The sequence below is a fragment of the Oceanobacillus picturae genome, from assembly GCF_000612865.1.
In the GTDB taxonomy this organism is placed as follows: Bacteria; Bacillota; Bacilli; order Bacillales; family Amphibacillaceae; genus Oceanobacillus_B; species Oceanobacillus_B jordanicus.
On the sequence record NZ_CCAX010000001.1, the window covers coordinates 1,669,784 to 1,727,454 of the forward strand.

Here is a 57,671-nt window from a genome sequence, read left to right on the forward strand (position 1 = left end):
ACCGTTTTCCACATAGCAATGGGCTCGCCATTACACGTTGGACTTAGGTCGGCACCCGTAATGACAATTGTCATGGTCGTTTTTGCCAGTAATGTGGGACCTACTAAAGTAATTTCAAGACAGGGACTCGTTCGCTTATTTCCTGCGAGGATATTTGCCACTTGAAGGGAAAACCGGTCCATTGCGCCAGACACGGGTACACCAAACTGCTGGTAGCCTGTCCGCCCCATGTCCTGAAATGTTGTTTGTATCCCTGGCTTGATAACTTGAAAGAGCTCTTGCTGTACCATACGGCTGTCTCCTTTCTTTATCACTTACAGAAATGTTGTTTACATACTTTCAATCAAAATTTCTTCCGCTTGAAGTGCTGTCTTTAATTCCCTTACAAAACGCACTGCGGAAGCACCATCTCCATGTACACAGACCGTATCAGCTTGTATAGGGAGGATTTTCCCTTTTACGGACGTTACATGCCCTTCGGTTAGCATCCCCTTCACTTGCTTTACAGCCTGGTCCACTGTTTCTATTAATGCTCCTGGCGTGTTTCTTGGTGTAAGACTGCCATCTTCCTGATATGTACGGTCAGCAAAAACCTCTGAAGCTACGCGTAACCCTAGACGTTTCCCTTCCTCTACCAAATAACTACCTGCAAGGCCATACAAAATTAAGTTTTGGTCGAAGTCTGCGACTGCTTGCGCAATTGCATGTGCCACATGCTTCTTTTTAGCTGCTACGTTGTACAAGGCGCCATGGGCTTTAACGTGATGCATTGGTACCTCTTGTGCCTTACAGAAAGCGTGCAATGCCCCAATTTGAAAGAGAACATAGCGGTAGATTTCTACATCCGTTAATTCGATCTTTCTTCGTCCAAAGCCTGCAAGGTCTGGGTAACCTGGATGTGCCCCAATGGCTACTCCGTTTTGCTTAGCTAGCTTCACGGTGTCTTCCATAACGTTTGGATCGCCTGCATGTGCACCACATGCTATATTTGCTGATGTAATATGTTTCATCAGCTGTTCATCTGCCCCGAAGGAGTACGCACCAAAGCTTTCTCCCATATCACAATTTAAATCTACTGTCCTATTCATCAGCGATCACCTCTTCCCACTTATTACCCAGGGGTAGCTGACTATAATCTGCTTCAGATATTTCAAAAAATTTTACGCGATCACCAGGCTGAAATAGAAAAGCATCCTCCTTCTTTTCTGCATCAAATAAGGGGATAGGAGTATTACCTATAATATTCCAACCACCAGGTGATGACAGTGGGTAAATTCCTGTCTGGGCATCAGCAATACCTACAGATCCTGCCGGCGTTTTAGCACGAGGTTCTTGTAGTCTTGGTGTGGCGATTGCAGAATCAAGTCCGCCGAGGTAAGGAAATCCTGGTAGAAATCCTAACAGATAGACTAGATATTCCGGTTGCTGATGTCGCTTCACCACCTCATCTTCTGTCATATGGTGCCTCTTCGCTACATCTGAAAGATCTGGCCCATGTTCTCCCCCATAGCACACAGGAATATGTAATAACCGTGTCTTTTCCTGAATGATTTCTTGATCTTGTTCTTTTGCCAGTAGGTTCTCTAGCTTGCCTACTAATGCCTCAAATCGTATTTTAATGGGTTCATAGTAAAGGGTGATGGTTTGATACCCTGGAACAAGCTCTATCACACCATAAATAGACCTCTCTTGGATAAGCCTACAAGTATACTGAATTTGTTGGTTCATTTGCGGACTAACATCACTTGCAAATTCTATACGGATAACCCCATCCCCGATCGCAGCAATCGTCTTTTCCATTTCATCTGCCCCTTTCCATTTACTTGCTGTTTCCTATTCTAAAACAAATTTGTTTCTGCCTGCCCCCATACCAAATAACACCACACATAGAGAAACACCAATTAGGAACATTAAAGGAATATTCCAGCTATGTGTCAGGTCATAAAGCAAACCAATAAGCAAAGGGCCAAGAGCTGCTAATAGATAACCTAGGCACTGTGCCATTCCTGATAAGGCAGCTGCCTGCTTTGCGTTTTTTGCACGCATCCCTAGAAAAGCTAAAGCAAGGGCAAAGGTTCCGCTTAACGTAAATCCAATTAACACTGTGCTTATGATCATGACAAGGTAAGATTCCCCCATTAAAAGTCCTGTATACCCCGTAATCGAGAGAATACCATTCACAATCACGATCGGCCGCTGTGATTTTAACTTTCCGGCAATAACTGGTACAAGAAAGCTAGCTGGTAACCCAACAAGCTGCATGATGGAAAGCATCCAGCCAGCTGCTGACATACTTAAGCCATATTGGTGAAGAATCTCCGGTAACCAGGAAATCGTTACATAAAACAAAAAGGACTGCAGTCCCATAAAGGCTGCAACCTGCCAGGCAAGCGATGATCTCCAGATCGCGTTGTTTTCACCCGTAACAAAAGCGACATCCATAGATTGAGTAGACTTATTTCGCTTATTTAGGTATATCCATAAGAAGATGCCAAGAAGCGCTGGAATTCCCCATACAACTAAGGCCCATTGCCAGCCTAGCCCGATGTTAATGGCTAGCGGAATACTGAGTCCTGAAGCAGCGGCAGCAAAAACACCCATTGCTGTGGAGTATATACTTGTCATCAACGCAACTTTCAAGGGAAACTTTTCTTTAATTACACTAGGCAACAAAACATTACATACAGCTATCCCTACACCAACAAGCAATGTCCCGAAAAATAAAAGGAAGATTACGGAGACCGAGCGGACGCTAATTCCTAATAGTAATAGCACAAGTCCTGCGAGCATGATGCGCTCATTTGAGAACCGGTTTGCTAATCTCGGGATGAGTGGTGACATTATGGCAAAAGCTACCAATGGTAAACTTGTTAACAAACCAGCACTCCAGTTAGACATACCCAAATCGTCGCGAATCGTTGTGATGAGAGGCCCTACTGAGGTAATAGCTGGACGTAAATTAAAGGCTACAAAAATAATTCCTGCAACCAATATGATCTGTTGTATTTTCTGCGTCTTTTCTTGCGTACGTTCCATTCTAAGTTTGTCTCCTTTATCTCTATCTGTGTTAATAGTAGCACAATAGGGAGAAAGGAAAAAACGTAATGATCAGTAATTTTCACACGACTATACTTACTAGCTAATGAAATAGATGAAGAGCGTTACATGTGGATACAAGGAAGGTGTTTGGAAGATTTTATTCACGTGTATTTCGAGGTGAAAAAGGTAATTCGTTTGCAAGAGGGAAGTGTAAAAAATCGTGGGGGTTAATTACTCCTGAATATCGGGGTTATTAACAAAGAGGCTGGGGACTATCCGACGAGGTACGATGATGAGTCCCCTTTATGTATGTATAAAGTTTCTTTCCTTATTTCCCTGAAGAAAGAAGGCTTTCTTTATGCTCATCCAGTATATTATTGGATATCCAGGCAATACGGTAGCTAACTGTGCCAAACCTTAACTCACTCCGCGTTAAAGCTTTAACCATAAGGATCTCTTCCAACTCTTCCATCATATACGACACTTGAGCATATGGATTAATTTGCTTTTCCTCCTCAAAAGGTTGACAGGCTAATAACCAATTTCCACTATTTCTCCCTTTCTCCCCTGCTTTTCGAACATCCTTCATCAAATCCCCCTATCTTGTTATACTTCTTTTTTTCTCCGCTGCTTATCTTCCCTTTTAAAACCAATTACAATTTAGTTTAACGCAGGAAAATGTATTCATGACTATATTCCTATTATGCCATAGACGTCAAGAACCACAAGTTTACTGTAATGATGTCGAAACTAGGAGAAAATCCCATGCATTCGATCCATCCGCTGTCGAAATAACACGCATTATAGAATACCTTGTAAGAAAATAAAACAAATTGAGGATATAAAAAGATTCGAGACCGAATATTACAATTGTGTAAATTATTTTACAATTTAGTTACAACATAAATTGCTTTGGACTTTTTCTAGGTTTAACTTCACCTTGCTTCTCAATCATTAGTCCCTTGGTTGACCAATTTTCCTAACAGGCTATTTCCTTGGATGTCACTATGATTATGGTATAATATTTGTATAAAACAGCATATACTAATATGGCTGTACAGTGTGTAAACAAGTCTTTTGGACGATTGCTTTCGTTCGAAAAAAAGACCACAGCTGCAACTGTGGTCAGGTGATAAGCGGTTCTCTCAGAGGATCGGCTTCCTAGTTAATAGGCCTTCCCCAACCATCACTTTTTAGGTTAATGGGGAGGTCTATTTTTTGTTGATCATACGAATGATCAAAGTCAGGAGCGCTATGATAAACGTCCCAAACGAGAGCATTACCATAAATACTTGATAAATATCCAAATGGCATCCCCCCTTTCGTCAGAAAAAGGGCTTTGCCGATCACTACTGATAAAGAACGTTATCTAGCTACTAGTATACCACATACAAAGCGAAAAATACCTAAAATTAGGAACGTGTGTTCTATTTTTTTATAGGATATCTTTCCTCTAAAAATGTGGCTATAAAACAAGCTTTGACTGCTTGTTTACGATATTATATGCTACAAAGTTAATTCCTTGTAATGCAAATGGAAGGAGTTAACGATATAAATTTTCTAATTTAATAGAAAAGTTGCGACCGACTCCATTTTGAAGGATTAAAAAAGGACACTGATATAAATCAGTGTCCTTTTCTTGTTTCGTGTTTATTCTGTTTCATCTGTTGTAGCTGGTTCCATATCTTGAATGTCTTCTGGCTGTTTAATCTCTTCGGAATCAGAAGATTTAACGATGCCTTCCTCTTCTGGTGTTCCGTAGAAATAGTCGGAAGAATCAACAGGAGTCCAAGATTCATTTGGTGTATAGAATCTTAATAGATCTCCGTATAAGACTTCATCTGACAGTTCAAGCTCTTTCAGAACCTCTTCTTTTTGTTTTTTCATTTCATCAGTAGGGTTTTCAATTACTTCTTTTGTTTCATTGTCATAGAAAACATCATTCACAGAGCTGTATTCTGGTGTCATAAAGTCACCGTTTCTGAATGGCACAACTTCTTCATGATCTTCTGAGAACAAGTCGGTACCAAATTGGATATAGTCTTTCGCATCAACACCCATTAAATGAAGCATTGTTGGCATAACATCGACTTGACCACCATAAGAGTGGTTCGTCCCTTGTCCTTCAACACCAGGAACTTTAATAAAGAATGGTGTACGTTGAAGTTCCGCATTCTTTAATGGTGTAATTTCTTCACCCGTAATTTCTTCCATTGCACGATTATGGTTATCAGAAATTCCGTAATGGTCTCCATAAATCATGATAATAGAATCTTCATAAAGCCCTTTTTCTTTCAGATCATTGAAGAATTGCTCCAATGATTCATCAAGATAACGCGCTGTTTGGAAATAACGGTCCACTGAACCATCGCCCGTTTCTGCAGGAGCAATGCTAGCATCCTCTTCATCTATTAAATAAGGATGGTGATGTGTCAATGTCATCATGTGCGCGTAGAATGGCTGATCCATGTTTTCCAAATATGGCATAGATTCTTCAAAGAATGGTTTATCTTTCAAGCCATAGTTAATAACATTATCCTCACTCATATCAAAAAAGTCAGCATGATAGAATTCATCAACGCCTAAATGCTTGTAAACTTCGTCGCGGTTCCAGAAAGACTTTCCGTCACCATGGAAGACAGAACTTGTGTAACCAAGCTCTTGATCTAAAATAGCAGGCAATGCTTGGAACGTATTTGTTCCCTTCGTTACAAATGCAGCCCCTTGTGGCAGACCATAAAGGGATGTATCCATCGTTAACTCAGAATCAGCAGTTTTACCTTGTTCTGTTTGATGGAAGAAGTTATCAAAATACGTAAAGTTTTTGCTTTCGTCATGTACGAGTGAATTTAGAAACGGGGTTACTTCTTCCCCATGTAACTCGTAATCTATCAAAAAGGACTGGAAGGATTCTAAGTGAATCTTAATAATGTTTTTACCTTCACCTTTACCAAAATATTCTTCGTTTGGTGCAGCATACTTGTATTTCGTATAGTTCTCCACTTGCGTAATATCATCACTATCCGCTAGCACACGGCGTGTAGATGTTTTAGCACTTTGTATCGCATCATAAATGGTGAAGTTATATGCACCTAAATATTTCACGACATAGTTACGGTCAAATGTCCGCTCCAACAATTGCGGACGATCCGCTTCAGCTAAACCTAGGTTAACGGAAAAGGCAATTACACCTGCCACGATAACTGTTAGTGGTTTGCGAATTTTCATTCTTGTAACAGACCAGTTTGATTTCATTTTAATAAACAAAACAATCAGCAATACAAGATCTAATGCATAAAACAAATCTTGTCCTTGTACTAAATCTGCAATACTACCACCAATGCTACCAAAGTTATCAGTCTGCATTAATGTAGGAATCGTAATAAAATCACTATTGAAACGATAGAAAACAACATTTGCATAAAGAATAAATGTCATGATCGCATCAATCAGGATAATAAACAATCCCGCTTTTCTTCCTTTAGCGAATAAGGCAAGCCCTAAAAATATTAGAGCAGAGCTTAGTGGATTAAAGAATAATAGAAACTGTTGCATGGCTCCACTAACACCAAGACTAAATTCAGTTGAATAGATTATATACGTTTTTAACCAGAGTAAGACAACAGCAATAGCGAAGAATCCCATCTTCGTAGATATTAATTTCTTCACTTTCTTCACCTCTTATTTTCTTTACATTTAATTAACATTACAACGATTTTTTATTATACCCTACTTATTTCCTTTGGTCAAAGTTATTTTGAACCGGGTATATCCTACTGTATAGCTTGTCCACATATATAGTGAGGCTTCACAGGCTAACTCAACTCATAAATTAGAACAATTTACCTATGGCACAAAAACTTGCAAAAAAGATTAAATAAAAAAGGGACAAGCACTCCTGTCCCCTTTTTCCTTCGTTTCGTACCTTTTAACCTTATTATACCATTCCGTGAAACAAGTTAAACCTCTATTTCTTAAACTCTGCCCTTATTAAACTTTAAATCTGGCAACGAGGTTATTTAACTCTTCTGCTGAGTTTGCCAGCTGTTTGGAACTATTTGCTACTTCTTCCATTGCGCTGCTCGTTTGTTCAGTTGAGGCGGAGGTCTCTTCTACACCGGCAGCAGATTCCTCGGCGATGGCAGCAATTTCTTCAACAGAATGATTCATCTTGCTACTTTTCCCTGCCAAATCTGCTAAGTTGCCAGAAATAGCGTTTATACTATCCACCATCGTAGTGACAGACCGATTGATCTCCGTAAAGGTTTCCGATGTGGATTGTATTTTTTCTGTCCCTTGTTCTACTTCTTGATAGCTGTCGTTCAACGACACAGAAATAGCGCTTGTTTCGGTTTGAATATTTGTTACAAACTCTGTAATCCCGGATACTGATTTTGCTACCTCTTCAGCAAGCTTTCTTACTTCATCAGCAACAACCGAAAAACCTTTGCCACTTTCCCCTGCTCTGGCTGCTTCAATTGCAGCATTCAATGCAAGTAAATTCGTTTGTTCCGCAATATCCTGGATTACCGATACAAGTTGGGTAATATGCTGTGTATGCTGGTCTAATCCTTGCACTTTCACCACTGCGTCTCGGACAATCTCGTCAATTTTCACCATTTGTTCTCTGGATTCATTCATCAAACTTGCTCCCTCATTCGTCTTAGCAAGTACGTTTACGGAAGTTGCTTGAATGTTTTCTCCGCTTTCATTCGTTTCCTGTATACTCTTAGTGAAAGTGGACATGACCGAAGATAAGCTGCTGGCATTGGTTGCTTGCTCCTCTGTACCATGAGCCAATTCTTCCATTGTGATGGCAACTTGCTCAGAGCCTGCCTTTACTTCGTTAGCTGACTGGGTAAGCTCCTCACTTTGATTGGACACCGTACCAGATACCTCGCCTATTTTCATAATCAACTGTCGCGTATTGGTAGTCATCGTGTTTGTTGCGGACACGAGCTCGCTGATCTCATCCTTTGTTGTGACGGAAAGATCCTCGTGTCGAAGATTTCCTGATGCAACCTCTTTCATCCGTTGCATCACCGTCACAATCGGTTTCGTAATTTTGCTTGAGGTTATAAGAGCAGTTGTCACACCAGCGAGGATTACGAGCAAAGCAATAACAGAAGTAACCACTAGGTTAGTATGACCACTATCTACAGTCTGTTTTCCGAGCTCTTGGATCTCTTCCTCGCTAGCTGCTGCCATTTCCTGAAATGCTCGAGTGATCTCACCTTCCAATGGTTGAACAAACAAGGACATGATTTCTAGTGCTCTATCTTCATTCCCATTCTCATATTCAGCAAGAACTTCATCGGTAAATGAGCCCCATTCGATTTTTTTCTCCATAAGGGTTTGAATTTCATCTGTGTCATTTAATTCGAGCAATTTATTTTCCAGAGCAATCGATTCATCAATGCCTTCATTAAATTGTTCCTTCAAATTAGAATCACCGTATAACAAATAACCACGTAATAAAGACGTTCTGTTTTGCATATCAAGTGTAATTTTCTCTTCGGTAATTAGCAGTTCCAAATGGTAATCTGTCAATTCTTCCATATCTTTATTTGTACTATATACGGTATAGGCATTGTACCCTGATAACAGAACAACCAAAAAAATGACAATTCCGAAACCGAATAGTATTTTTCCTTTAATTCGTTTGAAGCCAAACCTCTTCTTCATCTATTCCACCTCTTCATGTTAATGTCCGTGTTGTACACTTCTTCCTACTTGGTATATCGACATGAAGCGAAAAGTATTTAGGACTCTAAGAAAAGCAACAATATTAAATTAATTATGGAATGGTTAGCCAGTTATGCTTAACAGCTTTGAGGGCAGCGCTTGTCCGGTCTGCAACATTTAACTTCCTTAGAATAGCGCTAACATGATTATTCACAGTATATGAAGAAAGGTATAATTCCTGGGCTATCTCGGAATTTTTCTTGCCATTTGTAATACCTTCAAGTATCTTCCACTCCTGTTCACTTAAAATGCCTGTTGGTTTTTGTTCCTTAACAGAATTCTTATGTATATAATCACTCATGAGTACCGGACACAGCTGTGGATGAACGTACTGACCGCCTTCAAAAATAGATTCAATTGCTAATTTTATTTCGATCAATTCCATGCGTCCATGAAAGTAGCCATCGAAACCCATCTGGAATAGCTTTTTTAAATCTTCTACAGTAATCTTTTTAATTAAAAGCGCAATAAGTGTCTTAGAGTTGCTCAGACCAGAAAGAATCTCTTCTAAATTTGTGTCTCGGCCTAACTCAATAATGACTAAGTCTGTATCCAGTGTTTGCTTAGATATCTGCCCATGCTTCAATATGTTGTAGGATTCTATGTTGTAATAGTTGATACTTTCGCTTAGTATTCTACAAATGTTGTCCATCATTTCAGATCTTGAAATAACCGTGACTTTTTTCATCTATTTTATCTCCTTTATGATCATTATGTCCTAGCTGTTTTTGCGCATGCAAAAAGGGAGCCGATTATTCGACCCCCTTTGCTACCTACTTTTCCTCTTCCTATTATATACTTACAACCTAAATTTTCCAACAAGGACGTTTAACTCAGCTGCCAGATTAGCAAGTTGTTCCGAACTTCCTGCTACTTCTTCCATTGAACTGCTCGTTTGCTGAGAGGAAGCAGAGGTTTGTTCAACACCTGCTGCAGATTCTTCCGAAATAGCTGCTATATCTTCTATGGAACGATTCATTTCTTCGCTGCTCGTAGCCATTTCAGATAGATTTTCGGAAATTTGCTTCACGCTATTGGTCATCTCATTTACAAATAGCTGAATGCCTTGGAATGTTTCTCCAGTCGTCCTCAATTGTGTCGTGCCTTTTTCCACTTCTGCATAGCCTGTTTCCAAGGATTGAGCGACACTATTCGACTCTGTCTGGATCCCCGTAACGATTCCAGTGATATCTGTTACCGAAACAGATACCTGTTCGGCTAACTTACGTACTTCATCCGCAACCACGGCAAAGCCTTTTCCTTGCTCCCCAGCACGTGCTGCTTCAATCGCTGCATTTAATGCAAGCAGGTTGGTTTGTTCTGCAATGTCTCGAATCACCGATACCAGCTTCGAAATTTCCTTGGATTGAGCATCAAGCCCTTTCATCTTCTGTACAGACTCTTTTACAATGCGATCTATGGCTACCATTTGTGTCGTAGAATCTTCCATTAACGTGCTTCCTTCATTGGTCATGACCATTACTTCATTGGATGCTTGCTGAACGAGCGCCCCTTTGTCATTAGCCTGATGCACTTTGGTGGTAAAGGAACTGATTACTTCCGCCAAATCACTTGCACTATTAGCTTGTGTTTCTGTACCACTTGCTAATTCCTGCATCGTTTCTGCAACCTGTTCACTTCCCGCTTTTACTTCATTTGCAGACTGTGTCAGCTCTTCACTATGACTGGTAACAGTTTGGGAAACAGTTGCTACCTGCTGAATGACATTTCGCAGATGTTCTGTCATTCCATTAATAGCTGTCGACAGTTTGCCTATCTCATCTTTGCCTTTATAAGCCATTGGTTCGACCGCCAGATTGCCGTCAGCAATTTGATTACTAATAGAAACCACACGTCCTAAGTTACGTGAAACACTTCTACTAATCAAGAAAATGAGAACCCCACCGATTACAATGCTACCAACCATCGTTGCCAATTGAATGATTAAGGTAAGTTCTTGCAAATCCTTTGTTTCCCTTGTAGATTCGAAGCGTTCTTCATTCATTACTTCCCGTAACTCATCAAGTTGAAAAACAATACTTGAACGAAGGATTTTAGCTTCAGAAACAAGGGAAGCTGCATTCGATGTGTCTCCCTTGTTCGCCGTAGGAACCACTTCATTCATGAAAAGTTCGTTCATCTCTTGATCTTTGCTAACGATTTGCTCAAATAGTTCTTTTTCTTCAGCAGTATTTATTCTCTCACCAATCTTTTCAGCCAGCTCATTAAATTGTTTCGTGTAGTCCTCATATTCTTCCACGGATAACATGCTTTGATTATACATGTAGGTAGAAATAGGAACACCTTTCTCTTTCGTAATCGCGCTCATTTCTGTAATATCAACTGCTTGGTTTCCCCGCATATCTACGTTTCTGACATTGTCTCCAATATCCATTAGTAACTTGGAAACATATGCTGTAGATGCAGCAATGAGGATAAACACAAGTATAATGGTAAAGCCGTATTTCCAACCGATTTTCACGTTTCGTAACGTAAGCTTTTTTCGCATTCCCCTAGTTCCTTCCCTATGTAGCTTGATGTGTTTATCCGGTGCGACCGTCCGAAAGACTCCCACTTCAAAACTGTGGTGAAATCGTGATGTTTAAGTTGGCGTAAACGGACGTTAACACCCCGATTCGTTCAACTAACAATCAGTGGAGGAAGGATGAACCCGCCCCACTGATTGAAGTTTCACTTTATAATGCCTTTGATAATGCCTCGTTAATTCTGTCTGCTGTAAAAGGCTTCACGATAAAATCCTTTGCCCCTGCTTGAATTGCTTCTACAACCATTCCTTGCTGCCCCATCGCTGAGCACATAATAACTTTTGCATCTGCATCCAGCTTTTTAATTTCTTTTAATGCTTCCACACCATTCATCTCAGGCATCGTAATATCCATTGTCACAAGATCTGGTTTTACCTCTTGATACAAATCTACTGCAACTTGGCCATTCTCCGCTTCGCCGACAACCTCATGTCCAAGTTTTGTTACGATATCCTTTAATTGCATACGCATAAATGCAGCATCATCTGTTACTAAAATTCTTGCCATGATTGAAACCCTCCAAAATAAATTAGTTAATCGCTTGTTTTACTTCCTGTACTTCTTCCATATCCAGAATATGTTCTAGATCCAAAAGGATAAGCAGCTCTTCCTTTAATTTAGCAACACCTTCTAAATAACGTGCCTCCACTCCAGCAATCATTTCTGGTGGTGGCTCAATTGCTTCTGCTCCGATATCCAAGACTTCATTAGCAGCATCCACCAGCAACCCAACCTGCATTCCTTTTATCTCTACAATCAAAAAGCGGCTTTCGTCTGTTGTGTCCGTCTGCCCAATCCATAACCGTTCTCTTAAATCAATTACGGGGATGGTGTTTCCGCGCAAATAGATGACTCCTTTAATGAAAGAAGCCGTTCTTGGTACCTCTGTTACTTTTTGTAGACGTTCAATGGAATGTACCTGACTGACATCCACTCCGTATGATTGGTTCTTTAATGTAAACACAATAAATTTTCTTACGTCTTCCACAATTTGTCCCCCCTTATAATATGTTTAGGCTACAAAACTCACCTATTAAATATACCTGATGTAAGCTGTCTTAACTCCGTACCTTCCGCTGCTAGCGGACGCTTTCCGCGGACATGGCTTGGGCCTCGGGCTGTTTTATTTCACTAAAGCATTCGGATCAAGAATGAGTGCCACTCGTCCGTCACCTAAAATTGTTGCACCTGAGATGGCAAAGACATCCTTCAAGTACGCGCCAAGCGCCTTAAGTACAACTTCTTTCTGACCAATGAAAGAGTCAACCAAAATACCTGTCAGCTTGTTTCCTTTTTTCACTACGACAATAGCCTGTTCGGTTGAATTTTTTGTTTCTGTTACTTCTATATTAAATACTTTTCTTAAGGAAACGATCGGGATAATATTTCCCCGGAAATCAATGACCCTCTGACCATGTGCATCCATAATCTCTTTTTCATCTATCATCAGTGTTTCTATAATAGAAGAAAGTGGGATGGCATATATTTCTTTCGATACGTCAACTAGAAGTGTTGATAGAATTGACAATGTTAAAGGAAGCTGGATGGAAAACTTACTTCCTTTTCCTTGTGTTGACTCAATGGATAACTTTCCACCAAGCGATTCAATTTTATTTTTGACCACATCAAGTCCTACTCCGCGGCCGGAAATATCTGAAACTGTTTCTGCTGTACTAAAGCCAGATGCGAGGATAAGCTCATTTACTTCTTGATCTGTTAATTTTTCCAGTTGTGCTTCTGTTAGGACACCATTTTCAATCGCCTTTGTAGCAACTTTTTCACGATTGATTCCTGCTCCATCATCTTCCATTTCAATAAACACATGGTTCCCACTATGGAAAGCACGCAATATCAGGCTGCCTTTTTCTGCTTTGCCTGCTTTTTTACGCTGCTCTGGTGATTCAATACCATGGTCAATCGAATTTCGGATTAAGTGAACAAGTGGATCACCAATTTCATCAATTACCGTACGGTCTAGCTCCGTATCTGCCCCAATAATCTCTAGTTCCAAGTTTTTATTAAGATCCTTGGCCAATCCTCGCACCATTCTTGGGAAACGATTAAATACCTGTTCTACTGGGACCATGCGCATTGTAAGAATTAAGCTTTGCATGTCCTCTGAAACTCTGGACATATGTTCGACAGTATCTTGTAAAGCTTCGTTTTTAATTTCACTCGCCAAATCTTCTAGTCTACTTCTGTCAATGACTACTTCTTCAAATAGATTCATCAGATCATCAATCCGTTCAAGATTCACCCGGATTGTTTTAGAAGTAACGGCTTTATGACTTTCTTGTTTCGCCTCAGCAGGTGCTTCTTCTTTCGTAGCAGCGATTTCTTCCGTTGCTTTTACAGCTTCTTCTTTTACCGTGACATACGGGCTAATCTCAGCAGATTCTACTTCCGATACATTATGTACACTTTGCTTCACTTCTGCTGCAGGAGATTTTGTTAGCACGATAAGAGAAAAACGGTCTACCTCGCCTGCTTCAAGCTCTTCAACAGGAGGAGATGTTTTTATAATTTCACCATGTTGTTCGACCGCTTCCACTACCATATAAGCACGGGCCGCTTTTAAGATACACCCTTCGTCCAGCGCAACCTCCATTTGGTAGGCTTCAAAGCCCTGCTCCTTCGCCTGGTCAAGCACAGTTAATTGGTATTCATCCAGTTCAAGGGTTTCTTGCGTGGTAGCTTTTGCTGCTACTGGAGCCTCTTCTGGCTGTTTTCCATTTTCAATTGCTTCTAAACGAGCAATTAAATCTCTCACATCTTTCTTTCCTTCGTTCCCACCTGCAATCGATTCGACCATCTCTTCTAATGCCTCGACGGCCGCAAACGTAACGTCAATTACTTCTGTTGTAACATGTAGCGAGCTGTTTCTAATTTTGTCTAATACATTTTCCATATTATGAGTTAATGATGCAATATCTTCGTACCCCATTGTGGCTGCCATCCCTTTTAACGTGTGGGCAGAACGGAAAATCTCATTCACAATGGAAAGATCATCAGACTGTTTTTCCAGCTTTAACAGCTGGTCATTGACTGCCTGTAAATGCTCATTACTTTCATCTAGAAATATTTCGATATAATCATTCGTATCCATATAACCTTCCTTTCACCTTCGCATTCTTATAGACTAGCTATCTAATAAGAACATGACATCTAATTCACCAAGATTTTCAAAGCCTGCTGTTAATTGTATCGCTTTTTTGTAACCAGAAATCTTTGTAGAGCCCTGCAATACTGTTGGGGCTGTGATATCGGTTGTCAACCCTTCATTTACAATAATGGTCGCAATTCCACCGGCTAGCATATTCCCCAGCTCTCCACTAAAAGAGACAAGCATCTCTCCCTCCACAGCCATTCCAAACATGACACCGCCAATTCCACTAAAGACAGCGGGATCACCTGAGAGCATAATTTTTCCTTTGATGTCGCCTGTTATCCCTATTAGCACACCATACTCTACAATTGGTGGCTCTGTTAGTAGTTGTGGTTTTGAAACATTTTGCGCTACTGGGATAATGGATTTCATGGTAGTATTTGTGCCATTAAGTAAATGTGTTATAACTTTGCTCTGTTGATTGGCTGTTGTTGTTGTTGTCATCTTGCTATCTCCCCTTATTATTCATTTGTCGTTATATCGTAATTAGGTAGAATGAGTACTTCTACTCGCCTATTTTTTGCCCGGTTTGCTTCCGAGTTGTTTGGCACAATTGGTTGGTGTTCTCCGTAGCCTTTTGCACTAAATTTGCCTGGGTCAAGCTTATCGTTCTCAAGGATAAGACCCATAAAGTTAATCGCCCGCATGACACTAAGCTCCCAGTTTGAAGCAAATTCTGCGTTATAAACAGGACGATCATCAGCATGGCCACTTACAACTATTTGATGTGGTGGGTCTGTATATAGAAGTTCTGAAACATCCTTCGCAAGACGCTGCCCTCTTTCTTTTACCTCAGCACTACCCGAGTCAAAAGAAATATCATTCAAAATTGTAAGCAATAAACCTTCATCCGTGAGCTTTGTATCAAACACCTCTTCAAGATCTTCTTCTTTGATATAGCTATTAATGTGCTCTTGGATTGTCTCCAGTTCTTCAAGCTCTTCATCTTCTTTGCTTACTTGTTTGGGATCTTCTGGTTTCTCATGCTCTTCTTCGTCTTCAGGAATATCAACAGTTGATTCATTCGGTGCATTGCTTTCTTCCATAAAACTAGCCCCACCCGAAAATTCTTCCTGGAACACAGTGGAAAGCTGGTTATACTTTTCCGAATCAATTTCACTCATGGCGAATAAGACAATGAAGAGTGCTACAAGTAAGGTGAGTAAATCAGAATATGGTAAGAGCCAGGATTCATCAATATGGTTTTCGTTATGTTTTTTCTTCCTACTCATTAGCTTGGTCCTGTTCTTGATTTTGTCTTAACGCTTTTAATTCTTTTGTAGATAAATAAGATCCTAATTTATCTCTTACCATCATGGCAGAATCACCATTTGTAATAGATAGAATTCCTTCCACTATCACTTCTTTACGTTGCACTTCTTTTTTTGACTTTTCCTTTAGCTTATTGGCAAATGGATGCCATAGCACGTACCCTGTAAAAATACCGAGTAGCGTGGCAATAAATGCTGCGGAAATCGCATGACCTAATGCTTCGATGTCATTCATATCACTTAGGGCTGCAATTAAACCAATTACGGCTCCAAGTACGCCAAGGGTCGGGGCATACGTTCCTGCCTGAGAAAAAACGGCTGCGCCTTCCTGGTGTCTTGATTCCATCGCGTCTACCTTTTCCAGCATCACTTCACGTATAAACTCTGCTGGTTGACCATCAATCGCAAGTTGTAAGCCTGAAGATAAAAAAGGATCCTCTGTTTCTTCTACTTGCCTTTCTAATGAAAGTAGTCCTTCTTTTCTTGTTTGATCAGCCCACTCTGTAAACGTCATGATTAATTCTTGTGTGTTTTCCTGTTTTTCTTCAGAGAAGATAATTTTAAACAGGGAGGGTATTTTCTTCACAGTGCTCATTGGAAATGCAATAACAACAGAGGCCGCTGTTCCCACAAGAATGATCAGAATGGCAGCTGGATTTATTAATGCTGCAACGCCTACACCTTTTAATACCATCCCTACACCGACTGCAATCACACCTAGTATGACGCCAATGACAGACGTTTTATCCATTACACATGTCTCCTTTATCTCGTTGTCAGTTGTAAAATTAACTAGTAGGTTTCGTTAAGGTGAGGAGGATCTTTAATATTCGTTCAACCTTTTTCAGCCTTATTAAAAACGCTATCCCTAGAAATGCGTGTCAAAAAGGAGGATAAAAAGGACCGAGAAGTTCGAGGCGGCATAGCTTTGAGTACCACAACGTATGAAATGAATACGTGAGGAACGGAAAAGCAAGCCAACAAAGAAATTCGATGTGTCATTATTACCGGACTTTTTGACGACCTCTAAAAAGAATAGCCAAAAAAGAATTAATGGTTTTCTTCTTGGCAGCCAGGCGATCGTAGTTTGAGAACCTTAGACCCTTTGCTTTGCGTCCTACTCTTTCAAGCAGTTTGCCTTTTCTAGAATTGGATTTTGTCCCATTAGTTAAAAATACCTATGCTTTTATATCGTCTCATTTTAAAAATAATTTAGGGATAATGTAAAAAATAAAATTTGGAACAATCCCCCAACTGTTTTGCAGAGTGTGATTTCCTGTTGTCCAACCCGCTTTAACCAAAATAATATTCTACATTTTTCTACATAATTCGTTTTTTCTGTCGATATAACTTGAGAATGTACATTTCAAAATAAATCATCAAAGAGAGTGGTGTTATTACGCATGAAAAAATTCAAATTTAATAAGATGAAGGTTAGCTTAAAGAATAAGCTTCTTTTATCATTTTTGCTGGTATTACTCGTTCCTAGTTGCATTATTGCCTTTACGTCTTACATGAGCGCTAAAAGTAATACAGATAGTAGAATGTTAGATACAGCACAAGAAAGTGTGCAGATGGTAGATTCAACAATTAATCAACTACTTCAAGCACAAATGGAGAATGTCGATTTTCTATCTAATGCTATTTCAGCATCTTCTATTATAGAAGGAGAAACAGAAGAACTAGAAACCATACTTGGCAGCTCACAGGATTCGAAGGCTGATCTTGAACAAACTTATGTGGGGACGGAGGAAGGAGATTTCCTAGTAGCACCAGATTCTATTCAAGTTAAGCCAGATTACGACCCTCGTGAACGCCCTTGGTATCAATTAGCAATGGAAAATCAAGGAGAAGTGGTTATAACAGAGCCTTATTTATCTAGTTCTACCAATGTCATTGTCGTAACCATTGCTAAAACAACCGCTGATGGACAAGGCGTTATTGGAGCCAACTTACAACTTGATCGCTTATCAGCAATGATTAATGAAATAAAAATTGGCGAAGAAGGATATGTGTTTTTACTAGATCAAAACGGTAATTATATCAGCCACCCAACTAATGAGGCAGGTTCTGAAGAAACAGCTCCATTTATGGAAGATCTTTATGCATCAGTTACTGGTAAATTTGATTATGGGTATGATGGGGAAGAAAAAAAACTTGCCTTCACTACAAACACTACTTCTGGATGGAAGATAGCTGGTTCCATGCTTCAAAGTGAAGTAGATGAAGCCGTAGCACCCATTTTCCTGAGAACAATCATTGTAATTGCTATTGCACTTGTCATTGGAATTGCAGTTGTGCTATTCATCATTCGTTCTATCACTCGCCCAGTTAATAATTTGGTTGAAGTTGCTGACAAAATGAGTAATGGTGATCTAAGTGTTGAAGTTGAGAATCATAGTAATGATGAAATTGGCCAATTGGCACAAGCCTTTAATCGAATGAGAAAGCATTTGAATGGAGTTATTGTCCAAGTACGTGATAAAGCAAATAACCTTGCCGCATCTTCTGAGGAACTAAACGCAAGTTCACAACAAAATACGATAGCTACAGAACAGATTACGAATTCTATTCAAGATGTTGCTTCTGGTGTAGAAAGCCAATCAAATAGAATTGATTCCAGTTCCCAAATGGCGCAAAACATGTCCTCCTCCATTCAGCAGATTGCAACGAGTTCCAATGAGGTTTCCTCAACTGCTGCTGATGCTAGCGTTGTTATTGAAGCTGGGAACAAAGCAATTAAGACAACAGTAGGTCAAATGGAATTCATTAAGAAAACAGTCCATGAACTTTCTGGAAATATTGAAGGTCTTGGAAATAAAACAAGAGAAATTGGCGAAATCGTGGATGTTATTACAAATATCGCAGAGCAAACCAATCTATTAGCCTTGAATGCTGCTATTGAAGCGGCAAGAGCAGGCGAACACGGGAAAGGCTTTGCCGTTGTAGCAGATGAGGTTCGTAAGCTTGCAGAGCAATCATCTCAATCATCCGAGCAAATTAAGAATATGATCCAATCTGTACAGAGTGAATCCATCGATGCTGTCAAAGCGATGGAAACCGGTACTACCGAAGTAGATCGAGGAATTGAAGTCGTTAGTGAAGCTGGGCAGTCCTTTAATGATATTACATCATTTGTAAATACAGTTACGACCCAGATTCAGCAGGTTGCTTCAAAAATTCAAGAAATCTCTTCCGGTACAGACCAATTTGTTGAAACATTTGATAGTCTTGCAGGTATTTCTGAAACCACATCTGGAGCAGCACAAAACGTTTCTGCCTCTACTGAAGAGCAGCTAGCTTCTATGGAAGAAATTACTGATTCCGCTAATTCTCTGTCGGTTATGGCTGAGGAATTGCAGGAAGTTGTGGAGCAGTTTAAGTTGTAGTTAGAGAAGACTATAGAATAATAAAAGAGTGGTACTTCCCAACTTTTGGGTGAGTACCACTCTTTTTAATTACTGTATTTTTGTCCCAGTCTCTACGTTCTGAACGAACTACCGGCGAAAGATTTTAATTATTATTTGACCTTCGCCTTTATCTTCATATACATAAGCAATGGTATTTTCATCACCGCTTACTTGAACACTTCGCAGTCTCTTTTCCCCATCCAATTTAATAGTAGAAAAAGGAGAGGTTTCAGCGAATCCAATCCATATCATATGCATTCAATTCCAATTTTGAAGTACTTCTTCATAAATCACTATGCAATGAAAATAAAATATACAATAAATAACAGGCTAATGACATACATAATAGGATTGATTTCTCTATAACGCTTTTGAGCTAATAATGCTAAGGGATAAAGGATAAACCCAAAAGCAAGTCCCATGGCCACACTGGAAGTTAGTGGCATCATAATAATCGTCAAAAATGCTGGAATTACAATTTCTATTTTACTCCAATCAACATTCCGAATATCCATTGCCATTAATGCCCCAACAACAATTAACGCTGGAGCAGTGACTTCTGTTGTTATGACAGCTAAAATCGGTGAAAAGAATAATGCAATTGCAAAGCAAAGCGCAGTGATGATCGAGGTAAATCCAGTTCTTCCCCCAACCGCAATTCCTGATGAGGATTCTACACTCGTGGCAGGTGTGGAAGTTCCTAGTACTGCGCCGATTGACGCAGCTGAAGAATCTGCTAGCAATGCTCTTCCTATCTTCGGAATCTTATTGTTTTTCATGATTCCCGCTTGGCTCGTAAGTGCAATTAACGCTCCCGCTGTATCAAAAAAAGCAACAAATAAAAAGGTAAAAATAACGGCTAATACATCTGGTGTGAAAATAGCATCGAGATTCATAAACACAGCACCAAATGTTGGTTCAAGACTCGGAATTGTACCAATAACCGAAGATGGAATCGTAATAAAGCCAACAAGCATTCCAATAATCGTTGTAATTGCCATCCCATAAAAAATTGTTCCGTTCATTCCACGAACAAGCATAATAATTATTATAAGGAGGCCAACGATAGCTAATGTTGTTCCAGGTAATGTTAAATCACCAATCGAAACAAACGTATCCGGATTGGCAACAATAATTCCTGCATTTTTAAACCCAATAAACGCAATGAAAAAACCAATCCCAGCAGCAATTGCATGTTTTAAATCCTCCGGAATCGCATTAATGATTTTTTCCCTGATTTTCATTAAACTTAAAATCATAAAAATAATTCCCGCAATAAAAACCCCAGTCAAAGCTACTTGCCATTCAATCCCCATTCCAATAACTACAGAGAAAGTAAAGAATGAATTCAGTCCCATACTAGGCGCAATTGCGATCGGATAATTAGCAAGCAACCCAATAAGTAAAGTACCAATGATTGCAGTAAGTGCAGTAGCTGTAAACACAGCACCTCGCTCCATCCCTGCTTGACTTAAAATAAGTGGGTTTACGACCAAAATATAGGAAACGGAAAGAAATGTTGTTAGACCGGCGAAAATCTCCTGTTTATATGATGTATTTCTCTCTGTAAATCCAAAAAAGTTTCTCATGATGTGTAGTATCTCCTATTTGCTACTTCTGTATAAAAAAACTTTGGCGTCGTCTCAGCATGCCAAAGTAACAAGTAAAGGCACGTTCAAAAGGAGGATAAAAAGGACCGAGAAGTTCAAGGCGGCGAAGCTTTGAGTAGTGGAACGTATGCATTTAATACGTGAGCAACGGAAAAGCAAGCCAACGAGCTTCCACAGGATGTGGTGACTTCGACATTCGACACAGGACGTGTCGGAATTTAGTCGAAGGTCATCAGTACAGATGTGTCTTTTTTACCGGACTTTTTGAACAACCTCTTAAAGGTATAGAAAAATACATTTCCATCCCTTGTAGACAAGCTATTTATGGTAGCTGGTAGAAACGTCCAAGCCATATTCCTGGACTTATACAAGATGTAGCTATTTTTTTGAACAATAGAGAAATAATAACAATTTGGGGGCGGTGCGTCAATGGGGAATAAGAGGAATCACTAGAGCACGGTGAAATTATAAAAGGAACTCTAGCTTTGCTAGAGTCCCTTTCGAATCTAAAATTATTGTAACAATTGTAATACACCTTGTGGTTGTTGGTTGGCTTGCTTTGCCGCTATGTCTTTCGAACATAGAACAGACTATATCTTCACCCTTTGTACATCCAAAGGGGCTGGGCGCTTCGAATAATTATTCATTATCCTACGAATCTCATTGCCATAGATTTCTCGTTAGGTAGTACATTCTAGTCGTTGAACCTTCGCCAGGCTTTCGCCACAGGCGCTTGGATGCTGATTATCCATTGTATGATTGCTTTGTTTTTCAAACCTTCACGTCTGCCGTTTCCAGCTACGTTGTGGTACAAAGCACTTTAGGAAGTTCCAGCAATTCACCCAGTTATCATCTAATCCGTTACCAGATTAGACGCCCGTCCCATCAACTTATTGAAGAAGTTGTAATACTCCTTGCGGTTGTTGCTGGGCTTGAGCTAGCATTGATTGTGCCGCTTGTGAAAGGATGTTGTTCTTAGTGAAGTTCATCATTTCTTTCGCCATGTCAACGTCACGGATACGTGATTCTGCAGCCGTTAGATTCTCTTGAGAAGCACCTAGGTTATTTATCGTGTGCTCTAAACGATTCTGAACTGCCCCTAAAGAAGAACGTTGAGTAGAGACTGAATTGATTGCATTATCAATTTTTTCAATCTCTGTATCGAAATCAAATGGAACTGCTGGATTTGCAACTGGGTCAGCCCCCGCAGGAGTACCAAGAACATTAACAGTATCCACACTCAAACCATTTGCACTCATGTCTTCTATGTTAATGCTTAATTGTTGCCCATCATTAGCACCAATTTGGAATGTTAGAGATGCAGCACCTTCTGCAAATGAACCATCTAATAAGTCTTTCCCGTTAAATTGAGTACGATCTGATATACCTTTACTGTCACCAGAGCCACCTATTTCCTCAATAAGTGAATCGATCTCAGCTTGTATAGCAGTTAAGTCTGTCTCACTATCTTGTGTAGCTGTATTTCCAGCTTGAACCGTTAATTCACGCATGCGTTGAAGAATAGAATGTGTTTCATTTAATGCGCCTTCAGCAGTTTGAATCAAAGAAATACCATCTTGTGCGTTTTTACCTGCCATCTCTAATCCGCGGATCTGACCACGCATTTTCTCTGAAATTGCTAAACCCGCAGCATCATCTCCAGCTTTGTTGATATTAAGACCTGAAGAAAGTTTCTCCAATGAATTTTGTGTTGCGCCTTGGTTTGCTCCTAATTGACGGTGCGCATTTAAAGCAGAAATATTGTGATTAATAATCATAGTTATTAACCTCCATCTTATATTATTTTTTTAGCAATACTTATATTTGAGAAATACTAGTTCATTAGTTATATAAAAAAACATAGTATTAAATTTATTCATTTACAATTTAAATATAAAAGCTCTAGTAAAATTAAACTAGAGCCCTTAAAAAGTCTATTCTTATTGAAGTAATTGTAATACTCCTTGAGGCTGTTGATTAGCTTGAGCTAACATAGACTGAGCTGCTTGAGAAAGAATGTTATTTTTTGTAAATTCCATCATTTCTTTCGCCATATCTACATCACGAATACGTGACTCTGCTGCGGTTAAGTTCTCTTGAGATGCTCCAAGGTTATTAATTGTGTGGTCAAGGCGATTTTGAACAGCACCTAGATCTGACCGTTGAGTAGATACTGTATTTATTGCATCATCAATTAGTTTAAGTTGTGCATCAAATCCAACATCAGCTGCGTCAGCATCATTTGTAGCAAATGACGTTACATCAAGCCCTTCTACTCCAAGTCCGGATGCGGACATATCATCAATTGAAATTGTTAACTGTTGTTCTTTATTAGCTCCAATTTGGAAAGTTCCTTCAAAGTTACCATCTAATAGATCTTTACCATTGAACTGTGTGCGATCTGAGATACCTTTACTTCCAGCTTCTCCACCTAATTCTTCAATTAGAGAATCCATTTCAGATTTAATGGCTTTTAAATCCGTGTCTGAATCTTGAGTAGCACTATTTCCAGCTTGCACTGTCAATTCACGCATACGTTGAAGAATTGAATGAGTTTCATTCAGTGCACCTTCTGCAGTTTGAATTAAAGAAATACCATCTTGAGCATTTTTTTGAGCCATTTCTAGACCTTTAATTTGTCCACGCATTTTTTCAGAGATTGCAAGACCTGCAGCGTCATCTCCAGCTTTGTTGATTCCAAGACCTGAAGAAAGTTTCTCCAATGAGTTTTGTGTTGCACCTTGGTTTGCTCCTAATTGGCGGTGTGCGTTAAGAGCAGCAATATTGTGATTGATAATCATAATTTTCTTACCTCCATGTAAGTGTATTTTTGGGCACGTCCTTGTGTCCCATATATAACAACACGTGGTGAATGTCACCTTGCGTTATTAACATTGTCAATGTTCGGCCAAAACATTTTCATCATCATGATGATTACATTACTTATATCGGCCGTTTTATAGGAATGTTTAAATGTTTTTATAAAAAAAGATAAATAATTTTTCTTTTGTGACAAGCATAGGATTCTTTAACAGCGCATTGTAAATCTGTTATTCTATTTGAAAGCGCTTATAAATTGAAAGGAGAGTGAAATCTATGAAAGGTATTACGCGGTTTTGTGACCGTATGGTGCAGCGGTATTTGCCTGATGCGTTCTTATTTGCCATTATTTTAACGCTAACTGTCTTTATTCTCGGCATTATTTTTACAGATAGTTCCCCTATCGACATGGTGTCTTATTGGGGCGATGGATTTTGGGATCTTTTAGCGTTTGCGATGCAGATGTCCCTGATTGTGGTAACAGGTTATATTCTTGCTAGCACGTCAGCAGTAAGAAATCTATTAAAAAAGGTAAGTACGTTGGCGAATACGCCTCCACAGGCCATTTTACTTGTTACATTTGTTGCTTCACTTGCTTGTATCATTAATTACGGGTTTGGGCTTGTTGTAGGAGCATTATTTGCCATCCATGTTGCCAAACGAGTTCCTGCTGTAGATTATCGTATTTTAATGGCAAGTGCCTATAGTGGCTTTCTTCTCTGGCATGGTGGATTGTCAGCTTCCATCCCTCTATTAATTGCAACACCTGGGCATTTTATGGAAGATACGATGGGGACAGTGCCAGTTACCGAGACATTATTCAGTAGTTTTAACTTGTTTATTGTCTTTTTCCTTTTATTTACACTTCCTTTTGTAAATCGCTTCTTAATGAAATCACGTGATCCGCTCACACAAGGAGATGCACCTCTATGGAGACCTGAATCAATTGATGGTTCGAGTGAAGAGACTGGAGAAGAAAAGTTAGCCGAAACACCTGCTGAGAAATTGGAAAATAGCCAGGTCCTATCCTTAGTCATCGGGATACTTGGCTTTGCATTTGTCGTTTACTTTTTTATACAAAATGGATTTGATCTTAATATTAATATCGTAAACTTCATCATGTTATTTTTGGGAATTCTATTCCACCGTACACCGAGAAGGTTTTTAAACAGTGTAACAAACTCTGTGAAAAATGTTGGCGGGATCATTGTACAATTTCCGTTTTACGCAGGAATTATGGGGATGATGGTAGCATCAGGGTTATCTGAACAGATGTCGATGGCATTTGTTAACATGTCCAACTCTTTTACATTCCCGCTATTTACTTTCCTGAGCGCGGGGCTAGTCAATTTCTTCGTTCCATCCGGTGGTGGACAGTGGGCTGTACAAGGACCGATTATGATTACGGCTGCACTTGATCTAGGCGTTGATACTGCGAAGACTGCTGTCGCCGTTGCTTGGGGTGATGCTTGGACCAATATGATACAGCCATTCTGGGCACTGCCTTTACTTGCGATCGCCGGATTAAAAGTGCGTGACATTATGGGCTTTTGTGTCTTAATTCTCTTGTATAGTTTTATTCCAATCTCAATTGGTCTATTATTCTTCTAAGCAGTTAATCCTCGGGCGACCGGGGTTTTTTTCTTTTTTAGAGCAAAAAAAAATAAGCCTGCACATGCACGCCTTAATGTTGATTTTGTTTTAATAACTTCATATCAGCCTTTGTTTCAACGACACTATCACTAAGCACAGAAAACTTGGCGTCCAATTTGCGAATGTCTTGCTTTAGCTCATTACCAGCCCGCTTTACTTCTATTTCCAAATCGCTAACACGTGTTTCTATTTTTTCCATCCTATTAGCTAAACCGGAAACCTGCTGCCCAAGCTCTGTAATAGCCTGCATAATATCTCTGTTTGAAATATCTCCCACATTCATCACCTCTCTCTTAACTTATCCTACCATGGTTAGGCTTACCCAACAAGCACCCAAAAAAGTTATTTTAGTAGTTAGAATCCTATCCATAATACACTTCTTCCTATTGAAAAACAGAATTATGTCTTCCATAAATTCATTCAAAAACAAAAAAAATAAGCCTGCAGACGCACGCCCTATTGAATAATTCCTTGGGATAAAAATTTATTAGTGCTTTTTTCAAGCTGTCTCTCTACCACTGTTGCGATTCGTTGGTCTAATCGTACAACATTTTGCTGTAAACCGTTTAATGTGAGTTCTATGTTATTGGCCCTGATTTCTAAACTTAGAAACAGTTCATCCATTTGCTTGCTTTTTGTCTGCAATTCGTTGATTTCTTCAAGTAACTTTGTGACACTTCGCAACAGATCTTCCATCATTTCTTTGGTCAATCTGTCCCCTCCTTGTAAGCATAGAATAATTTGTAATACAATCGTAACATTTCAGTCTATGGGCAACAAGTGTATATAGGCGGATATTTATATAGGAAGAAAGTAGGTCTATTTATCTGGTAATAAACTGAAAATCCAATCAGTCTAGGTTTTCGTTCTTCTCCCACTGGGGTTAGTTGGACGAATCGGCCTGTTAATCCGTTTACTCCCACTAAAAACTTAAGGTTTCACATCATATTTTGAAGTGGAAGTCTTACGGACGGTTGCTCCGGGATAAGAAACGAAGGAGAGAATCAAGTAAAAATCCATTTACTAAGGAGACCTAGCTCCCCTAATAAAACATGAGATTCCCCCTCTCTCCCCGACATTTTCAATATACTTCCACATTAACTACTCCGTATGTCTACCAGCATATGTGCAACTAATGCTTCCTGATATCCCGCTTTACCAGACAGGCGCATGGCATCGGCAACTTCTCGTAATGTTTTGTGTTCAATCGTATCCAGCTTCGCTAATCTTTCTTGAGACAGCTCTTTGGAAGGTGCACTTTCCTTATATGCTTTTCCATCCATATGCCATAATTGCACGTGATCTGGATAGCGATTGAACAGCCTTTCTGCCATTTGTAACCCTTCTGGATCCAAGTCCCCTGCATAGTGAAGGGAACAATTTTCTTTGATAAGAAGATCCATTACCATGAGAGCAGCCAACTTAAATTGTCCGTTCGTACTGATGATGGGGATGTCACGCTGGTAATCAAGCAACGTAGAACAGACACCAGAGTTTTCCACGATCCATACTTTTTTTCCTTGTGCTGGGTAGATCCGACTTAATGAAACGATCTCCCGCAGTGGGACATTTTGCACAGTATGACTTGCTCCAGTTGCCTGCCAGACAGGATGCTGTTCTCCTGACTGATCTACTGCCAAAAGGTTGGCACATGTTACAAAATTTAAAAGGTCATCCCGGTAAATATTTGACGTTTGGAGCAGTTTGTTAATGGTTTCTGTACTTTTCGGTATGGCAACCGGCTTTTCATCACCTGTGCGCACTGCCAAAACATATAAAAACATCTTGCCAAGATCCGTATGGAGGTCAAATGCATGTGGATCCTCTGTAATTCGCTGACTGAACATCGGAAGTCGCTCAGAATGTGTTGGCAACGCAGTAACCGCACGTGCTAATAATGCAACATTTTGTTCAAACTGGTCTGGACTTTTTTCTGCCTGACGTAATATCCAACGCCCTTCAGATGTGGAGGTCTGTATGTACGCGAACCAATCAGTTAATATGGGGTAGGACTTTGCTAAACGTTCCAAAAAAGATGTAATTCGTGCTGCCGTCGCAAGTCTTTGCTCCTTCTTGGAGACAAGTTCCTCGCCAAAATAGGCATCCAGTAAAGCTTTTAGATCCACCCCACTAAACCTTGTATCATTTAGCGCTTCTGCTAATTCTACTATCGAAACCGTCCCTTTTCGTTCTAAAGTGGCCACTGATTTTCCAAATAGCCCAGCAATTGCTTCCAATTCTTCATAGGAGAAAAGCCGAATGGGAATCGTACCCCCAATTCGGCCTATGGATTCATATTTTTTTCTAAGTTGCTTAAATAAGGAATCATAAAGGCGCTCGCACTTAAAAAAGGTTGCGGCTTGTTTTGTTTGCTTATCCATCACATATCGACTCCTTTACCTATTCGTGACAGTCTCTGCTTGATCCTTCACGAGCAGTGATCGTTTTTTGCCACCCCAATGATAGCGAATAACGGTCACGAAATCAGAATTTTTAGGTCGGACAAGTTCATTGATGGATAGGTTGCTGATCGTATCATAATCTCCCCACAGCACTTGGGAATTCATCATATAATCAAATCCAAGCTCTTCCATGATCCGGAACATGACACTAATATTATCTTCATCCACACCCGCAAATGCCTCATCCAATGTAATAATGTAAGGTGCAGTAGGGTCTGCTTCAGAATATCGTGAATAACATGCGGTGAATAGCGGAATATACATGGCCATTGCTTTTTCCCCACCACTGAATTTGTAAAAAGCATGGTTTGTCAATTCTCGTTTCGGTTCTCGCTCCCGCTTATAGGAAAGTACAAAGGAGAACCAGTTACGATAGTCGAGAACATCCTTTAATACTTGCAGCAACGTACTTCCTTCCCCTTTGATATCAACAAGTTCCTTGGCTCTTTCAATTTTGGAACGGAAATGATCAATGACCATATCCATGTCTTCATCCTTTAGTAAGCGGGAATCTCGCCTGAGCAGCTCCACTAGCTCCTTCGTATCCAATTCTTCCTCTGTTTCAGCTGTCCGTGGTTTCCAGCGTATGGAAAAAGATAGCCCGGAGGAAGAGTCGCTTTCTGCCATCAGCTTATCCATTTTTTCTGTCCATGCCTGCGCCTTGCTAATGCGACTGCGCAGTTTTTTCCCAACAGAATCAAAGAGAATTTCTTCATATAATTGACGATCCTGGTCATCCAGTAGATGCTGTTGTTGTAAGCGGTCCTGATCAATTCGGTCTCGAACAAAGTAAGGATCAACCTTTTTGCCCTGATAATCCAATTGAATTAATCGTCTTGCTGCTTTTTGCCGCCAATGTTCTATTTGCATACGCTGTTCATCTGTCCATTCTTGCTCCCGCATCCATGGAGCCTCTACTGCTGGGACATGCTGATCAGATAAACGATATTCCATTAGATTGGAATGTTGTTCAAAATAAATGCTCGTTAATTGTCCTTCAATTGACGCTGGGTCTTTTTCTTTTAATAGCTGTTTAAAATGCTTATCTATCCACTTGGCCCGTTCTTCCATCTTCTGAAGATCATCGGGGAGATCGATAAATCCATAGTTCATCTCTTGACCAATGGTATCTGCCCATACATGAATCATCTGTTGCTGAAAATGTAGTTTTTGATGATGCTGACTAATCTCTTCCGTCAGCGTCTCAAGTCGCGCTATATTTTGAGGTAATGTCGTTCGATTGTGCATAAGCTCCTGTTCTGTCTGTTTTAAGGAAGCTTGTACCTCCTGTATCTGGTTTCGTATATCGGCGACGCCTTGCATTTCCAGTTGTTTCACAATTTCCTCAATATTACCTACAAGCTTGCTTTCCTTATCCGTACGCTCATTTAACTCGCCTTGCAATTCGTCGACTTCTTCCATAAGCTCATCGACTCTTTCTATTACTCCTCTGCGGTTTTGCTGTTGCAGAACATAAGTCGTATGCGTCGTTATCAGCGAACGTAACGCTTTTTCGTAATCCCGCATAATTGATTTCGCCTCGTTGTATGCAGTAAAGGAAAACGTAATATTTAATTCCCGAGTTTTACGATCAAGCTCTCGTTTCTTTTCTTGGTACGCTTTTGTCGTTATCTCCATATCGCGATCAACTTGTTGAAGCGATTTTTGAAGTTGCTCTAAGTCAAACCTTTTTTCTTTAATCGTTGAAAAGCTAACTTGTAAATCATGATCAACGGGAAAAGCGATCATGGCCTGTTTTGCATCTTCTACCTTTTCTGATAAGGCATGAACGTGTTGCTCAATCGACTGGTAGTTACTGTTAAGTCCAGTAATTTCCTCTTCCAATCGGGTTATTTGTTCTTCACGATAACGTTTTCGGGCATTTTTTCCGATAAAACGTACAGATTTCACAGGCACTGCATGGCCATGGACTATGCCGATCGTATAGGAGCCGTTTTCCTGAATGGAGATCTTTCCTTCAACCTCTTCATCAACGAGGATACTTCGCAGCACCTCATCGATTAACTCAGAAGAAACCTGTCTCTCTGCAGCCAAATCTGGTGTTAGGTAATCACGTAAAGTGTGTGCCATCATGTGCGGGTCGGCTTTAATAATTCGGTCATGCGTAATGGTCGTCTGCTCTTCCGCTATCAAAGCATCCAACAACCCTGTATCTAGCAGCACTGCTTCGATTTGGTTTCGTACATTTTCTGGTACATGGTCTTGAAATTCCACCGCTTCATAGAAGGGAACAAATGCGTGGTTTGATGCTTCTAGCAATTTTCTCGCTTCTCTCGTTTCCTCCCGTTGGTTCGGCGGCTCGGGGTCCCGTTTTGCCTTCCATTCGGCAAGTTCAGCTTCTTTCCCCGTTTTCTCTTTTTCTAAGGTACTTAGATCACTTTTTTTTGTAGCGATTTCCTGATTTACATCCATTTGAAAATCATTGCTTACTTGTACAAATGGATTTCGAACCGTTTCAAAGGATAAGGGCTCATAAAGCTGCTCCATTTGTCTGGCGCTCTGTTGGAGTGTTTTTTCTTCAATGGGCAAAAAGGAATGGTCCGCTGCCCATCGGTGAATTTCGTCCAGCTTCTCTTGCTTATCTTTTTCAAATAAAGCAAGCCAGTCCTGTTCCACTTGTTTCGTTTTATCCCTTTCCATCGTTAAATCTGAAAGCTTTTTCTGGAATGCCACAATTTGCTCGCGAAGATTCTCATAATAACGCAGACCCTCCGTAATGGATTCCAAGTTTTGAAAATGGTTTTCTGCTTCCTGTGTCCATACCTTAAAATCAAAGTCACTTTCTTTATTGCGATGGAAATCTTGTTGATTGAGCGAATGTCCTGTGAAAGATGATGCCTCAGCATCTGCTTCAAGATCTCGCAATGTTTCTCCCATCTGCTGTTCTTGATTATACAGTTCATCATCCAATGCTTTTAATCGGCTTTTTGTCTCTAACTCATCATTCTTTTTGTTGGTGAGCTGTTGATTTTTTCTTTCCAACTCTTTTTTTACTTCTTCTAATGCTTCTTGCTCTGTTGCGCGTTCTTTTTCCAAATTCCAAACTTTATGCTGGCGCAGGCGTTCCTGTTTCTTTTCCAGTACTTCCTTCGTTTGCTCAAGCTTTACGCTTTGTTCTTGCCCTCGCTTAATTTCTTCCTTTAGGGTTGCTTCGATAGCTTCCTTCTCATTTAATAAGCGTTCTTCCTTGGTATGGCGTTTCTTCGCTTCCACATATTCATGGGCTCGATCAGCAATCGCATACTCATTGTAGGCATCATACCGCTTAATTAATTTGTTTAGGGCGTCTTGTTCTCGTTCCAGCTGTTCAATCTGCTGCTTTGTTTGGTCCATATGCTCAATGGTGTCTGATAAATGGCGGAGATCTTCATCTGTTAAGGGGGGAAGGGCCGCTTCCAAGATTTCATAAATGACGGTCGGCTTAAAATCTTTAGATAGTTTTGGGCTTCTCAACTGTATGAGCAACTTGATTAAATCCTCGTAAGCATCTATTTCTTCAAAACCAAAGATATATTTATTGACCAGTTTCATATATTCGCCCTGTGTTCGAACAACATGGCCACCGTCCTGCACGCGATTTTCCAATTGGGTACGTGAGAGAGGAATTTGCTGTGTTTCTCCGCCATGCCGCTCTGTTTCATACAAAGCGAAGTCCTCGCCAATTCTCCGGTTATCTGTGATGATGAAGTACCAAGAATTCATGGATTTATGACGGCGGGCCTGCAGTCCAATTCCTGTTGTTATATACTGATTGGTATCTTCCCGCTTATATTCAATAAATAGATAACCCGTACGTTCTTCTCTATCCACAATGTCTTTTTCGCCTAATAAATAGTCTTCCATTTTACGAGCTTTGGAGCCAAATGGGTCAAGTCTATCAGGAGACTTCTTGCCGTCAAGTAAAACCGGCAAAATACTTTGCATGGTAACGGATTTCCCAGAGCCATTACTCCCTCGCAGTAATAATTTTCCATCTGCAAAGTCAAAAATTTCGTTGTCATAATACCAGAAATTTAGTAGTCCTGCTCGATTCATTTTCCATTTATTGTGTTTTTTCATTGGTAACACCCTTTTCCGCATCAAAATTTTTCGGATAGTGACCTGAAATCCGACCAGCGAGAGGCTTGATAAGATATTCGCCCGTGAAAGGATCTCGCTCAAGCATTTCCCATTCTTTCATCAATGCCGAAAGCTCTTGCATGGTTTGTTTCACCGTGCCTTCCCTATACTGCTTACTCCAGCCCTTTCCATATTCGGCATGTAGCTGGCTAATAATTTGTTCAAAGGTAACAGCAGTTAAGCGAATATTTCCTAACGTATCCGGTAGGTATTCCTGTTTGTTTTCTCTTAGAAAATGACTGAAATGTAACGCTACATCCATAATTGCTTTTTGATCAGGAAACAAGGTAAGCTCCTGTTTCCGCTCATCTGTAACAAGCAATGCTGCATTTTTGAAAAGTTCAAAGCGGAAAAGGGTATGTTCCTCCATATCATCCCGCAATCGATTTCGGAAATTTCGAATGTAGGCGAAATCTGGATCTTGCTCACTTTCTCGATGAACAGCCGGTGAGAAAAGCAGCTTACGATAGACGCGTTTTCGTCGAACATCTGTTTCATGCCTTTCCCATTCGCCCTCAAGTATTTCCTCAATGCTTTTATATTGAACTAAATCCTTAGGATACGACCGCATAAAATAACGCGCATAGACGGTCACTTCATAAAGAACTTCTTGCTCTTCATTAAGAGCAAACTGTTCAATTTCTCCTTCAACAACCGCAAGGATCGAGAGTTTTTCTAATTGTTTAATGACACGAACAAGTGATTTACGATGGTTATAATTGGTCCAATCCAACGGGAATTCACCAGGATACAAATCCTTTATATCCTCACAAACATCCGATAAAAGAAATTGCTCATCCACGGTACGATTCTCCGTGAAAGCTAATGCACAACAAAACATAGCGTAATCGCGTGGCTCCAGAAATCCTTGCATCCCCATCCAGCTTTTCGTCTCAACTGGTATTTTTTCTAATTTTATAAAATGCTGATGTACAATAAGGTCAAAGCCAAACTTCTCATCAACATACCGTTTTATGATCTTTTCACGTTCCCTAATTTGCTGATATACTTCAGGCTCTTTTGACCTTAAGATCCAAAACTTTTCAAATAATAGGCGTAATCCAGTTCGGGCCTTTTCATCAAAAGTAGTTATCTCCATTAGTTCTTCACCTCGTCCATAAATCGAAACGTCACTGCTGGCATTTCCATCACACCGTCTTCAGCTTGAAGTTGGATACGTTCTTGTTTCGATACCATGACATGTACCGTGCGTCCATGCTCGGTTTTAAATGTATGATCCTTTTTGGCCATTGCCTTACCAATCCAACTTAGTAACATTTTCCGCACATGCTTTTCAATAATTGGCAATGCACCCAACTTGATTTCATTCCCTTGCATATAGGCATTCAGCGTTTCCTCTTCCGCCATTTTATCTCGCAAATAATCCTCTTTCGCCGCCTCTTTTTTTTGCTGTTGGCTAACGATCGCCCCTGCACGCGTTTTTTCGCGATATTGACGAATCCGTGGCTTTGTCTCATGACGGATCGGTTGTTCTTCCCATGTATCTGTATAAATGTCATCTGTGGGAACATGGTCGCTGAACATATGGCGGGTATGGAATACACCAAAGGACACTGCAGATAGCTCATGTGCTTGATTGATGTCCTCTAGCGAATCAAACCACTTTGCCAGGTGGATAAAATCCTTTTTTCGACTGCGAAAGTATTGATGACGTTCACCCAAACGTTGAACGACTCTTGTAATCCGTCGTATCTGTTCATTTGTACGAGTTTGCAGGCTGTCCAATTCACTCTCCCTGTGAGCGTTTCCGAGGAACCAGGAGGTTAAACTATGCCACTTCTCCTCTTGTTCTGTCATTAATTCCTGCTCATCTGCTGCGATGTCCTCAAAACGTGGCACTTGCTGTTGATGAAGAATTACTTGATGGAGGAAAGGCTGCAGATGAGATGTTCCCATTGACTGTAATAGTTGCTGGATCTTCCACGCTGTTTGTTGCAAGCCAATAATAAAATCACGCAAATAGGTAGTAAATTGGTCTTTAAAAACGAGAAAAGCCTCGGTTTGCATTCGCTCCTCTGCTTCTTCACTATTTATATGGGCAATATAGTCCGATGTATTTTGGGTAATGGACCGAAAATAGGTAAAGACATCGTTCCATAGCTGTGAACATTCACTAGCATCCGTGAATTCCTTTTTATTAATCATAGATTTTATATCCGCTAAAGCTTGAAACAACCTTTCAAATTCCTTCTTCTCCAATGAGCCACCAAATGCATTGCCGCCCTTTTCCATTTCCATTAACATACGTTCAAATTCCACGGTATATGGCGTACATTGATAACGAAAACGCTTCTTTTTAAATTCTTCAATGGTGTGAGCTCGTCCCATCTCCTGCCTGGCAAGTAGATTATTCCATTTAACCAGCTGGTCCAAGTCTTGATGTAGTTGCTCTTCCGTATAGTCTTTGAATTCTTGAAAATCTGTTAAGTATGCCAAGATTTCTTCAGGAAATAAAAACTCCCGCATCCGTTCATGCTGTATATAAAAATAACGTAGAATAGCCCGGTATCGCCAAGCCTTATCTGCCGTTAAATAGCTAGCTTCTATAACTTTTTTAAATGGTTGCTGCATTCTTGTTCCATACTCCCTACATGTTCCGACATATTATTATTGTAAAAGCTTATATGGAAAAAGTCTACGTCCGTTGTGTTAAGTCGGGGAAGTCTGTTTAGAAAAACTCGTATTCGCTTGTCTTTTAGCGAATGTGTATGTTTTCATATACTGGAGACTTCAAAATTTTAACTCCGTCGTTATTGCTTCCTAGCTAAAATTTCTACTTTACTACCGTGCAAAAAAAGGAACTCTTCGAATGAAGAATCCCTTTTAAAGTTTATCTATCTCTATCTGCCAACAAGCGATTCAATGTATCTGCTGATTCAGATATGGTTGTCGCTGATTGCTCAATTCCACTAATTGCTTCATTAAATACTTCCAGATCATCCTGAATGATTTCATTGCTACGTTTGGATTTATCCATGCTTGCATCAATTTCTCCAAAAGCATCTTCCGTATTTTTTAGTTCACTTTTAATTGTATCCAAAAATTCCTGTGCTACTTTGATATTTGAAGAACTGTTGAAGACTTGCTCTCCTGTTTGGTTTACAAGATCGGTAACATTTGTCACAGAGCTGCCTGTCTGTTCAGCAAGCTTCCGCACTTCCTCTGCTACAACCGCAAAGCCTCGCCCATGTTCACCTGCTCTAGCAGCTTCAATAGATGCATTTAATGCTAACAAATTGGTTTGATCTGCGATAGACTTCACTATCTCGATAATTTCTTTAATTTTGATAGATGTCGTTTCTAAATTGGTCATTTCCAAAACAATTTTAGTCGTACTGTCTTCTAGCTCTTGAACAGAAGAACGCATATCAGAAAGTCGGGAAACCCCTTTGTCGGCGGCAGTTTTTGCATTTTGTGCCAGTTCCGTGCCACTTCTTGAGCTAGTTGTGATGACGCCAATTTTTTCGGTCATGTCACCGATTGACGCATTTGTTTGTTCCGCTAATGCTGCAAGCTCTGCAGAAGTTTGTTCAACCGAATTCAGAATTTCCATTTTGGCCTGTTCTTGTTGATCTCGGAATTCTGCAACTTCATCGTCGTATGCTTCCAACACAACTTGTTGTTCCAGGTTGAGTAGTTTATTGACAAGCTTTATGCCAAGTAAACGATCATCCTGATGCGGAAAGCTTGCTACAATTAAATCGATCAATCCGTCAAACAACTTTTGGAATGAAGCAATATACCATTTCTGGGTAAGGCCAATTTTCACATGAATATGAGCGATTCTCTTTCTCCGTTGAATAAAGGCTTCACTGATTTCACCAGAAAACATCTCAATAATATGTCTTTCTAACGTCAGTTTCAATTTATCGATTGAACTGTATTCTTCAATTATCGCAATCAGTTTGGGATTTTGTTCAATACTTCCATAGAAGCAGTCTATGATGTTTTTGTTATCTGCTTCCACATATGGCTTTAATGCCATCGCTATTGCGAAGTCTTCTCGTTTTAAATCAAGCATTTTTAATTGCTTTTCTAAATCTGAGCCTGGTGTCACTTCAATCGTTGGGTTCATTTCACTTGCAGCTTGCTGGAGTGTTTGTTTGTTCTTTTCACTTTTTTGCTTTCTATGTATGGATAATCCCAATATGGTTCCCCCTCTTTGTTCCCTCTATTTTTTATATCGGCATAACTTGTCTCAATTTATAGGTCTATAGACGGATTACTGCATATTTTTTTGATTTCATTTTTGGGGTGCGTGATTCTGTTGGCTACGGAGTCGAACTTAGGCGGTGGTGCGTCTCTTCGCAGGGGTACTGCGTCTTTTTTTGGAGTTGCTGCGTCTCTTCTTGAGGTCGGGGCGTCTCTTGCCGGAGTTGCTGCGCCTTTTGTCGGGGGCCATGCGTCTCTTCCCGAGATTGCTGCGTCGCTCTTTTGGGTTAATGTTTTACTTCAAGCTTGAGTGTGCTCTTTCATCAAAAAAACCACTTCCCCTCAAGGAAGTGGCTTAATCCATTATTTCGCTGCTTTTTCATGTAAGATATTACCAGCCAATGCATAGAGCACGGCGTATGTGACGAAATGGGAGGAGTTGTCATTGGTATCCTGTTGCGGATAAACTTCCACGTAGTCCATTCCGCGAATCCCCATCTTGGCGAACTCGTGTACGAGCTCCAACAACTCATAAGAAGTGAGGCCATTTCCATCTACTGGGCCTCCTGGATTAAATGCAAAATCCAGAACATCACTGCAAATGCTTAGGTAAACAGCTTCTGTTCCTTCACTGGCAATTTTATATGCTTTCTCTGCTAAAGCTGCAAGATCCTTTGCTTTACGTACTTCTCTAACAGAGATAGTAGTCGCGCCGACTTCCTTCGCATATTTCCCTGTTTCGGGCGCGTTCCTTGGTCCGTGGATTCCCATATGGACAATGCTTTCATTTCGTACACTTTCACTTTCATAAATGCGGTGGAATGGTGTGCTTCTTGCATATAGGTCGCCTTCATATTCTTTATAGTTGTCATAGTGAGCATCCAGATGAATGACCCCCACTTTGCCGTCTACTTCTTCACTTAACGCTTTTACGATCGGATAAGTGATGCCATGATCGCCACCGAAAGCGACAGGGAATTTCCCTGTTTTCCAAACGCCAGAGGCAAAGTCCTCAATTCGTTTCATCGTCTCGATTGTATCTGCTGGCACCACATCTACGTCCCCAAGATCGCCAATTGTATAATGGGAAAGCACATCGATGTCATCTAGTTCCGGCAAATAGCCTGAATACCTTGCAGAGTTCAGCCGGATAGCCTTTGGTCCTAGCTCACAGCCCGTGTAATCTCCCCAGGTTACGGCTCCCTCCCATGGGACACCGTAAATGAGGACATCGCGATCATTAACATCATCTTTTCCTAATTTCACTTTTTTTCCATTAAGATAGCAAGGTGTATTGCCGTATAATTTATTTTGACTCATGCTGTATCACTCCTAACGTTATTTTACGCCTGCAACTTTATCGTATTCTTCCCGCATCTCCTTGGAAGGTCCTTTTCCAATCAAACTGAATAAAATAATCGCAATACTTGATAGCACAAAACCTGGCACGATCTCGTATAAAGCAGATCCGGTCAACGGCCATAGGAAGACTGTTACACCACCCACGATAATTCCGGCGACCGCACCGTTTCGAGACATCTTTCTCCAGAATAAGGAAAACAGAACAGCTGGTCCAAACGTTGCACCAAATCCTGCCCATGCATAGCTTACAAGATCAAGCACAGAGCTTGTTTCATTCCATGCAAGCATGATCGCGATAATCGCAATGACAAGAACGGAAATCCGTCCAACCCATACGAGTTCTTTATCAGATGCATTTTTGCGAAGATATCTTCTGTAAAAATCCTCAGATAGGGCACTGGATGAGACAAGTAATTGTGAGTCAACCGTACTCATAATCGCTGCAAGTACTGCTGCAAGTAATATTCCGGCAACCCATGGATTATAAACAACTTGTACGAGCTGTATAAAAACTTGCTCAGAATCGGCAAGAGGCTCATTAAATGTTACGATACCGAGCATCCCGACAATTAACGCACCATATAGCGGAATAACGAGTCCAAAAGCTACACTGATCAAACGTGCTTTACGAACTTCTTTATGAGAACGGATTGCCATAAAACGAGCTAGGATGTGTGGTTGACCAAAATACCCAAGACCCCACGCCAATGCAGAAATAATTCCAACCGCTCCGATCGCCCCTAAAGGCTCCCAAAATACCCCTTCTGGTTGGTTATAATCTGTTGCTGAGAACGCATCAATTAAGTTGGGGGTTATTTGCCCAAGCTGGTTAAATAATTCCCCAAATCCACCAATCTCAATCAAACCATAAATGGAAGTAAATAAAAGTGCTGCTGACATAAGTACACCTTGGACAAAATCTGTATAGCTAACTGCCAGGAATCCGCCCAAAAAGGTATAGGAAACGATAATAATGGCACCAACTGTTAAAGCAAAATGATAATCCATATCAAAAGTTCCCTGGAATAATTTCGCCCCAGCTACAAGTCCTGAAGCTGTATAAAATAAGAAAAAAGCTAAAATAAATGCTGCGGAAATCACGCGTAATAAATGTGACTTATCTCGAAATCGGTTTTCAAAAAACTGTGGTAATGTAATGGAGTTATTAGAGTATTCGGTGTAAACACGTAGCCGTTTTGCTACATATTGCCAGTTAATCATGGCACCAACTGCCAGACCAATCGCAATCCATAAGCTCCATTGTCCAAGACCTGCCGCATAAGCCGCACCAGGCAAACCAATTAAGAGCCAGCCACTAAAATCACTCGCTGATGCTGAAAATGCAGCAACCCAGCTATTTAGCTTTCTGCCACCGAGTACATAATCTGATAATGTGTTTGTCATTCTGTACGTAATAATTCCGATGACAATCATTCCAACAAGGTAAAAAATAAATGTTATCAACGTGGCGTTCATTTCGTGTCATCCCCCTTTTCCGTGAAAAAGGTAATCACTGCCCAGACTACCAATAGCGGCAGGGGAACGGCAAACCAAAATAATGTCCATCCACCAATTGCATATTCCATCGTATTCCTCCTTTGTCTTTATCCCGGTGCAAGCGTCCGTAAGACTCCAACTTCAAAACGCGAAGTGAAAACGTTAGTTTTTAATGGGAGTAAACGGACGCTAACACCCCGATTCGTTCAACTAACAATCAGTGGGGGGAGAACAAAAACCCCCACTGATTGAAGTTTCACTTTATCTATATCATATTAACATAACAGTTAGAAAATTTCATTTAATCGGAAATAACCGTGAACTTAAACGTTATTCATTGTAAATACAAGGTTTACCTTATATACTTTCCATTAGAGGTGTGAGATGAGTAAACAAAAAGAGATCCGTACTCGTAATGTGAAGAATAAGCGAGGATTAAAAAAGTCAAAAGAAAAACAAATGGTAGAGCACCAATTTTTAGAGGATAGTGATGAAATGTTTGCCTTTATAGCAGGTTATACAGAGGCTGGGTTCCCTTATGGGATAACTTGGGAAGAAGCAGAAGAACAGGGGATAGCAGAAAAAGGAAAGTGTAAAGAAATTTCACCCGAGATAGATTCAGAAGACCTACCATTTTGACTATGGGTTTGTACAATCAGAAAGAGGCTGGGACATAACTAAATCGTCTATGCTTAAATACGAATAATAAGCTTTAGCACCGCTTCGGCGGAACACTCCGCTTTCACGGGAACGGCCTCAGCCTCCTCGTGGAAAGGACACCACTCCGGGGTCTTCGGACTCGTGCTGTTCCCGTTGGAGTCTTCGCGTTCTGCCTACGCTAAAATAAGAAAACCCGAACTAGGCAAACCTTTATTAACGGATTTGCAAGATAGTTCGGGATTTCATGTGTTAAGAGAACTTTTGTCTCATTCTCTTTCCTACGTTATTGATTCCATTTTTCTTTAAAATAATCTATATCGCTCGACAGCTCCTCCCAAGCCTTACCGGAAATATGGCCCTTTTCTTTTTCATAATCAAGCAATACCGTTATACCTTGCAAATGCTTTACTAGTTTTTCATTCTTCCCTTGCCTTTTATAATAGTTCAGTGCTCGCAAATGGTTGTGTAACAGGGTAGAAGTTTCTGTACCTTGAATATCGCCATGCTCTATAAAGTGGTCAACTAGCCATTCCGTACCTTCTAGATTGTAAGAATGACTTCCTTCAATTAATGAAACTTCGGCAACGACTGGTAGGTGATCCGCTGCTTGGCTAGACATCTTAGTAGCAGAATGGACTTCAATCCTTGGAGAAGCAAATACATAATCAATTCTCCGGTCAGGCGAGGCAGCAGGATACGTGTACCCATCTTCTTCTACACTCCATTTCCAAGCATCCGCATATTTCTGAAATAATGGTTGGAGTTCAGGTGCATCAGGTCTCGCGTTCATATCGCCAACGAGAATACTATAGGTATGCGCTGCCATGATTTCTTTCATGTCCGCAACCTGCATTTCTCTTACAATAGGATCTGCCCTGTAGTCTAAATGTGTCACATAAAATGCCACTTCTGCGCCATCCACATTAATCTGTGCTTCAAGGAATCCTGGTGCAGGTTTAGGTACAGGATCCGGGTCTTGGGTAGATAATCTTGCAATCTCTCTATTTGCAGCGTCGGTAATTGGATACTTACTCAGTACTGCTACACCAAATTGCCTGCGTGGTTCCCCTTCATCAGCTGGGTCAAAGTCATAGATTGGGGCAAAATAATATTCCATATCTAAACGTTCAGCAAGTAATGCCACCATGTTATCATTGTTGCTGCGGTCTCCCCAGTTGACATCTACTTCCTGTAAGCCGATAATATCCGCGCCTGTATTCTCAATGGCTGTAGCAATTCTCTCCAAATTATACGCCCCATCTGTCCCCCTCCCCGCTGCAACGTTATATGTCGCCACCTTCACAGTAGTTTCTTCCAACTGACTTGAACCTTGCACCGCATACGTTTCATACGAAGGAGAAAGAGATACCCACAGTAATGCCACAAATCCAGCCACAAACAACAACGCCTTTTTCATTAAATCTACTCCCCTCTATTATTTTATAAAAGACAGTATTGGGACAAATGCATCCCCGCTAAATAATAACCCGAACTATAATGCAAATTCTTGAGTAAAGGTTTGCTTAGTTCGGGTTTTGTATGTTTATACACTAATCTTAGCGTAGGCAGAACACGTAGACTCCTCGAAAATCCAAAGCAATTTTCTTCGTGCGAAGTGAAGCTGTCGAAGCTCTCCTTGTCCTACGGGAAAAGCACGAGCTGAAGACCCCGGAGTGGTGCCTTTTCCACGACGAGGCTGAGGCCGTGCCCGTGGAAAGCGGAGTGTTCTGCAGAAGCGATGCTGAAAATTATTATCTTTATTGAGCACTGACAATTCTATTAATTCCACATCGCTAACATATCGGTTGCGTCACTATAAAGGTATTCGTAAGCGCTTTCGGAAATGCGTTCGGCTTCTAATTGCTGATCCAATAATAGAAGGAAGCTTTCTGCATGCTTTGCTACTTTAGTGGCATCCGCACCTTCCTCATATCTTTCAACAGCGGTAAGATGCAAGTTTAGCTTACGAGCTGCATCATTTTTAAGTTCGCCCGAGTCAACAAATGCTTCAATCGAATTTTTCAAATCAGCTGTGCTGACAGTGTAAACAAGATAGTCTCTACGCACTTCTTTAAATTCTTGCAGATCCCCTTTCCACTGATCAACCATTGATTCAACTGTTTCTCCATTTTCTATTGCTTCCCGTACCCAGCCGTTACCAATTAGGTTATCAAAGAATGACACGCCTGCACTGCTTTCAGCACGAAATGCAAAATCATTCGGGTACATGTCATGTAACGTTTTTACGATATGCAACCCAGTCACAACAGGGTCGTATGCCTTTTTATCTGTCACATGAATTTGCACCCCATGGCTTAATGTACCACTATGCTTGGAAAACGTCGGAGTGAAGGAGGCCGCACGGAAGGTCACACCTTCTAGTTCAAGGTTGTTTAATGCCGCTGCATAGTCTGTACTATTTACAAACGGCGCACCGATTAATTCAAATGGCTTTGTAGTCCCTCGTCCTTCTGACACATTCGTTCCTTCTATTAAAGCAGCCCCTGGATACACAAGTGCTGTATCAAGTGTCGGCATGTTTGGTGATGGTAGTACAAACTCAAGCTCTGTATCATCATAATATTGTCCCCGCTTCCAGCCATCCATTTCAACGACTGTCAGATCTGCTCCAATATCAAACTCTTCATTAAATAACTTGGCCAATTCCCCTACCGTCATGCCGTGTCGTAATGGAATTGGATAGTTCCCGACAAAGGAAGCATATTCTGGGTCAAGGACAGGACCTTCGACGCTGTTACCTCCAAGTGGGTTGGGGCGATCAAGCACGAGAAATTCCACATCGTTTTCCTGTGCTGCTTCCATTGCATACGCCATTGTGTAAATATACGTATAGAATCTAGCGCCAACATCTTGAATGTCAAATAACAAAACATCCACATCTTCTAGCATCTCTGGTGTTGGTTTTCTAGTTTGGCCATACAAGCTATATACTGGTAAACCTGTTTCTTCATCGATATAGTATTCTACATAATCCCCTGCCTGCGCATCACCTCGCACCCCATGTTCAGGACCATAAAGGGCTGTTAGTTCAACATCTGGATCATTATGCAATGTATCGACAATACTGTTTAACTCTTGATCAACTCCTGTTGGATTGGTAATCAGTCCAACCCGCTTCCCTTCGATTAAATCTTTATGCTGTTCAAGCAATACTTCCACACCGAGCTTTAATTCATCACCATCAGCATTGTTATTGTTCTTTAGCTTATCTGCCACTACCCCTGACAATGAACCGAGAACGAAGCATAGACTTATTACCAGAATAATCGTTTTCTTCAAGGTGAACGCCTCCCTTATTTGTTTAGTAAAAGGCCGGGAGGATACAGAGCTCCTCCCCCGCCTTTTGCTTAATTTCGTGCTTTTTGCCAAATCAGTAAGAGAGCCTCTGCATTTTCTGTTAGCTCCTCTTTTGCCTGTTCGGAAATTTTTCCATTATCATGCTGAACATCGAGCAACTGAGTCAGCACCTGCATATGCTTACTTGCTTTATCTAGGCGATCTTGATTTGCAAATCGCTCCACTGCTGTTAAATGGGTAAGCAGAAGTCTTTCTGTTTGCTCATTATTGATTTCTCCATTGTCTGCAAACTGCGCTACTAACTGCTTCAATTTCGATATGGATGGAAGATCTTCAGCTGAGATGCCAATTGCTGTGCCTTCTCTAGTAGAATCCGCTGCACCACTATACGTTTCATCATGAAGTAAAATACTGTTTACGTTGCCAATCTCTCTTGGGGTTTCTTCCCAGGAGTGCCCCATTTGCTCTAATAAATCGCGAATGTTTTCCGGCACGCCATACTCCCAACGAATGCTTGGATAGCTATTACTGTAAATACGTGGTTCTTCAATCGCATCTTTTAAATCCATTTCATATCCAAGTACATTGACAAGTGTCTGTGTTACAGAGGTAATGATGGTGGCGCCTCCTGGTGAGCCAACCGTCATATAAGGTTCTCCGTCTTGTAAAACAATGGAAGGTGTCATGCTGCTAAGTGGCCGCTTATTAGGCTGCACTTCATTTGCTCCACCTGGAATGGCATCAAAGTCGGTCAGTTCATTATTTAGCATAATGCCATAGCCCGGTACCATGATGCCTGATCCAAACACCTGCTCAATGGTCGTTGTATAGGAAACAAGATTTCCCCATTGATCGGCAACCGTAAAATGCGTTGTTTCTCCATCTACCTTGTCATCTACCTGTGTGACAACCTCTGGTGCTTCTCCGTCCTGATATTCCCACGGATTTCCTGGCTCTACGTTCGGGTTAGCAGCTTCTGGGTCAATGGTTGCCACTCGTTCTGCTACATAATTTGGATCAAGTAATCCTTCTCTCGGTACCTCCACATATTCAGGGTCTCCCATATAAGCACCCCGATCGGCATACGCAAGGTGCATTGCTTCCGCCATATAGTGGTACTTCATTGGAGATTTCACGTCATGCTGTGTAAGATCCAACTGCTCAAACATCTTTAACAGCTGTAGCATAGTTAGTCCTCCAGAGCTTGGTGGCGGCATGGATGCAATGTCATATCCTTGGTAAGCGCCCCACACGGGTTCGTCCTCCGTCACATCATATCGACTTAGGTCCGCAGTATCCATGCTCCCGCCGAATGCCTGAACTTCTGTAGCAAGCGCTTCGCCAATTTCTCCGTTGAAAAGAGCATCTGATCCTTGATCCCGAATTAACTTAAATGTTTTAGCCAAGTCCTCCTGTACAAGGATATCTCCTTCTTCCAGTGGAGTGCCACCTGGTAAAAACACATCCCCAGCAGCTGTTCGGGCTAATTTACTTTCATTACTGGCAATTGCATTTGCGAGTACCCAATTCACAGGAATACCCTGTTCCGCCATATCAATCGAAGGCTGAATTAAGTCTTCCATTGGAATCGAACCCCAGTTATCAAGAGCTGTCTCTAATCCCTTTAAGGTCCCAGGAACGCCAACCGATTTTCCGCTTTGTACACGCTCAGAAAAAGGAATTACCGTACCTGCAATCGCCTCTATATCCCATTCCTCAGGCTCTTCTTCGTTTTCTTCCCATTGACGAACCTTCAGTTCATCATCCTCTACACGGAAACGAAGTGATTGCCAATCTGTTGTCCGGTCAAAGGAAACGGTGTCCAACGTGGAGTTTTGGCCGTCTTTAGCTTGAATTAATTTAAGTTCACTTGTATTTGTATTGATTTCTACCCCATACCCATTGCGAGCATAGGTAGACCCCGTGGAACGGAACGCATCTGCACGCAACCATAGGCGAAGTCTTCTATCGTCTCCAGGGTCATCGGTGCGAAAACGAATAAATAATTCGCTATCTTCTACTGAATCCATCACAGAGGTAGCTTGACCGAATGAAGTGGAATTGCTGCCATATGGTGCTCCAAAATGGATGTTTCCTCCTGCTTCATTTAGGCGAAACGCCGTGCCCCGCTCCAACAACTCAAATTTTTCAGCGTCCCACGGTGCAGCATTCTCTCCTGTAAAATCAGAGCTAAAAACATGCTCTCCTGTTACGAGGTCTTCCACTTGCACTTCTGCAACATGGAATTCGTTGCGCACTTCATCACTCAGTTCATTTGCCCCGAGTAGAAACTTTCCTGGCTCTTCCACGATATTGCTTTTATCAATAAACATATCGGGTGTAGCCCCTTGTGGTGCGCGCTCTCTACTATTAATGATCGAGACATCCTCGGTCTGGGCATCGTAATACATCATAAAGCCACCACCGCCGATTCCCGACATCATCGGTTCTGCCACATTCAAAGCAAATTGCATGGCAACTGCTGCATCTACCGCGTTACCTCCGCGTTTTAAAACATCTGCTCCAATCTCAGAAGCTAGCGGATGTGCGGAGACGACCATGCCTTTATCCCCAACATCGATTTGTTCGGGCTGAACCCCTGGATTCTCCGGTTCATATTCCGTATTATCATCAGGACTGCTGACAGCAGAAACCGCAGACACCGGGATACTAAACAACATTCCAATGATAAGCAGGATTGATAATAATCTAGACTTCTTCTTCATGTTTCTCCTCCTTTTCGCGCTTAAAAGGAAACAGTGAGGGGTGACTTCATGCTCCTCACTGCTTATAGCGAATATCTATTGCCACTTCATATTCAAATAAGTTGCTGTACGTACGAGGTCCTCATAGGTGGCGTCATTAAATGCATCTTCCTCGTATAAATAATCGACTAACTGTTGGAAACCGGCAAGATGCTTTAATACTTTTTCTTGATTCCCTTGCTGCTCATAGTGACTAATTACCGTTAAATGCAAGCCGAGGGATCTAGCTGAGTTCGCATCTATTTCCTCCCTTGTAAGCAATCGTTCTACCATGTCCTGCATGCTTTCTGCACTCCATGCATAAATAGCATCTGCTGTCTTTTGCGATACCTTTTTCCGAATACCGTTGGTAGAAAATGTTTCTCTTGTTGGATGGACACGGTTTGTTAGCAAAATTGTCACCGTCTCATGATTCGGGCTTACTACAATCGATGTTCCGGTATAACCTGTGTGGCCCAACGTATTATGTTCAGCCAGATCATCCATGTACCATGATTGATTTAATTCCCAGCCCAGTCCTTGGTCTTGGCCAGGATAGGCTTCATTCCAGTTTGTTTTCATCAGTTCAACTGCTTCCTCGGAGAGAATCTCTTCCCCAGCATAGGTGCCTTGTTCTAGCATCATTTGCGCGAAAACAGCTAAATCTGCTGCACTACTAAAAATGCCAGCCTGTCCTGCTACGCCATCCAATGACCAAGCATTTTCATCATGCACACTTCCCCAAACGACACCACGATTTGTCCATGGCTGATATTCGGTAGCAGCGATGCGCGATTTAAGTGATTCTGGTGGATTATACATCGTATCCTGCATCTGTAGTGGTCCCGTGATTTTCCTTTCTACAAAGACATCCTGGCGCTCACCACTAAGGCGTTCAATGAGCACGCCTAGTGTCAGGTAATTCACATCACTGTACACATAATCGGCACCCGGCGCTTGCTGAAGCGGCTCGCGCAATACATAATCTAACCTGTCAGCGCGATCCCCTTCCACTTTATCAAGGCGTTCACTAGGACTTGGGGCAAATCCAGAAGTATGTGTGAGTAGTTGCCTGATCGTAACTTCTTCTTTGCCTTCCCCCGTGAATTCCGGAATATACTGTTGCACCGGGTCTTCTAATTCAAATAATCCTTCATCCCATAACTGCATAACAGCTGTTGCTGTAAACAGTTTGGAAATCGAGGCCATATCAAATATCGTATCTTCCTGCATTGCTACAGGATCTTCCATTTCGGTAAATTGATCATCCGTGTAACGAGCAGCATACCCATAAGCGTCATGTTTAACGACTTCGCCTTGTTTGGCGATATACACGACCGCCCCTGGCATCACCTTATCCGCAATCGCTTGCTCCACCTCTCCGTCAAGATCATCCAAAGGTTGTTGGAGCATTTGCACCGCATTACTAGCAGCCTCCGCCTTCACGGGCGCTACGGGAACAAACAGTGTCAGACAGAGCATGAAAAGAACGAGCATGGATAGCGCTTGTTGTTTTCTCATCTGTAAACGCCTCCTTGTTTAATTACTTATCTTCTCCGGCTGTTTGCTGTGCAGTGAACGTCCATTCTAGGCTTAACGTGTCTCCTTGGAATTCGTTTTGGTCCTCTCCGTTATCTACAAAATTAAATTGCACGACAAGATCATCAATGGTTCCAACTGGTAGTCCATTTTCACCAAGCAGTGGCAAGAAGACATTTTCATTTACTGCTTCAGGTGTCATGGTTTTTAGTTCTGCCAATGTCGTCTGGTAAATTACTTCATCAAGTTTGTCGGCATTATATAGGAATTCGACCATAATATGCTCGCCGAAATCTCCTGTATTATCTCCTGCTGCATCTGTGACAGTATAATCTGTATCGAGTAATACCTTTTCAATATCAAGTGTGCCGTTATTTTGTAATTCAAAATCACGTACCATCGTATCGCCTGGTTTAATATTATCTACTTCAATAATTTCTGTTGGTGCTGCCGCGAGATCCAGTGTTCCTGCAGCAAATGTGTTACTTGATGTTTCGGTATCACTGAAATACGCAAATGTACCCCCACTAACTAATGTAAGACCTAGTGCTGCTGAAGCAATTCCTAACCCCAATTGTTTTTTAATATTCATTTATAACTTCCTCCCCAATTTTTATATGGCTGCTTATTTTGTATCCATCGTTTTTTCCTGTAGTAAATGTTTTACCTGTTTCAATGTCCTTCTAATGGTTAGAAAAGCATATCCGAGCAATAGAATTCCTGGCAGAATCATGAGCAGTGCCGCTCCTTCAGATGACGTGGCAAACTGAAACACATAGCCAACATATGGAATCGTAAACCCGGCATATTGCCCCACCACATTCTCTGATAATACTGGGCTTACATCAGGGCCATTATTAGCATCCCCTTGTGTTATATACTGTTGCCCGTTGTTTTCCACCTCTATAATTCGGTGAGTGATCAGTATGTTGTCCTCCGCACGATAGGTGATGACATCGCCTTCTGAAAAGCGTTGCATATCTCCACCAGTTTTCACCGCAATAACGGATCCAGTCTGAATCCCTGGTTCCATTGATCCGGAAAGAACGGATTTAATTTGATAGCCAAAAACATTGACCTCATTACCGGAAGCTTTGGAGAGGCCCACGACGAGCAGAGCACAAAGCAGCACAGCAATGACAACCGTATACAAGATATTACTCATCGTTTTTAATGTCATTTTCATTTTCATTCTCCTCCCCTTCGCTCATCGCGTCCTCTTCCACCGTTTCAGGTTCTGTCGGTTCGCGCTCTTCCTCCTCTTCCTCAACAGGCTTTTCATTCTCCATGTTACTTTCCTCTGCTTCTTTTTCTGCATTATTTTCAGAGGTTTCAGATGTACTATCTTCTTCTGATTGCTCGTCTATGTTCTTCTCTTCAAGCGTTGACCCCTTATCCTCCTCTGCTTGTGTTGTATCATCCTTTTGTGTATGCTCTTCTGCGTGTTGTTCTTCCCCCTCAATCGGCGCTTCTTCAGCATAGGTGCCTGCTGTTACGGCACCTTCCACAGTAGAAGTTGCCGTAAAGAAAGCAGACGTGGGAGAATGAACCTGGGAGACGAGCAGAAAGAGCAGGTATAGGATAGTGAAAAAACGCACCATCACTCGCACTAATCTATGCATACGCATCCCCCTAGTTTGATTTAAGTTGAGTTTATTCCTGCGTTGTCCAGACATCATGCAATTTCAAGCTCTCTGTTTCTAGGTAGCTGTATGCTTTGTCGGTAATCTTGTCGTTTTCATGGAAATGAGCAATCAAGTCTTGGAAACTTTCTAAGTGCTTCACAACCTTATCTCCAAGCTCACGCTCTTCAAATCGTTCAATAGCTGACAGATGTGTTGTAAGCGCTCTGGTCGTTTGGCTATCTGCAATTTCATCTTGCTGTGCCAACTCATCGACAAGCTGCTTCATCCCCTCACCACTGAGAGAAGTATCTGTATAATCCAGGCTATGCCCGAGGTTATATAGATCAGGAATCGTAACAGGCAATTTTCCATATGGATTAATGTCGCCTACCAGCACGCCAGCTACCGCATTGATTGACACATCGAGATAGCTATAGGAAGCAACATAACCATCTACCTCTGGAAATACCATCACATCATATGGATTACGATGGGCCGAAACAATGACAGGTTTTCCTGTCTGTTGAAGCGCTTCCACAAATTCACGTTGCTTTTCATTCGTATTCGCCGTATAGGTCGTCACAACAATTTTATCTGCATCTGCTGCGTGCTCTACAGCCTGCTCAATCTGACTGTCTGTTGGACTTGTACCCGTTGCATAGCTACGTCCATCGACACCCTTTTCCTCTAACAATTGATAAAGCAAGGATGGATTGGCTACTGATGGACCAGTAACAAGTACCTTTTCATCGTTTTGAACTGGTAATATGTCTTCATTTTTAACTAAAGTAATGCTTTTCTCCGCAATATCCTTTGCTGCCTGTAAATTGGCTTCTGTTCCAATGTTCTCTAGCTTGTCAGGGCTAGTCTGTGTTTCTTCAAACAAGCCATTTTCCATTTTTGCCCGAAGAATGCGATAAACCGACTCTTCCACACGCTCCTCGGAAATTTCCCCGGATTGGACAGCTTCAAGCATGCCATTATATGCCACTTCTACATCTGGTGGATTTAATAAAATATCCACACCAGCTTTAAAGGATTCTACCGGAACACGGTCTGGAGGTACTACGTTCGCACCAGACATACCAAGGCTATCCGTGATAATTAAGCCATCATAACCAAGCTCCTCACGAAGTAAGTCAGTAATGATCGGTTTTGACAATGTTGCCGGAAGCCCTGAGTCATCTAATGCTGGCACGACAATATGTCCTGTCATGATCGAACCAACCCCAGCATCAATCGCTTCTTTAAATGGTTTTAAATCCACTTCATGTAATGTTTCCAAATCATGGTCAATGACTGGAAGCCCATAATGGGAATCTACATCCGTGTCACCATGTCCTGGAAAATGCTTTGCCGATGCAATTACATTCTGTTCTTTATATGCATTGATTTGCGAGACACCAAGCTTCGAAACCAGTTCAGGATCTTCACCAAAAGAACGAATTCCGATTACTGGATTTGCCGGATTCAAGTTCACGTCAACGGTTGGTGCAAAGTTCATGTTAATCCCTAAGCTGTTCAGCTCTTTACCGATGATGTTTCCAGATAGGGCAGCGAACTCCTCAGACCGCGTTGCTCCAATTGCCATGTTTCCTGGAAAAACCGTCCCAGGTTCTGTTACTCGTTGGACAATCCCGCCCTCCTGGTCTGTCGAAATAAATAAGGGAATGCCGGAATCCTGCTCTACCGCAATTTCCTGTACGCCATTAGACAGAGACTGCACCTGTTCTGGATCCAATGGTGTGCCGATGTTATACGACCAATTAAAATAAATTAGCCCACCGATATGGTAGTTTTCAATAACCTCTTGAAAGTTCTTCCCACCGCGGTTGTTATTTAAATTGGTATTCTCGTATCTTGGGTCAGTTGGGGTTTGGCCATATACATGAACAATAAACAGCTGCCCAATTTTCTCTTCTAATGTCATGTCATCTATGATGGCGTTAATCTCATCCTCGTTTACATCCTGCTTTTCAGCGGCTGACACATTTTTCATTCCCCCTGGTATGGGAAGTGTCAGAAGTAGTAAAGCTGCTGACAAAAACGCGATTACCTTTCGTAGCTTCAAGTAAATCCCTCCTTCATTCATTTATTTGATTTCGAGGTTCATTTCCTGGCTCAACATTTCCAAGTCATGAAAACACCGCCCTTCAAAATTTGTCAAAGGTAGGATCCCCCGTGTCCTAATAGGGTTATCTAGACAATAGCAAAAGCTGTTTAAAAATGTTGTTTGATTATGTCTAAATTTTCTATGTTTTCAAAATTGATATATTGGGACTAGTTACTGATAGAAGTGCTAGTAGAGAGGGCGCATCTATTTTTTCCAGGAAAGTTTGTCCCTACTATCTCACTAGGTACTCCTACACACTTTTTGCAGATTGATGTCTTTGTGTAAGATTTTCACTTTAGATTTACATATTATTCCACGCGAGGATTCGACAAATTTAGCGTTATTTTGATGAAGTGTGGCATTTGGTTAGAAGAGAGAATTTTTTGCGGTGGATTTTGGTGGGGGCGGTTTCAGTTTGATGTGCTGTGGTTTCACTTTTGGGGGTGACGATTCACTTTGGGGTGATGTGGTTTCACTTTGGGGCGTTGATGATTCACTTTGTTGTGCTGTGGTTTCACTTTGTTGTGCTGTGGTTTCACTTTGTTGTGCTGTGGTTTCACTTTGGGGCATTGATGATTCACTTTGTGGTGATGTGGTTTCACTTTGGGGCATTGATGATTCACTTTGGGGCGCTCTGGTTTCACTTCTGGGCGCTGTAGCTTCACTTTGAGGCGGTGACGATTCACTTTTAATACATGATTTCACATTTTGTAAAAAAAGCCTATTGCTCCTGCTTGAACAGGTAGCAATAGGCCTACAGCGTTATCACTTATTTTTTCTAGCTTTTAAAAATCCATCGACCCCGTTCCAGACTATGCTGATGATTAGTATGACAATAGTCCAGAATGTTACCCGACTCCAAATCCAATCGACGGTATCATAGCCTTCACTGCCCGCAGTAAGGACGTTTGCCTCTACCAATTCACTCATGAACGTTGGATTCCAAAAATCCATAGCCGTTACCATGAATAGAATGATAGCCATAGAAAGTGTATTTGAAACAGTTGTATATAAAACTAACTTATAGCTCCATTTTCCAAAAGCTAGTTTTAAACATTCGTTTAATATTCCAATACCTAAGATTAAAATAATGAATACGAGGTAGGTCCCATAATTTTGTTCATTCAAAAAAGGAACAACCCCATTAAATTCATCATGAAAAACCCAAACGCCTAAATAATCACTTGAAAAGGAAAACAGTACGATAAAAAATGCATAGAAAATAATACTCGTTACGGCTTCACCGCGTTTAACTCGACTATGCTCCACTGGAATCGGTGGCAAGTTAGTTGGCTTCCACTCTTCTTTTTCCCATTGTAAATCTTCCTTTTTCACATTACCCATTAACTCTCCCACAGCAAATCCAAATGTCGTCCACCCAAAAGCCATAGGCAATGCAGTAACAGCGGAAACAATCATATCAATGAAGTGATCTAAAATATTTACTGGATTGATAACGACTTGAATGGCGAATCCAACACCTATAGAAATTCCTACTACTGCTAATATAACCTTTAATATATAGAGATACGAGTCAAAAAGTTCTGGTCCTATCAGGTATTTTTTGGTGTTGCGATACTTATCCGCTAATTCTTTCGGCCTGCCCAATTCCAGCAATACTTCTTCTATATCACTTTCCGTGTAGTGATTTTTTCCAGACCGATCTTCCAACATGTCTTCAATTAAACCGCGAAGTTCAATAGCTATATCTTTCCTCTGTGATTGTGGCAGCTTTTGCGTAACTGCAAAGATATAACGTTCAACCATCTCCATCGATATCATCTCCCTTATTCTCGATCACATGATTTAAACTTGTCACAATACTTTTCCATTCAACAACGAGAAGATCATATACCTCTTTCCCTGTCTTACTGAGTAAATAATATTTTCTAGGCCGTACTTCATTGGTGTCCCACTCACTTTGCAATAGGCCTTGTTTTTCTAACCTCCTTAAAAGCGGGTATAATGTGCCAGGTTCTACATGGACCCCATTTTCGCCGAGCAACGTCACGAGTGAGTACCCATACTGCGGTTCAGAAAGCTGACTTAGTACCCCAATCGTAATGGTTCCCCGTCTCAGTTCCTGCATTAGTTTATCTAAATGCTCATGTGCATCTTTCATATGATCAACTCCTGTATTTATTATAGTGTATGACGCACACTATTGTACAGTGCTTAATAAAGTTTATTGTAAACTATTGTGTTGATAACTATTAGAAACAATAATTTATATTTTATGTGTACGTTTTAATGTATTAGGGGTTGGCAGGGGAGGAGAGATTGACCAATTAAATGTACTGGTTGGTAATATGGGGCATTGGACGATTTAATGTTTGTACGCGATTTTCCTGCTTTCCCGCGCGGCTTTCCTGATCTCTCGCGCGAGATCTCCGCTTTGTCGCTCGACTTTCCTGCTTTCCCGCGCGAGTTCTCCGCTTTGTCGCTCGACTTCGCATGATCTCAGTTCGCCTCGGATAAGCTCACCACAATCCAACCAAAAAAAACACCAATCGCATTTGGATTGGTGTTTTCTATTAACCTTTAATTGCACCTTCTGTCATGCCCTTGGATATACGTCTTTGGAAGATGGCGTACAGGATGATGACTGGTACGATGGCGATGACAAGGCCGGCGAATAAGGTCCCCCAGGCATTCGTATATTGTGCTTCACTGCTAATAAAGTCAATAGCTAACGCAAGGGTATAATTTTCGCTGGAATTCAGGAATATGAGTGCCATGAAATACTCGTTCCAAAATTGAATGGCGTTCATAATGGTAACAGTGATGATTCCTGACATACTGAGTGGCGTGATGATTTTCCATAATACTTTGTAAGGCGACATGCCATCCATTGCTGCCGATTCCTCTAAAGATCTAGGAATAGTACCAATAAAGCTTGTTAGAACAAAGATGGAAAATGGCAACTGACTTACGGCATACACAATCGCCAGTCCATAAATATTGTCTAATAATCCTAAATCTGATAGTAGGAAAAAGAGCGGGATCCAGCCAAGCACCATAGGGATCATCATGGCAGACACGTAAACGGTAAACAATATTTTACTGCCACGGAAGTTAATTCTCTCAATCGCATAAGCGGTGGGGATTGCTAATACAAGCGTTAAAACAGCTCCCACTACGGTTACGATTAAACTGTTGAAGACACTAACATCAATATTATAGTTTGTCCAAGCAGTAACGAAGTTGTCAAAACTGAAGGATTCAGGGAATCCCCAAGGATTTCGATAAATTTCTGCATTGGATTTAAAGGCTCCTAGAAACATCCAAAAAATCGGATACAATACTGCTAATGACCAAAGGATCAACGGAATCCGTATCCCTGTTCTACCAAGGATCTGGCCGACGCTTCGTTTCACAATAAATTCCTCCTCTTTATCGGTAATCCGTGCTAGTTAGTACTCTACTTTATCTCGGCGCATAATGAACTGAAGAATTAAGACAGTCAGTAAGGAGATGATCAAAATCATTACACCGATTGTGGCACCATAGCCGAAGTTATATTGTACAAAGGCCTGCTGGTAAAGATAAGAGCCCATTACATGTGTAGCGTTATTTGGCCCACCACCCGTCATGACCTGTACAATAATAAAGGAGCCATTTAATGTGGTAATCACGATATAGAGTATGGAGATTTTCACCTGAGGCCAGATAAGTGGGAGTGTTACCTTCCAAAATTGCTGCCATTCTGATGCACCGTCCAATTCTGCTGCTTCATAATAGCTTTTTGAAACATTGGATATTCCGCCCATTAGTAAAAGCATAAATAACCCAATACCTGCCCAAACCGATGGCAATACAAGACTTGGCAATGCCCAATCCTCGTCTCCTAGCCATGGTTTTGCTAAGCTTTCTAACCCAATAAATTCAAGCCCTGAGTTAACTAGACCAAGATTAGGATTGTAAATAAATGTCCAAAGAATCCCGATGACGACGACACTCATTATATTGGGGAAAAAGAAAACAATACGATAAAATGGTGCTTCCTTAATTTTAAGTTGGGTTAGGGCTACAGCAAAAAACAATGCCATAACCATAATGCCAATTACTTTTGTAGCTACAAGGAAATAGTCATGGATAATCGTATTTGGTATGATTGCATCTTTCACAAGCTTTATGTAGTTCGCCAAGCCAACAAAGTCCTTGTTTTGCGAGGAGCCTGACCAATCAAAAAATGAATAGTACAGACCACTAAACAGCGGATAAAGCGTAAATATGGCAAACAAGATAAAGGTTGGGATTAAACAAAAAGCCAGAAATAGGTATTTTTGCTTTTTTGACTGTACCATTTTATCCCTCTTTCATTAATTTGATTGAACAAAAGTGACACGCGCCGTTTAAAAACGTAGTGGCTGGACCAAAGTAACTGAGATAAAGGAATCACGATGAGACACGAATCGATGATGACTTATCGTAGGGCACTTTGGGAAGTCACCTAGTTTTTGGCGCTTGGAACTGGACGTGATTGAAAAAGTGGATCAGCAGGAGAGATAAGACTCCTGCTGATACCTGTTTTCCTATTCGTTACTGCCGCGATACTCTGCAGCTGCCTTTTCTGCTTCTTCTACAAATTCCTCTGCTGTTGAATTACCCAGCATTAGTGACATAAGCGCATTTCCAACCGGTGTTTCTAAATCAGCACTCATTGGATGTGGCTTGTTGTAAATTTGTACTTGTTCTGGATCATTGATCATTGCATTTGCTTCTGTTAAATATGCTGGTACCTTGTCGCTTTGCGTTAGGTCAACCTCTGTAAGGTTCATGATCGCGCCTGTATGCTCAGAGAATGACATTGCATATTCACGTGTGAAAGCAAACTCTACAAATGCTTTTGCAGCTTCTGGATTTTCCGCGTTTTCTGCAATAGCAAGTGGACGTAAATCTGGTACGATAGCATATGTTTCATCAGGTGCTTGCATTGGGGATGGAATGAACCCAAACTCAAAGCCCTCTGGAATATCATTTTTCATTTCATTTGGTAACCAGAATCCTACTGGAATAAAGGCATTGTCACCTAAAAGGAAATTCATTTGTGATTGGGTATGGTTAAGTGCACCAAGACCAGAATCAAACATTCCTTCGTCTGCCATTCTTTCTACTCGCTTCATTATTTCCAGAACTGGTTCACTTGTCCAAGCTCCTTCAGCACCTTGGATAACATCTGTTAACAACTCTTCTCCCCCGGCTGCTCCAAATGCAGGATAAAGCGCTCCACGAAGGAAGTAATATGGATGCTGCCCACTTGTTACAAATGGATCGATCCCTTCACTTTCCTTAATTTCTTCCATCGAACTCATTAGACTTTCAAAATCTGTTGGTACTTCATAGCCTTTATCCTCAAATTTTGCTCTGTCATACCATGTTCCCCATGTATCAAATACAAGTGGAAGCGTGTAGACATCCCCATCATAATTCGCTGGCTCTACAATAAAACTGTCAACAAGTTTGTCTCCGTTTTCTAGCTCAATATCTTGAAGCCAATCTGATAGATTCATAAGCTGCCCATCTTCTACCATTTGTGCTTCACTAGATCCAGCCCCGTCGATATACACGACATCAGGTGGATCATTGGATACCCAACGCGACCGCATTTCTTCGTTAATATTCGGTCCGGCATGCTCGATAACATTTACATCTGGGTACTCTTCTTTAAAACCTGCAATTACTTCTTTCCACCAAGAATCCCCGTATCCCCCTACAAAATACTGAAGCTCTAAATCTCCTGAAATACCACCCTCGCTACTACCTGAATCATTACCATCTGAATCTGCCTCTCCACCTGCATCTTCATCATTCGAGCAGGCGACAGTGAATGCGATTAGCAGCATGGCAACAAACAGAAACAAGATGTGGCTTTTCTTTATTCCCTTCATCCTAAAATCCCCCTTTGTTTAATTACTATTATATGAAACACACGAAGGCTATTAATGCCGTTCATGTTATTCCCCTATTAAGGACTTGATTGCTTCTCGTACATTACCAGCTGTAGCAATTAGGGCAACGTCTACTTCTTGGAGACTCTTTCCTGTCTTCAACATAATAATGGCTGGTTTTACTTTATAATCGGTTTTTTCCAATGCTTCCTCAGCTGATTCATAACTTGCCTCCGTAATGGCAATCACATTTCGCTTTGCCCTTTCCTTCAGCTTATAGTTGCTTGCATGGACATCGACCATAAGATTCTCATAAACTTTTCCAAGTTTCACCATAACGGCTGTACTAATCATGTTTAATACCATTTTATGTGAGGTTGCAGCTTTCATTCGGGTAGAGCCAGTTAAAATTTCAGGTCCTACGATTACTTCCATTGGACAGTCTACAAAACTGCTAATTTCAGAGTCTTTATTGCTAGTAAGCGAAGCTGTAAATGCACCAATTTTCTTGGCATATTTCACAGCTCCAATTGGATATGGTGTTCTTCCACTAGCGGTAATCCCAATCACAACATCCGCTGCAGTCACATTGCGATCTGTAATATCAAGAGCTCCCTGTTCTTCTTGATCCTCTGCTCCCTCAACCGCTTCGAAAAAAGCACCGTTTCCACCAGCCATGACCGTCTGGACTAATTCCGGTGGCGTCATAAAGGTTGGTGGGCACTCGGATGCATCCATAACACCAAGTCGTCCACTCGTACCAGCACCGACATAGAATAACCTTCCACCATTTTTTAATGCATTGTATACATGTGTGACGACTGTCTCGATTTGTGGCAGGACTTTTTCCACTGCTAAAGCGACCTGTTTATCTTCATCATTTATAA

At 41.1% G+C, this 57,671-nt stretch carries 47 protein-coding genes, 1 pseudogene and 2 riboswitches (2 of these 50 running past the window's edge); of the genes and pseudogenes, 4 read left to right on the forward strand and 44 right to left on the reverse strand.

The genetic code is table 11. From position 1 onward, the window contains the following. The 16 genes from BN988_RS08520 to motA all read right to left on the reverse strand — a co-directional run. Nucleotides 1-290, reverse strand: partial view of a 5-oxoprolinase subunit C family protein gene (locus BN988_RS08520; RefSeq protein ID WP_036575175.1) — the 5' end (the start) only. The gene continues 667 nt to the left of window position 1, outside the view; the window shows 290 of its 957 coding nt (coding positions 1-290); the start codon lies at nucleotides 288-290; its stop codon lies beyond the left edge, outside the window. 39 nt (nucleotides 291-329) lie between these two features. Continuing rightward, entirely contained in the window at nucleotides 330-1,088 is a 759-nt protein-coding gene (locus BN988_RS08525; protein WP_036575178.1) for a 5-oxoprolinase subunit PxpA, read from the reverse strand. After that, a complete protein-coding gene (gene pxpB / locus BN988_RS08530) occupies nucleotides 1,081-1,800 on the reverse strand; it encodes a 5-oxoprolinase subunit PxpB (protein WP_036575180.1) in 720 nt (239 codons plus the stop codon). The genes BN988_RS08525 and pxpB overlap by 8 nt, the downstream gene beginning before the upstream one ends. 33 nt (nucleotides 1,801-1,833) lie before the next feature. After that, complete coding sequence (locus tag BN988_RS08535) at nucleotides 1,834-3,036, reverse strand: CynX/NimT family MFS transporter (RefSeq protein ID WP_036575183.1); 1,203 nt, start codon at nucleotides 3,034-3,036, stop codon at nucleotides 1,834-1,836. Between the two features lie 331 nt (nucleotides 3,037-3,367). Next, a complete protein-coding gene (locus BN988_RS08540) occupies nucleotides 3,368-3,628 on the reverse strand; it encodes a hypothetical protein (RefSeq protein WP_036575185.1) in 261 nt (86 codons plus the stop codon). 622 nt (nucleotides 3,629-4,250) lie between these two features. Continuing rightward, complete coding sequence (locus BN988_RS19290; RefSeq protein ID WP_081779381.1) at nucleotides 4,251-4,346, reverse strand: putative holin-like toxin; 96 nt, start codon at nucleotides 4,344-4,346, stop codon at nucleotides 4,251-4,253. A gap of 343 nt (nucleotides 4,347-4,689) precedes the next feature. Next, on the reverse strand, nucleotides 4,690-6,708 hold the full coding sequence (locus BN988_RS08545; RefSeq protein WP_036575188.1) for an LTA synthase family protein: 2,019 nt from the start codon (nucleotides 6,706-6,708) through the stop codon (nucleotides 4,690-4,692). Between the two features lie 321 nt (nucleotides 6,709-7,029). Next, nucleotides 7,030-8,724, reverse strand: a complete 1,695-nt coding sequence (locus BN988_RS08550; protein WP_036575190.1) for a methyl-accepting chemotaxis protein — start codon at nucleotides 8,722-8,724, stop codon at nucleotides 7,030-7,032. A gap of 112 nt (nucleotides 8,725-8,836) precedes the next feature. Beyond that, nucleotides 8,837-9,472: a response regulator transcription factor gene (locus BN988_RS18330; RefSeq protein ID WP_051557752.1), complete on the reverse strand. Its 636-nt coding sequence runs from the start codon at nucleotides 9,470-9,472 to the stop codon at nucleotides 8,837-8,839. Nucleotides 9,473-9,583: 111 nt separating this feature from the next. Beyond that, entirely contained in the window at nucleotides 9,584-11,293 is a 1,710-nt protein-coding gene (locus BN988_RS08560; RefSeq protein WP_036575193.1) for a methyl-accepting chemotaxis protein, read from the reverse strand. Between the two features lie 187 nt (nucleotides 11,294-11,480). Then, nucleotides 11,481-11,837 (reverse strand): response regulator, encoded by a 357-nt coding sequence (locus BN988_RS08565; protein ID WP_036575195.1) that lies wholly within the window; start codon nucleotides 11,835-11,837, stop codon nucleotides 11,481-11,483. Between the two features lie 22 nt (nucleotides 11,838-11,859). Continuing rightward, nucleotides 11,860-12,318: a chemotaxis protein CheW gene (locus BN988_RS08570; protein WP_081779382.1), complete on the reverse strand. Its 459-nt coding sequence runs from the start codon at nucleotides 12,316-12,318 to the stop codon at nucleotides 11,860-11,862. A gap of 135 nt (nucleotides 12,319-12,453) precedes the next feature. Then, a complete protein-coding gene (locus tag BN988_RS08575; protein ID WP_036575200.1) occupies nucleotides 12,454-14,436 on the reverse strand; it encodes a chemotaxis protein CheA in 1,983 nt (660 codons plus the stop codon). Between the two features lie 33 nt (nucleotides 14,437-14,469). Then, nucleotides 14,470-14,940, reverse strand: a complete 471-nt coding sequence (locus tag BN988_RS08580) for a chemotaxis protein CheX (RefSeq protein WP_051557754.1) — start codon at nucleotides 14,938-14,940, stop codon at nucleotides 14,470-14,472. A 17-nt stretch (nucleotides 14,941-14,957) separates the two neighbouring features. Beyond that, on the reverse strand, nucleotides 14,958-15,728 hold the full coding sequence (gene motB / locus BN988_RS08585; protein WP_036575201.1) for a flagellar motor protein MotB: 771 nt from the start codon (nucleotides 15,726-15,728) through the stop codon (nucleotides 14,958-14,960). Next, nucleotides 15,721-16,518, reverse strand: a complete 798-nt coding sequence (gene motA / locus BN988_RS08590) for a flagellar motor stator protein MotA (RefSeq protein WP_036575202.1) — start codon at nucleotides 16,516-16,518, stop codon at nucleotides 15,721-15,723. Before motA ends, motB begins: the two co-directional genes overlap by 8 nt. A 313-nt stretch (nucleotides 16,519-16,831) precedes the next feature. Next, nucleotides 16,832-16,916: riboswitch (cyclic di-GMP riboswitch) on the reverse strand. Between the two features lie 254 nt (nucleotides 16,917-17,170). Between motA and BN988_RS08595 the strand changes: the two genes are divergently transcribed. Next, complete coding sequence (locus BN988_RS08595) at nucleotides 17,171-19,156, forward strand: methyl-accepting chemotaxis protein (protein WP_036575203.1); 1,986 nt, start codon at nucleotides 17,171-17,173, stop codon at nucleotides 19,154-19,156. A 108-nt stretch (nucleotides 19,157-19,264) separates the two neighbouring features. On the opposite strand, the gene BN988_RS18850 is transcribed toward BN988_RS08595, so the two are convergent. The 4 genes from BN988_RS18850 to hag (BN988_RS08610) form a co-directional block, all read right to left on the reverse strand. Continuing rightward, a complete protein-coding gene (locus BN988_RS18850; protein WP_155988277.1) occupies nucleotides 19,265-19,429 on the reverse strand; it encodes a hypothetical protein in 165 nt (54 codons plus the stop codon). Between the two features lie 41 nt (nucleotides 19,430-19,470). Then, nucleotides 19,471-20,766, reverse strand: a complete 1,296-nt coding sequence (locus tag BN988_RS08600) for an NCS2 family permease (RefSeq protein WP_036575204.1) — start codon at nucleotides 20,764-20,766, stop codon at nucleotides 19,471-19,473. A 311-nt stretch (nucleotides 20,767-21,077) separates the two neighbouring features. Continuing rightward, nucleotides 21,078-21,178: riboswitch (purine riboswitch) on the reverse strand. 499 nt (nucleotides 21,179-21,677) lie between these two features. Then, complete coding sequence (hag, locus tag BN988_RS08605) at nucleotides 21,678-22,565, reverse strand: flagellin Hag (protein ID WP_036575205.1); 888 nt, start codon at nucleotides 22,563-22,565, stop codon at nucleotides 21,678-21,680. Nucleotides 22,566-22,727: 162 nt separating this feature from the next. After that, entirely contained in the window at nucleotides 22,728-23,588 is an 861-nt protein-coding gene (hag, locus tag BN988_RS08610; RefSeq protein WP_036575208.1) for a flagellin Hag, read from the reverse strand. 295 nt (nucleotides 23,589-23,883) lie between these two features. On the opposite strand from hag (BN988_RS08610), the gene BN988_RS08615 reads away from it, so the two are divergent. Beyond that, nucleotides 23,884-25,218: a short-chain fatty acid transporter gene (locus BN988_RS08615; protein ID WP_036575210.1), complete on the forward strand. Its 1,335-nt coding sequence runs from the start codon at nucleotides 23,884-23,886 to the stop codon at nucleotides 25,216-25,218. 73 nt (nucleotides 25,219-25,291) lie between these two features. Here BN988_RS08615 and BN988_RS08620 read toward each other — a convergent pair whose 3' ends face one another. The 9 genes from BN988_RS08620 to putP form a co-directional block, all read right to left on the reverse strand. Beyond that, nucleotides 25,292-25,543, reverse strand: coding sequence for a hypothetical protein (locus BN988_RS08620; protein WP_036575211.1), 252 nt, complete (start codon nucleotides 25,541-25,543; stop codon nucleotides 25,292-25,294). 173 nt (nucleotides 25,544-25,716) lie between these two features. Continuing rightward, nucleotides 25,717-25,971: a hypothetical protein gene (locus BN988_RS08625; RefSeq protein ID WP_036575215.1), complete on the reverse strand. Its 255-nt coding sequence runs from the start codon at nucleotides 25,969-25,971 to the stop codon at nucleotides 25,717-25,719. Nucleotides 25,972-26,357: 386 nt separating this feature from the next. Next, nucleotides 26,358-27,641, reverse strand: a complete 1,284-nt coding sequence (locus BN988_RS08630) for a TIGR02679 family protein (RefSeq protein ID WP_036575217.1) — start codon at nucleotides 27,639-27,641, stop codon at nucleotides 26,358-26,360. A gap of 15 nt (nucleotides 27,642-27,656) precedes the next feature. Beyond that, a complete protein-coding gene (locus BN988_RS08635; RefSeq protein WP_051557756.1) occupies nucleotides 27,657-31,802 on the reverse strand; it encodes a TIGR02680 family protein in 4,146 nt (1,381 codons plus the stop codon). Further along, on the reverse strand, nucleotides 31,786-32,961 hold the full coding sequence (locus BN988_RS08640; RefSeq protein ID WP_036575219.1) for a TIGR02678 family protein: 1,176 nt from the start codon (nucleotides 32,959-32,961) through the stop codon (nucleotides 31,786-31,788). The genes BN988_RS08635 and BN988_RS08640 overlap by 17 nt, the downstream gene beginning before the upstream one ends. After that, nucleotides 32,961-34,454: a TIGR02677 family protein gene (locus BN988_RS08645; protein ID WP_036575221.1), complete on the reverse strand. Its 1,494-nt coding sequence runs from the start codon at nucleotides 34,452-34,454 to the stop codon at nucleotides 32,961-32,963. The genes BN988_RS08640 and BN988_RS08645 overlap by 1 nt, the downstream gene beginning before the upstream one ends. 259 nt (nucleotides 34,455-34,713) lie before the next feature. Next, the gene (locus tag BN988_RS08650; RefSeq protein WP_036575223.1) at nucleotides 34,714-36,030 is read right to left on the reverse strand and encodes a globin-coupled sensor protein; all 1,317 of its coding nucleotides are present in this window, start codon (nucleotides 36,028-36,030) and stop codon (nucleotides 34,714-34,716) included. 368 nt (nucleotides 36,031-36,398) lie between these two features. Then, nucleotides 36,399-37,355, reverse strand: a complete 957-nt coding sequence (locus BN988_RS08660) for an agmatinase family protein (RefSeq protein ID WP_036575226.1) — start codon at nucleotides 37,353-37,355, stop codon at nucleotides 36,399-36,401. Between the two features lie 18 nt (nucleotides 37,356-37,373). Next, on the reverse strand, nucleotides 37,374-38,873 hold the full coding sequence (gene putP, locus BN988_RS08665) for a sodium/proline symporter PutP (RefSeq protein WP_036575229.1): 1,500 nt from the start codon (nucleotides 38,871-38,873) through the stop codon (nucleotides 37,374-37,376). 405 nt (nucleotides 38,874-39,278) lie between these two features. Between putP and BN988_RS08670 the strand changes: the two genes are divergently transcribed. After that, the gene (locus BN988_RS08670; protein WP_051557759.1) at nucleotides 39,279-39,533 is read left to right on the forward strand and encodes a hypothetical protein; all 255 of its coding nucleotides are present in this window, start codon (nucleotides 39,279-39,281) and stop codon (nucleotides 39,531-39,533) included. 304 nt (nucleotides 39,534-39,837) lie between these two features. Here the strand turns inward: BN988_RS08670 and BN988_RS08675 are convergent, their stop codons facing one another. The 9 genes and pseudogenes from BN988_RS08675 to BN988_RS08710 all read right to left on the reverse strand — a co-directional run bounded on the left by BN988_RS08675 (nucleotide 39,838) and on the right by BN988_RS08710 (nucleotide 50,851). Continuing rightward, entirely contained in the window at nucleotides 39,838-40,971 is a 1,134-nt protein-coding gene (locus BN988_RS08675) for an endonuclease/exonuclease/phosphatase family protein (protein WP_036575232.1), read from the reverse strand. A gap of 362 nt (nucleotides 40,972-41,333) precedes the next feature. Then, a complete protein-coding gene (locus tag BN988_RS19420; protein WP_390620593.1) occupies nucleotides 41,334-41,621 on the reverse strand; it encodes an FIMAH domain-containing protein in 288 nt (95 codons plus the stop codon). Next, nucleotides 41,598-42,854 (reverse strand): annotated as a pseudogene (locus BN988_RS08680) (exo-beta-N-acetylmuramidase NamZ family protein); the annotation flags it as partial. The gene BN988_RS19420 and the pseudogene BN988_RS08680, both read right to left, overlap by 24 nt. Nucleotides 42,855-42,922: 68 nt before the next feature. Further along, on the reverse strand, nucleotides 42,923-45,598 hold the full coding sequence (gene ggt, locus BN988_RS18335; protein ID WP_051557760.1) for a gamma-glutamyltransferase: 2,676 nt from the start codon (nucleotides 45,596-45,598) through the stop codon (nucleotides 42,923-42,925). A 75-nt stretch (nucleotides 45,599-45,673) separates the two neighbouring features. Continuing rightward, complete coding sequence (locus tag BN988_RS08690; RefSeq protein WP_036575235.1) at nucleotides 45,674-47,137, reverse strand: serine hydrolase domain-containing protein; 1,464 nt, start codon at nucleotides 47,135-47,137, stop codon at nucleotides 45,674-45,676. Between the two features lie 22 nt (nucleotides 47,138-47,159). After that, nucleotides 47,160-47,747 carry a CalY family protein gene (locus tag BN988_RS08695; protein WP_036575242.1) on the reverse strand — a complete coding sequence of 196 codons (588 nt, stop codon included), beginning with the start codon at nucleotides 47,745-47,747 and terminating at the stop codon, nucleotides 47,160-47,162. A gap of 33 nt (nucleotides 47,748-47,780) precedes the next feature. After that, nucleotides 47,781-48,341, reverse strand: coding sequence for a signal peptidase I SipW (gene sipW / locus BN988_RS08700; protein ID WP_147629696.1), 561 nt, complete (start codon nucleotides 48,339-48,341; stop codon nucleotides 47,781-47,783). Continuing rightward, nucleotides 48,313-48,777 (reverse strand): SipW-dependent-type signal peptide-containing protein, encoded by a 465-nt coding sequence (locus tag BN988_RS08705; RefSeq protein ID WP_036575248.1) that lies wholly within the window; start codon nucleotides 48,775-48,777, stop codon nucleotides 48,313-48,315. The genes sipW and BN988_RS08705 overlap by 29 nt, the downstream gene beginning before the upstream one ends. Before the next feature lie 31 nt (nucleotides 48,778-48,808). Continuing rightward, nucleotides 48,809-50,851, reverse strand: a complete 2,043-nt coding sequence (locus tag BN988_RS08710) for a glycoside hydrolase family 3 protein (protein WP_315970412.1) — start codon at nucleotides 50,849-50,851, stop codon at nucleotides 48,809-48,811. Between the two features lie 479 nt (nucleotides 50,852-51,330). On the opposite strand from BN988_RS08710, the gene BN988_RS08715 reads away from it, so the two are divergent. Continuing rightward, nucleotides 51,331-51,552, forward strand: coding sequence for a hypothetical protein (locus BN988_RS08715; RefSeq protein ID WP_147629698.1), 222 nt, complete (start codon nucleotides 51,331-51,333; stop codon nucleotides 51,550-51,552). Between the two features lie 106 nt (nucleotides 51,553-51,658). Here BN988_RS08715 and BN988_RS08720 read toward each other — a convergent pair whose 3' ends face one another. From BN988_RS08720 to murQ, 6 genes are all read right to left on the reverse strand, one after another. Beyond that, nucleotides 51,659-52,666 carry an HAAS signaling domain-containing protein gene (locus BN988_RS08720; RefSeq protein ID WP_036575256.1) on the reverse strand — a complete coding sequence of 336 codons (1,008 nt, stop codon included), beginning with the start codon at nucleotides 52,664-52,666 and terminating at the stop codon, nucleotides 51,659-51,661. After that, nucleotides 52,653-53,015 (reverse strand): PadR family transcriptional regulator, encoded by a 363-nt coding sequence (locus tag BN988_RS08725; protein WP_036575260.1) that lies wholly within the window; start codon nucleotides 53,013-53,015, stop codon nucleotides 52,653-52,655. The genes BN988_RS08720 and BN988_RS08725 overlap by 14 nt, the downstream gene beginning before the upstream one ends. 412 nt (nucleotides 53,016-53,427) lie before the next feature. Next, complete coding sequence (locus BN988_RS08730; RefSeq protein ID WP_036575263.1) at nucleotides 53,428-54,270, reverse strand: carbohydrate ABC transporter permease; 843 nt, start codon at nucleotides 54,268-54,270, stop codon at nucleotides 53,428-53,430. Nucleotides 54,271-54,306: 36 nt separating this feature from the next. Next, on the reverse strand, nucleotides 54,307-55,200 hold the full coding sequence (locus BN988_RS08735) for a carbohydrate ABC transporter permease (protein ID WP_036575266.1): 894 nt from the start codon (nucleotides 55,198-55,200) through the stop codon (nucleotides 54,307-54,309). Nucleotides 55,201-55,428: 228 nt separating this feature from the next. Continuing rightward, nucleotides 55,429-56,784 (reverse strand): ABC transporter substrate-binding protein, encoded by a 1,356-nt coding sequence (locus BN988_RS08740; protein WP_036575268.1) that lies wholly within the window; start codon nucleotides 56,782-56,784, stop codon nucleotides 55,429-55,431. Between the two features lie 66 nt (nucleotides 56,785-56,850). Continuing rightward, on the reverse strand, nucleotides 56,851-57,671 hold the 3' portion of the coding sequence (gene murQ, locus BN988_RS08745; RefSeq protein ID WP_036575271.1) for an N-acetylmuramic acid 6-phosphate etherase. It continues 94 nt past the right edge of the window; 821 of the gene's 915 nt are visible here — the last part of the coding sequence; its start codon lies off the right edge, out of view; its stop codon occupies nucleotides 56,851-56,853.

What these genes read in the sequence shown, in the direction of transcription:
- BN988_RS08615 (WP_036575210.1), top strand. Translation starts at nt 23,884, where the DNA reads ATGAAAGGTATTACGCGGTTTTGTGACCGTATGGTGCAGCGGTATTTG.
- BN988_RS08690 (WP_036575235.1), bottom strand. Translation starts at nt 47,137, where the DNA reads ATGAGAAAACAACAAGCGCTATCCATGCTCGTTCTTTTCATGCTCTGT.
- BN988_RS08735 (WP_036575266.1), bottom strand. Translation starts at nt 55,200, where the DNA reads ATGGTACAGTCAAAAAAGCAAAAATACCTATTTCTGGCTTTTTGTTTA.
- BN988_RS08550 (WP_036575190.1), bottom strand. Translation starts at nt 8,724, where the DNA reads ATGAAGAAGAGGTTTGGCTTCAAACGAATTAAAGGAAAAATACTATTC.
- BN988_RS08740 (WP_036575268.1), bottom strand. Translation starts at nt 56,784, where the DNA reads ATGAAGGGAATAAAGAAAAGCCACATCTTGTTTCTGTTTGTTGCCATG.
- BN988_RS08575 (WP_036575200.1), bottom strand. Translation starts at nt 14,436, where the DNA reads ATGGATACGAATGATTATATCGAAATATTTCTAGATGAAAGTAATGAG.
- motB (WP_036575201.1), bottom strand. Translation starts at nt 15,728, where the DNA reads ATGAGTAGGAAGAAAAAACATAACGAAAACCATATTGATGAATCCTGG.
- hag (WP_036575205.1), bottom strand. Translation starts at nt 22,565, where the DNA reads ATGATTATTAATCACAATATTTCTGCTTTAAATGCGCACCGTCAATTA.
- BN988_RS08600 (WP_036575204.1), bottom strand. Translation starts at nt 20,766, where the DNA reads ATGAGAAACTTTTTTGGATTTACAGAGAGAAATACATCATATAAACAG.
- BN988_RS08640 (WP_036575219.1), bottom strand. Translation starts at nt 32,961, where the DNA reads ATGGAGATAACTACTTTTGATGAAAAGGCCCGAACTGGATTACGCCTA.
- BN988_RS08705 (WP_036575248.1), bottom strand. Translation starts at nt 48,777, where the DNA reads ATGCATAGATTAGTGCGAGTGATGGTGCGTTTTTTCACTATCCTATAC.
- sipW (WP_147629696.1), bottom strand. Translation starts at nt 48,341, where the DNA reads ATGAAAATGACATTAAAAACGATGAGTAATATCTTGTATACGGTTGTC.
- BN988_RS08560 (WP_036575193.1), bottom strand. Translation starts at nt 11,293, where the DNA reads ATGCGAAAAAAGCTTACGTTACGAAACGTGAAAATCGGTTGGAAATAC.
- BN988_RS08630 (WP_036575217.1), bottom strand. Translation starts at nt 27,641, where the DNA reads ATGGATAAGCAAACAAAACAAGCCGCAACCTTTTTTAAGTGCGAGCGC.
- BN988_RS08535 (WP_036575183.1), bottom strand. Translation starts at nt 3,036, where the DNA reads ATGGAACGTACGCAAGAAAAGACGCAGAAAATACAACAGATCATATTG.
- BN988_RS08620 (WP_036575211.1), bottom strand. Translation starts at nt 25,543, where the DNA reads ATGAATGTGGGAGATATTTCAAACAGAGATATTATGCAGGCTATTACA.
- BN988_RS08645 (WP_036575221.1), bottom strand. Translation starts at nt 34,454, where the DNA reads ATGCAGCAACCATTTAAAAAAGTTATAGAAGCTAGCTATTTAACGGCA.
- BN988_RS08695 (WP_036575242.1), bottom strand. Translation starts at nt 47,747, where the DNA reads ATGAATATTAAAAAACAATTGGGGTTAGGAATTGCTTCAGCAGCACTA.
- BN988_RS18850 (WP_155988277.1), bottom strand. Translation starts at nt 19,429, where the DNA reads ATGATATGGATTGGATTCGCTGAAACCTCTCCTTTTTCTACTATTAAA.
- BN988_RS08580 (WP_051557754.1), bottom strand. Translation starts at nt 14,940, where the DNA reads ATGACAACAACAACAACAGCCAATCAACAGAGCAAAGTTATAACACAT.
- BN988_RS08595 (WP_036575203.1), top strand. Translation starts at nt 17,171, where the DNA reads ATGAAAAAATTCAAATTTAATAAGATGAAGGTTAGCTTAAAGAATAAG.
- motA (WP_036575202.1), bottom strand. Translation starts at nt 16,518, where the DNA reads ATGGATAAAACGTCTGTCATTGGCGTCATACTAGGTGTGATTGCAGTC.
- BN988_RS08635 (WP_051557756.1), bottom strand. Translation starts at nt 31,802, where the DNA reads ATGAAAAAACACAATAAATGGAAAATGAATCGAGCAGGACTACTAAAT.
- pxpB (WP_036575180.1), bottom strand. Translation starts at nt 1,800, where the DNA reads ATGGAAAAGACGATTGCTGCGATCGGGGATGGGGTTATCCGTATAGAA.
- BN988_RS08565 (WP_036575195.1), bottom strand. Translation starts at nt 11,837, where the DNA reads ATGGCAAGAATTTTAGTAACAGATGATGCTGCATTTATGCGTATGCAA.
- BN988_RS08540 (WP_036575185.1), bottom strand. Translation starts at nt 3,628, where the DNA reads ATGAAGGATGTTCGAAAAGCAGGGGAGAAAGGGAGAAATAGTGGAAAT.
- ggt (WP_051557760.1), bottom strand. Translation starts at nt 45,598, where the DNA reads ATGAAGAAGAAGTCTAGATTATTATCAATCCTGCTTATCATTGGAATG.
- hag (WP_036575208.1), bottom strand. Translation starts at nt 23,588, where the DNA reads ATGATTATCAATCACAATATTGCTGCTCTTAACGCACACCGCCAATTA.
- putP (WP_036575229.1), bottom strand. Translation starts at nt 38,873, where the DNA reads ATGAACGCCACGTTGATAACATTTATTTTTTACCTTGTTGGAATGATT.
- BN988_RS08675 (WP_036575232.1), bottom strand. Translation starts at nt 40,971, where the DNA reads ATGAAAAAGGCGTTGTTGTTTGTGGCTGGATTTGTGGCATTACTGTGG.
- BN988_RS08720 (WP_036575256.1), bottom strand. Translation starts at nt 52,666, where the DNA reads ATGGAGATGGTTGAACGTTATATCTTTGCAGTTACGCAAAAGCTGCCA.
- BN988_RS08525 (WP_036575178.1), bottom strand. Translation starts at nt 1,088, where the DNA reads ATGAATAGGACAGTAGATTTAAATTGTGATATGGGAGAAAGCTTTGGT.
- BN988_RS08660 (WP_036575226.1), bottom strand. Translation starts at nt 37,355, where the DNA reads ATGAGTCAAAATAAATTATACGGCAATACACCTTGCTATCTTAATGGA.
- BN988_RS18330 (WP_051557752.1), bottom strand. Translation starts at nt 9,472, where the DNA reads ATGAAAAAAGTCACGGTTATTTCAAGATCTGAAATGATGGACAACATT.
- BN988_RS08670 (WP_051557759.1), top strand. Translation starts at nt 39,279, where the DNA reads ATGAGTAAACAAAAAGAGATCCGTACTCGTAATGTGAAGAATAAGCGA.
- BN988_RS08725 (WP_036575260.1), bottom strand. Translation starts at nt 53,015, where the DNA reads ATGAAAGATGCACATGAGCATTTAGATAAACTAATGCAGGAACTGAGA.